Annotated in this window: 45 protein-coding genes and 3 pseudogenes; 30 read left to right on the top strand and 18 right to left on the bottom strand. The window is 56.7% G+C overall.

The genetic code is table 11. The features are described 5' to 3' along the window. The 7 genes from ASD00_RS24195 to ASD00_RS24165 all read right to left on the bottom strand — a co-directional run. On the bottom strand, positions 1-728 hold a 728-nt coding region (locus ASD00_RS24195; protein ID WP_057209563.1), incomplete at its 3' end, for an electron transfer flavoprotein subunit beta/FixA family protein. A gap of 281 nt (positions 729-1,009) precedes the next feature. Further along, on the bottom strand, positions 1,010-1,954 hold the full coding sequence (speB, locus tag ASD00_RS24190) for an agmatinase (protein WP_063963338.1): 945 nt from the start codon (positions 1,952-1,954) through the stop codon (positions 1,010-1,012). Positions 1,955-2,053: 99 nt separating this feature from the next. Beyond that, entirely contained in the window at positions 2,054-3,070 is a 1,017-nt protein-coding gene (locus ASD00_RS24185; RefSeq protein WP_057209540.1) for an ABC transporter ATP-binding protein, read from the bottom strand. Position 3,071: 1 nt separating this feature from the next. Beyond that, positions 3,072-4,106, bottom strand: a complete 1,035-nt coding sequence (locus ASD00_RS24180) for an oligopeptide/dipeptide ABC transporter ATP-binding protein (protein ID WP_244496115.1) — start codon at positions 4,104-4,106, stop codon at positions 3,072-3,074. Beyond that, a complete protein-coding gene (locus tag ASD00_RS24175) occupies positions 4,103-5,044 on the bottom strand; it encodes an ABC transporter permease (RefSeq protein WP_057209534.1) in 942 nt (313 codons plus the stop codon). The genes ASD00_RS24180 and ASD00_RS24175 overlap by 4 nt, the downstream gene beginning before the upstream one ends. Then, positions 5,041-5,979 carry an ABC transporter permease gene (locus ASD00_RS24170; RefSeq protein ID WP_057209560.1) on the bottom strand — a complete coding sequence of 313 codons (939 nt, stop codon included), beginning with the start codon at positions 5,977-5,979 and terminating at the stop codon, positions 5,041-5,043. Before ASD00_RS24170 ends, ASD00_RS24175 begins: the two co-directional genes overlap by 4 nt. A gap of 12 nt (positions 5,980-5,991) precedes the next feature. Next, a complete protein-coding gene (locus ASD00_RS24165; protein ID WP_057209532.1) occupies positions 5,992-7,584 on the bottom strand; it encodes a peptide ABC transporter substrate-binding protein in 1,593 nt (530 codons plus the stop codon). 197 nt (positions 7,585-7,781) lie between these two features. On the opposite strand from ASD00_RS24165, the gene ASD00_RS24160 reads away from it, so the two are divergent. The 3 genes from ASD00_RS24160 (at position 7,782) to ASD00_RS24150 (ending at position 10,696) form a co-directional block, all read left to right on the top strand. Beyond that, the gene (locus ASD00_RS24160) at positions 7,782-8,660 is read left to right on the top strand and encodes a MurR/RpiR family transcriptional regulator (RefSeq protein ID WP_057209529.1); all 879 of its coding nucleotides are present in this window, start codon (positions 7,782-7,784) and stop codon (positions 8,658-8,660) included. Positions 8,661-8,836: 176 nt separating this feature from the next. Beyond that, positions 8,837-9,814: an ornithine cyclodeaminase family protein gene (locus ASD00_RS24155; protein WP_057209528.1), complete on the top strand. Its 978-nt coding sequence runs from the start codon at positions 8,837-8,839 to the stop codon at positions 9,812-9,814. 84 nt (positions 9,815-9,898) lie between these two features. Then, positions 9,899-10,696 (top strand): M55 family metallopeptidase, encoded by a 798-nt coding sequence (locus ASD00_RS24150; RefSeq protein WP_057209525.1) that lies wholly within the window; start codon positions 9,899-9,901, stop codon positions 10,694-10,696. Between the two features lie 650 nt (positions 10,697-11,346). Here ASD00_RS24150 and ASD00_RS24145 read toward each other — a convergent pair. The 4 genes and pseudogenes from ASD00_RS24145 to rocF all read right to left on the bottom strand — a co-directional run bounded on the left by ASD00_RS24145 (position 11,347) and on the right by rocF (position 17,014). Continuing rightward, positions 11,347-13,004: pseudogene (locus ASD00_RS24145) on the bottom strand (FMN-binding glutamate synthase family protein). 586 nt (positions 13,005-13,590) lie between these two features. Further along, positions 13,591-14,127 (bottom strand): NUDIX hydrolase, encoded by a 537-nt coding sequence (locus ASD00_RS24140; RefSeq protein WP_082523708.1) that lies wholly within the window; start codon positions 14,125-14,127, stop codon positions 13,591-13,593. A gap of 920 nt (positions 14,128-15,047) precedes the next feature. Further along, positions 15,048-16,094: an ornithine cyclodeaminase gene (locus ASD00_RS24130; RefSeq protein WP_057209520.1), complete on the bottom strand. Its 1,047-nt coding sequence runs from the start codon at positions 16,092-16,094 to the stop codon at positions 15,048-15,050. Beyond that, a complete protein-coding gene (gene rocF, locus ASD00_RS24125) occupies positions 16,094-17,014 on the bottom strand; it encodes an arginase (protein WP_057209517.1) in 921 nt (306 codons plus the stop codon). Before rocF ends, ASD00_RS24130 begins: the two co-directional genes overlap by 1 nt. 116 nt (positions 17,015-17,130) lie before the next feature. On the opposite strand from rocF, the gene ASD00_RS24120 reads away from it, so the two are divergent. Continuing rightward, positions 17,131-17,568 (top strand): Lrp/AsnC family transcriptional regulator, encoded by a 438-nt coding sequence (locus ASD00_RS24120; RefSeq protein ID WP_057209514.1) that lies wholly within the window; start codon positions 17,131-17,133, stop codon positions 17,566-17,568. A 267-nt stretch (positions 17,569-17,835) separates the two neighbouring features. Here the strand turns inward: ASD00_RS24120 and ASD00_RS24115 are convergent, their stop codons facing one another. After that, positions 17,836-18,708, bottom strand: coding sequence for a LysR substrate-binding domain-containing protein (locus ASD00_RS24115; protein ID WP_057209510.1), 873 nt, complete (start codon positions 18,706-18,708; stop codon positions 17,836-17,838). 270 nt (positions 18,709-18,978) lie between these two features. Here ASD00_RS24115 and ASD00_RS24110 point away from each other — a divergent pair, with 270 nt between their 5' ends. From ASD00_RS24110 to allB, 7 genes are all read left to right on the top strand, one after another. Continuing rightward, on the top strand, positions 18,979-19,746 hold the full coding sequence (locus ASD00_RS24110; protein WP_082523707.1) for an ATP-binding cassette domain-containing protein: 768 nt from the start codon (positions 18,979-18,981) through the stop codon (positions 19,744-19,746). A 73-nt stretch (positions 19,747-19,819) separates the two neighbouring features. Continuing rightward, the gene (locus tag ASD00_RS24105; protein WP_244496120.1) at positions 19,820-20,551 is read left to right on the top strand and encodes a transporter substrate-binding domain-containing protein; all 732 of its coding nucleotides are present in this window, start codon (positions 19,820-19,822) and stop codon (positions 20,549-20,551) included. 75 nt (positions 20,552-20,626) lie between these two features. Further along, positions 20,627-21,340 carry an ABC transporter permease subunit gene (locus ASD00_RS24100; RefSeq protein ID WP_057209503.1) on the top strand — a complete coding sequence of 238 codons (714 nt, stop codon included), beginning with the start codon at positions 20,627-20,629 and terminating at the stop codon, positions 21,338-21,340. Between the two features lie 85 nt (positions 21,341-21,425). Further along, complete coding sequence (locus tag ASD00_RS24095) at positions 21,426-22,145, top strand: ABC transporter permease subunit (RefSeq protein WP_348272074.1); 720 nt, start codon at positions 21,426-21,428, stop codon at positions 22,143-22,145. A 206-nt stretch (positions 22,146-22,351) separates the two neighbouring features. Then, complete coding sequence (locus ASD00_RS24090) at positions 22,352-23,002, top strand: aspartate/glutamate racemase family protein (protein ID WP_057209498.1); 651 nt, start codon at positions 22,352-22,354, stop codon at positions 23,000-23,002. Next, positions 23,002-24,309 (top strand): Zn-dependent hydrolase, encoded by a 1,308-nt coding sequence (locus ASD00_RS24085; RefSeq protein WP_057209495.1) that lies wholly within the window; start codon positions 23,002-23,004, stop codon positions 24,307-24,309. Before ASD00_RS24090 ends, ASD00_RS24085 begins: the two co-directional genes overlap by 1 nt. A 15-nt stretch (positions 24,310-24,324) precedes the next feature. Beyond that, positions 24,325-25,677 carry an allantoinase AllB gene (allB, locus tag ASD00_RS24080; protein WP_057209492.1) on the top strand — a complete coding sequence of 451 codons (1,353 nt, stop codon included), beginning with the start codon at positions 24,325-24,327 and terminating at the stop codon, positions 25,675-25,677. Positions 25,678-26,180: 503 nt separating this feature from the next. On the opposite strand, the gene ASD00_RS24075 is transcribed toward allB, so the two are convergent. Next, positions 26,181-27,086, bottom strand: coding sequence for a DUF535 family protein (locus ASD00_RS24075; RefSeq protein ID WP_244496119.1), 906 nt, complete (start codon positions 27,084-27,086; stop codon positions 26,181-26,183). Between the two features lie 840 nt (positions 27,087-27,926). Here ASD00_RS24075 and ASD00_RS24070 point away from each other — a divergent pair. The 10 genes from ASD00_RS24070 (at position 27,927) to ASD00_RS24025 (ending at position 39,059) form a co-directional block, all read left to right on the top strand. Continuing rightward, positions 27,927-28,412 (top strand): GNAT family N-acetyltransferase, encoded by a 486-nt coding sequence (locus tag ASD00_RS24070; RefSeq protein ID WP_057209487.1) that lies wholly within the window; start codon positions 27,927-27,929, stop codon positions 28,410-28,412. Between the two features lie 30 nt (positions 28,413-28,442). Further along, a complete protein-coding gene (locus tag ASD00_RS24065; protein ID WP_082523710.1) occupies positions 28,443-29,492 on the top strand; it encodes an ABC transporter substrate-binding protein in 1,050 nt (349 codons plus the stop codon). Positions 29,493-29,561: 69 nt separating this feature from the next. After that, positions 29,562-30,641 (top strand): ABC transporter ATP-binding protein, encoded by a 1,080-nt coding sequence (locus ASD00_RS24060; RefSeq protein ID WP_057209484.1) that lies wholly within the window; start codon positions 29,562-29,564, stop codon positions 30,639-30,641. Between the two features lie 29 nt (positions 30,642-30,670). Beyond that, the gene (locus ASD00_RS24055) at positions 30,671-31,804 is read left to right on the top strand and encodes an ABC transporter permease (RefSeq protein WP_057209482.1); all 1,134 of its coding nucleotides are present in this window, start codon (positions 30,671-30,673) and stop codon (positions 31,802-31,804) included. After that, positions 31,801-32,571: an ABC transporter permease gene (locus ASD00_RS24050; RefSeq protein WP_057209479.1), complete on the top strand. Its 771-nt coding sequence runs from the start codon at positions 31,801-31,803 to the stop codon at positions 32,569-32,571. Before ASD00_RS24055 ends, ASD00_RS24050 begins: the two co-directional genes overlap by 4 nt. 171 nt (positions 32,572-32,742) lie before the next feature. Then, the gene (locus tag ASD00_RS24045) at positions 32,743-33,957 is read left to right on the top strand and encodes an amidohydrolase (RefSeq protein ID WP_244496114.1); all 1,215 of its coding nucleotides are present in this window, start codon (positions 32,743-32,745) and stop codon (positions 33,955-33,957) included. Beyond that, a complete protein-coding gene (locus ASD00_RS24040; protein ID WP_057209476.1) occupies positions 33,954-35,468 on the top strand; it encodes an aldehyde dehydrogenase family protein in 1,515 nt (504 codons plus the stop codon). The genes ASD00_RS24045 and ASD00_RS24040 overlap by 4 nt, the downstream gene beginning before the upstream one ends. Before the next feature lie 43 nt (positions 35,469-35,511). Continuing rightward, entirely contained in the window at positions 35,512-35,994 is a 483-nt protein-coding gene (locus tag ASD00_RS24035) for a hypothetical protein (RefSeq protein WP_057209473.1), read from the top strand. Continuing rightward, positions 35,991-37,736 carry a GMC family oxidoreductase N-terminal domain-containing protein gene (locus ASD00_RS24030; RefSeq protein WP_200951490.1) on the top strand — a complete coding sequence of 582 codons (1,746 nt, stop codon included), beginning with the start codon at positions 35,991-35,993 and terminating at the stop codon, positions 37,734-37,736. The genes ASD00_RS24035 and ASD00_RS24030 overlap by 4 nt, the downstream gene beginning before the upstream one ends. A 438-nt stretch (positions 37,737-38,174) precedes the next feature. After that, a complete protein-coding gene (locus ASD00_RS24025) occupies positions 38,175-39,059 on the top strand; it encodes a LysR family transcriptional regulator (RefSeq protein ID WP_057209471.1) in 885 nt (294 codons plus the stop codon). Between the two features lie 850 nt (positions 39,060-39,909). Here the strand turns inward: ASD00_RS24025 and ASD00_RS42540 are convergent. Together ASD00_RS42540 and ASD00_RS24020 are read right to left on the bottom strand one after the other, a co-directional pair. Beyond that, positions 39,910-40,044, bottom strand: a complete 135-nt coding sequence (locus ASD00_RS42540) for a zinc-binding dehydrogenase (protein ID WP_244496117.1) — start codon at positions 40,042-40,044, stop codon at positions 39,910-39,912. An 80-nt stretch (positions 40,045-40,124) separates the two neighbouring features. After that, a complete protein-coding gene (locus ASD00_RS24020; protein WP_244496113.1) occupies positions 40,125-40,787 on the bottom strand; it encodes an NAD(P)-dependent alcohol dehydrogenase in 663 nt (220 codons plus the stop codon). A gap of 195 nt (positions 40,788-40,982) precedes the next feature. Between ASD00_RS24020 and ASD00_RS42345 the strand changes: the two are divergent. The 3 genes and pseudogenes from ASD00_RS42345 to ASD00_RS24010 all read left to right on the top strand — a co-directional run. Continuing rightward, a pseudogene (locus tag ASD00_RS42345) lies at positions 40,983-41,171 on the top strand (LysR family transcriptional regulator); the annotation flags it as partial. Between the two features lie 39 nt (positions 41,172-41,210). Next, positions 41,211-41,927, top strand: coding sequence for a LysR substrate-binding domain-containing protein (locus ASD00_RS24015; RefSeq protein ID WP_244496116.1), 717 nt, complete (start codon positions 41,211-41,213; stop codon positions 41,925-41,927). Between the two features lie 23 nt (positions 41,928-41,950). Continuing rightward, on the top strand, positions 41,951-42,268 hold the full coding sequence (locus tag ASD00_RS24010; RefSeq protein ID WP_156585765.1) for a transposase: 318 nt from the start codon (positions 41,951-41,953) through the stop codon (positions 42,266-42,268). Between the two features lie 16 nt (positions 42,269-42,284). On the opposite strand, the gene ASD00_RS24005 is transcribed toward ASD00_RS24010, so the two are convergent. Then, positions 42,285-44,420, bottom strand: a complete 2,136-nt coding sequence (locus ASD00_RS24005; RefSeq protein WP_156585763.1) for a hypothetical protein — start codon at positions 44,418-44,420, stop codon at positions 42,285-42,287. A gap of 471 nt (positions 44,421-44,891) precedes the next feature. On the opposite strand from ASD00_RS24005, the gene ASD00_RS24000 reads away from it, so the two are divergent. From ASD00_RS24000 to ASD00_RS23990, 3 genes and pseudogenes are all read left to right on the top strand, one after another. After that, positions 44,892-45,602 carry a hypothetical protein gene (locus tag ASD00_RS24000; protein ID WP_057209462.1) on the top strand — a complete coding sequence of 237 codons (711 nt, stop codon included), beginning with the start codon at positions 44,892-44,894 and terminating at the stop codon, positions 45,600-45,602. A 1-nt stretch (position 45,603) separates the two neighbouring features. Beyond that, a pseudogene (locus tag ASD00_RS23995) lies at positions 45,604-46,884 on the top strand (methyl-accepting chemotaxis protein); the annotation flags it as partial. A gap of 414 nt (positions 46,885-47,298) precedes the next feature. Further along, positions 47,299-48,321 (top strand): serine hydrolase domain-containing protein, encoded by a 1,023-nt coding sequence (locus tag ASD00_RS23990; RefSeq protein WP_082523701.1) that lies wholly within the window; start codon positions 47,299-47,301, stop codon positions 48,319-48,321. 353 nt (positions 48,322-48,674) lie between these two features. On the opposite strand, the gene ASD00_RS23985 is transcribed toward ASD00_RS23990, so the two are convergent. Further along, positions 48,675-49,397 (bottom strand): GNAT family N-acetyltransferase, encoded by a 723-nt coding sequence (locus ASD00_RS23985; protein ID WP_057209456.1) that lies wholly within the window; start codon positions 49,395-49,397, stop codon positions 48,675-48,677. A gap of 155 nt (positions 49,398-49,552) precedes the next feature. Next, a complete protein-coding gene (locus tag ASD00_RS23980) occupies positions 49,553-51,202 on the bottom strand; it encodes a serine hydrolase domain-containing protein (RefSeq protein WP_082523700.1) in 1,650 nt (549 codons plus the stop codon). A 199-nt stretch (positions 51,203-51,401) separates the two neighbouring features. On the opposite strand from ASD00_RS23980, the gene ASD00_RS23975 reads away from it, so the two are divergent. From ASD00_RS23975 to ASD00_RS23965, 3 genes are all read left to right on the top strand, one after another. Beyond that, positions 51,402-52,094, top strand: coding sequence for a response regulator (locus tag ASD00_RS23975; RefSeq protein WP_057209449.1), 693 nt, complete (start codon positions 51,402-51,404; stop codon positions 52,092-52,094). 31 nt (positions 52,095-52,125) lie between these two features. Continuing rightward, complete coding sequence (locus ASD00_RS23970; RefSeq protein ID WP_057209546.1) at positions 52,126-53,175, top strand: ATP-binding protein; 1,050 nt, start codon at positions 52,126-52,128, stop codon at positions 53,173-53,175. A 121-nt stretch (positions 53,176-53,296) separates the two neighbouring features. After that, positions 53,297-55,084, top strand: coding sequence for an ABC transporter ATP-binding protein (locus ASD00_RS23965; RefSeq protein ID WP_057209446.1), 1,788 nt, complete (start codon positions 53,297-53,299; stop codon positions 55,082-55,084). Positions 55,085-55,770 lie beyond the last annotated feature (686 nt).

Here is a 55,770-nt window from a genome sequence, read left to right as displayed (position 1 = left end):
AGCTCGGCCACCGACTTGACCTTGATGCCGGCCTTGCGGCCTTCCGGCTCCTCGGTCTTCAGCACCTTCAGCCGCGCCGTGGTGTCGACGCCGAAGTCGGCAGGGGTCTTTTTGTCGAGCGGCTTTTTCTTCGCCTTCATGATGTTGGGAAGCGAGGCATAACGCGGCTCGTTCAGGCGCAGGTCGGTGGTCACCACCGCCGGCAGCTTGATGTCAATCGTCTGCAGGCCGCCGTCGACCTCGCGCGTCACCCTTGCTATGCCCTCTGGTGCCTTGCCGTCACCGATCTCGACCTTGGAGGCAAAGGTGCCCTGGGCCCAGCCCAAGAGCGCCGACAGCATCTGGCCGGTCTGGTTCGAGTCATCATCGATCGCCTGCTTGCCGACGATGATCAGCCCCGGCTGTTCCGCCTCGGCCACACCCTTGACGAGCTTGGCAACAGTGAGCGGTTCGACCTCGTCGTCGGTCTCGACCAGGATCGCCCGGTCGGCGCCCATGGCCAGCGCCGTCCGCAGCGTTTCCTCGGCCTTGGCCGGACCGACCGAGACGACCACGACCTCGTCGGCCTTGCCGGCTTCCTTCAGCCGCAGCGCCTCTTCCACCGAGATCTCGTCGAACGGGTTCATCGACATCTTCACATTGGTCAGCTCGACACCCGAGCCGTCCGCCTTCACCCGGATCTTGACGTTGTAGTCAACCACCCGCTTGACCGTCACAAGTATTTTCATGTCTTTCGTTCCCAAGTTGGAAATGCCTTATCAGCATCGGTTCGGATCCATGGCGTCGAACCCGATCTTTGACAGGCGGGGCTGGATGCACGTGGAATCGCAGATAAGTGCCGCTGCAATTTCCCCAATTGCAGGCGAGGTTTGAATTCCAAAACCACCCTGCCCTGCCCGGCGGTGCCCCCTCCGATGATCAGTACTTCACAAATATCGGTCACACGGTTCTCCGGTTCGACCACATACGTTATCGCGAGACCCTGATAGGGCGGGCTTAAAACCAGAACCTAGGGGCCACGCCGCGCTGCCTGCGCACAGAGGTGTTCAAGTATAATCGACGCCCCCAACAAAGCGGTGATCTCGGAATGATCAAACGGGGGGCAGACCTCCACAACATCCATGCCAACGATGTTGAGGTCCGAGAGGCCCCGGATCGTCTCGATGACATCTCTTGGCGACAGTCCATCGACAACGGGGGTGCCCGTGCCAGGCGCATAAGCCGGATCGACGCTGTCGACGTCGAACGTAAGGTAGCACGGCATTTCACCCACGGTTTTCTTGATTTCTTCCACCAAACCTCGAGGTCCGAGATCACGCGCGCGCGGGCAGAAAATAACGTTGATCTCATCGTCCATCGCGTAATGAGTACGGATGCCGATCTGGATAGAGTTCTGGGGGCTGATGATGTTCTCATCCATGGCATATCGTACAAATGAGCCATGATCCAAATACTCTGACCTGGCGGTGTCTCGATGCGCATCGAACTGGATAAGCGCCACAGGTCCGTGAACGGATGCATGCGCTTTCAGCAGAGGATAAGTCACTGAATGATCCCCTCCAAGCGTGATCAATCGTGTTCCGGCTTCCAGGATTAATTTAGCTTGTTGCTCGACATTCTTGAGCATCTCAGCGGGCTGGCCCCGTTGATAAAAAACATCGCCATAATCGATAACGGCGAGGCGATCAAAAGGGTCGAAATCCCAAGGCCAGACCTCGCCCCAAGCCAATTGCGAACTGGCATTGCGCAACGCATCCGGGCCCAGTCGTGCACCCGGCCTTCCAGATGTTGAAAGGTCATAGGGTACACCCAAGATGGCGTAATCGACGCCATCAAGCTGCCGTGTCTGGCGTCGCCTCATGAAACTCCTTGCGCCGGAATAGGGCATTTCAGTTTCTGTTCCAAAAAGGGAATCATAGTCGAAGGCCTGATCACCCGGTCGAATTCTGGACACTTTTCTTCCTTCACTGTGGGCTAATTAATGAGCATGGCCGTTATGGAGCTCATCATTGGAATCATCGAACTTTGCGGGACTGCAGTGACCTATGAGGGGTCATGCCTCCAATAAAACTTCCTCTTTATCGGCTACCCAGCATGCCACTTTCCGTAACCCCGTCGCCGTAAGAGGCGGACGCTGATCAATGCACTTTTCGATTTTGGAACTGCATCGCGGACAAAATGGACATCCGATCTGTTTGTCCGCCAAATCCGGCGGCCGTCCCTCAATTGAGACCAGACCACTTTCTAGGCGCACGTCGAGCGGTGGAACGGACTTGATAAGCGCCGAGGTATAAGGATGAGAAGGCGCAGAAAAAACCTCCGATACCGGCCCCTCCTCAACGATACTTCCGGCATACATCACAATCACACGCGAGCAGAACTCCGATACCAGTGCGATGTTATGGGAGATGAATACGATTGACGAACCGGTTTCTTGGTTCATCTCTTCAAGGAGCTCGATTATTTGCGCTTGGACAGTCACATCAAGAGCAGTCGTCGGCTCATCTGCTATGATGAGCTTGGGCCTATTCACGGTCCCCATGGCGATAACGATCCGCTGACGCATGCCACCGGAGAACTGATGTGGGTATTGTTCTGCACGAATGGTGGGCTCGGGAATTCGGACGGACCGCATCATATCGACGGCTGCACGGGTCGCGGTTCCCCTTGGTACAATTTTGTGTGCCTCGATCGTTTCGGCGACTTGGCGGCCTGCGGCCATCATTGGATTCAAACTTGCAGCCGGGTCTTGAAAGACCATGCCGATCTCGTTGCCTCGCAGTTCACGCATTTGGGTTTCCGATAAGGTCAACAGATCTTCACCCAAGAACTGAATGCTGCCACTAACCGGTTTTGCCCCCGGGCTGAGCAGCCTCATGATGGAAAGCGCTAATGTTGACTTTCCGCATCCGGACTCCCCTACAATGCCGACCCGATCGCGTTCGCGAACTTGGAAAGAAACGCCGTTCACCGCGTGAAGAAGACCGTGTTTGCTGTCGATATCGACAGACAAGTCTTGTACCGAAAGCACGACGCCACGGTCGGTAGGATGTGCCGCTTGATCGAGCATTCTAGTCTCCCGTCTTCGCATTAACGGAGTGTTGGAAATGGCAAGCCGCTTGGTGGTTACCTTCGCCCGCCAACATCGGATCGACCGTCGAACAGATCTCCGGTGAGTGGAGCTTTTCCTTGAGCCAACACCGCGTATGAAATCGACAACCCGACGGCAAATTAATTGGGGAAGGAGGATCGCCCGCCAGGGGGATCGGTTTACGCCTAGTGGCCGATATCGACATCGACGGCACAGCGGATAATAGAGCTGCCGAGTAAGGGTGGCGTGGCCCTGAAAAAAACGAGTCGGCAGATGCTATTTCAACAATGCGCCCGAGATACATGACTGCCACCCGGGACGCCATTTGGCGGACGACGGCCAAGTCGTGGGATATGAACACGTAGGTTAGGTTTAGCTTCTTTTGCAACGAGACTAGCAAGTTAACGATTTGCGCCTGGACGGACACGTCGAGTGCACTCACAGGTTCGTCACAAATTATGACCTTCGGATTGGCTGCCAGCGATCGCGCGATGCCTATTCGCTGTCGCTGCCCACCACTGAACTCCCTGGGAAATCGAGAATACCCCGAAGGTCCGATCGAGACGAGATCGAGAAGTTCGTAGGTTCGCGCCTGACGCTGTGCTTTAGCGGCTCCAGCGAGAAGCAACGGTTCGGAGATTATCTGCCCCGCTCGTTGCCTAGGGTCGAGGCTGCTATACGGATCCTGGAAAACCATCTGAAGGTTTTTTCTGGCAGCTCGCAGATTGCGGCCCTTCATGTCACTGATGGTCGAGCCGTTCAGAAGAACTTTCCCGCTGCTCGGAACTTGCAGCATGCATAATGTTCTTCCCAGGGTGGATTTTCCACAGCCGCTTTCACCAACGACCCCAAGGGTTTCGCCGCGATGCAATTGGAGGCTAACGCCGTCCACCGCTCGCACACCATTGCTGAAGAGGACGTGGAGGTCTCGCGCTTCCAGCACCGTATCCACGTCGCCGGGCGAGAGATTGTCTTTGGGTTGAGCAGATGATGACTTTCTTGAAAGACCTGTCACGACGCAGCTCCATGGCGGCCAGTAAAGGAGGGATCAAAATGCTCCCGCAAGGCATCCCCAATTACGTTGATAGAAAGCAGGGTGATCCCGACCGCAAAGGCTGGCATTATGAGCAAATGAGGATAGGACTGCATCGATCGCACGCCTGATGCAATCATCGTCCCCCAGCTTGGGGTCGGCGGGTCAACGCCTATTCCGAGAAAGCTAAGACCAGCCTCAAGTAGAATGGCGCTTGGAACAACGAACGACGCCGCGACAATGATCACGGGCAGACAGTTCGGCAAGATGTGACGGAACATCACGAACATATCGGACGCGCCAGCCAGCCGGGCAGCGGAAACATATTCCGCCGACCTCAACACGGTGACTTCCGCACGCACGAGTCTTGCGCAAACGAGCCAAGACGTGAAACTCAACGTTAGGAAAACCCCGAACAATCCCCCCGACAACTTGTATAATGTGACAATGGGCGCGAGAAAAACGGTCGAATTGTTGCTTAACTGCCCTTTCACAATCCCGGCAATCAATATTGCGAACAACGTGTCTGGAAAGGCATACATGCTGTCGACGAAGCGCATGGCGAGACTGTCGACCCAACCCCGTTTGTATCCCGCAGTAGCACCCACCGCGATCCCGATCAGAACCGCCGCAATGGTGGATGTCGCGGCGACAAGAAGAGACACACGTGCACCGACCGCAAGGCGCGCCAGCATGTCTCGGCCCAGTTCGTCCGTGCCAAACAGATGTTTCAGACTGGGCGGCGAATTTCTGTGAAGCAGGTCCTGCCGATAGGCATCATGCGGCAATAGGGAGGCCGATGCCGCAAGAACGGCTATAAGGGCAAGGAAAGTCACAGCGACGGCCAACCCGGGTCTAATCCTAAAGAAAGCAGGAAGCGCGCCAAAAATCTTCCTCGGCGCCGACAGCGATATCGTCATCGCATATCCTCACGGGTTCGCGGATCTATGATGAAATGGGCCACGTCAACAATGAGATTGCACGCGATGACAATCACGGCGTAGACCAATGTTGTGGCAATGATCACTGGATAGTCTCTCGCGGAAACTGCCAGCACAAAATACCTTCCAAACCCAGGCACGCCGGCGATCGACTCGACAAAGAAAGAGCCAACCAGCACGGATGAGGCATAGGAACCGGCGACCGTCACAACAGGAACTAGGGCATTTCTCAGGATATGGACCGTGATGATTCGCCGCCGTTGTACCCCCTTGGCCAGGGCGGATCGGATGAAATCCTTGTGCATGACCTCAAGCACACTATTTCGACTATAGCGGGCGATCGCAGCCATGGGGGCGAGCGCTAGCGAAATAACCGGTACTATTGCGGATATGGAAAACAGCCCTTGCCAACCAAAAGTTGGAACCAGACCGAGGCCGACCCCGAGCGTGACGATCAACACAGCCGTTATGATGTAGGTGGGGACGGACACGCCAAACGTACAGAAGAAGAGTATGCCGGTTTCAAGTGCTCTTGAGCGAGTAAGGGCTGCAATGATGCCAAGCGGGAGCCCAATGATTATAGATACGGCCATCGCCATAGATCCAAGTCCGAGCGACGTCGGCAAAAATCGCTTCACGATCTCGGTGACGGATTGTGTCGGATCACGGAAGGTGGGGCCTAGATCACCCTGAACAGCGCCCCAAAGATAGTCGACATATTGTACATGCAGCGGCGCATCCAGATTGTATTTCGCGTCAAGAGCCGCCTTCGCAGCCGGCTCCATAGGACGATTGGCGCTCGCTGAATCCCATGGTGACCCCGGGGTAAAATGAGCTATGACGAAGGTCACCGTGTATACGACCAAAAGGGTCGGAATACTGACCAGTATTCGTTTCAATACAAACGCGAACATGTCTCGCCCCACTTATTTCGCAATTACGGCATCGCGGATGGGGTAGAGAATGAGAGTTGTGTCGGGAACGAGGTTGGTTACATAGGGTTTGACGAGCCAGAGGGTCGTGCGACGGTAAAGCGCGCTCATCGGCTGTTGATCTTCGAGGATCTTGTTTGCCTTCCGATATGCCTCCACTCTTTTTGCATTGTCCGTCGTCGTCTTTGCTTGCTCGATCAGCGGCCCAAACTCCGGGTTCTGGAAGTGGGTGTTGCGATAATCGTCAGTGACCAGATCACCATACCAGTTTTCCGGATCGGCGTAGTCGGATACCCAAGTGCTAGTCAGGACATCATAGGGCTCGCTCTTGCGGGCGTTTACCCAGGCGGCAAACGCTTTCGATTCCATGATATTAATGGAGGCGTTTATCCCTAGATTTTCAGACCACATTTGTTGCAACAGCTGTGCGACGAAGGGCTGCGAGTCGCCGTCGCGAACAGTGATCGTGAAGGGCGGAAAACCTGCGCCGGATGGATAACCGGCCCCGGCCAGAAGCTCACGTGCGGTATCGACATCTCCTTTAATGGCGTCACCATCGCTGGCACCAGCGATCCCGGGTGGGACAATCGTCGATGCCGCCTCTGCCGTTCCGTCGCTGATGACAGATGAAAGCGCGTCTCGATCGATGGCAAGTCCGAGGGCCTGTCTTACATCTCTATTGTCCCAAGGAGCATGAGACGTATCGTATTGAACCCACCATGTGCCGGACTCTGGATGCGTAATCAGCTGCTTGCTCAAAGTAGCATCCCCACGTATCCGCGGTATGTCTTGCACGGGAATGCAGGTTGCAAAGTCAATCTCGTCGGCTTCAAACGCTCGGAGCTGCGCCTCGCAGTGATCGCCTGAGGCAACCGACATCTTGATGCTGCCGATAACTGGCTTCTTGCCCGCATAATAGGGGTTGGCTTCCAGTTCGATCGACTGATCATTCACGCGAGCCGCCAGCTTGTAGGGGCCATTAGAGACAATATGCGCCGGAAGCGTCCACTGTTCGCCCCATTTAGTGACGACGGCTCGTGGAACCGGGGTTACATAAGGAAGCGCGAGTTTCGCAAGGAACGCGGGCGCCACCCGCTCAGTGTCTATAACGAGAGTATACTGGTCGACGGCCTTGATATGGACAGTAGATGCATCTGTTGTTTTGCCGGAATTGTAGTCTGCAGCACCTTTGATTTCCGTCAGAAATTGCGCGTTCCCACTCGCAGTATTCGGATCAAGGATGCGCTTTAGGGAATACTCCCAGTCCTGTGCAGTTACCGGTTCTCCATCAGACCATTTGTTTTCTGGCTTTAATTTTATGGTCCACGTCAGTCCATCCTGAGACGTTTCGATCGACGAGGCCTGCAAATAGACGAGCTTTCCATCGTTGTCGATTTTAGCGAGCGGCTCGAACAATTGCGTCTGGATAGTAATTGCCCCGTCGTCAACAAGATTGGGATCCATGAAGCGCGGTTCCGGAACGATCATCCGTAAAGTTGCGTTTTCGCCGGCATAGAGCGACGACGGAACCAGCGCCGCCGTGGACAGGGCTGCTAGCATGGACAGGACAAGAATATTTCTCTTCATTTTGATCCCCTTTTTCAGGGCGCGTCACGGCCCCTTTCGTCGCACCCTATTTGCACTATTTCTAAAGTCAATTACTATGGTGATAGAAAACTTTCAGTTTGACAGGCTTTTGCCGCCTCACTATAGCCAGACAGTGGAAACAGCGTGAAATATTCCTTTCTTATGGCGTCCCATTGTAAAAACATTTCAGGCTTCAGATGTCAGCGAATACGGTAGAGCAGCGCCTCAACGATCGCCTCGTTAACGGGTCGAAGGCGGAGCGTCTTATCGCCACCTATATGTTGGCCAATATTTCTGGGCTTCCATTCGACACATCCGCGTCGATTTCAAAACAGGTTGGGGTAAGTGAACCAACGGTCGGGCGTTTTTGCCGCGCTCTTGGATATCAAAGCTTCAGGGCTTTGAAGGCGGATCTGCAGCATGACATTGGTGGGGGGCCGTGGCTGCTCGGGGACCGACTGAAGGAATTCCACAATCGAAGTAAGAACGGAGAGGATCTGCTAGGTCGTGGCCTGGAGTTGGAAATAGCGAGCCTTGTACGGATCTACGAGCTGTCGCGAACTGAACAGTGGGCTCGCGCGGTTAACAGGCTTGTTCATGCACAGTATGTTTTCGTGGCAGGGTTCCAGACGGAACGCGGGTTGGCGCAATACTTCGCAAATCAACTCCTATATCTTCGTCCGAATGTTTATGTTGTCGATATCGCGGGCGGAAATTTCGCCGATGTATTGCTGAACGACAAAACCAGTTCGACGCTGGTTACATTCGAAGCCCGTCGGTACTCACGGCTTTCAAAGTTGTTAGCCAAGCACGCTAAATCACGCAGCATCCCCCTGACGCTCATAACAGATGCTTACTGCGACTGGGGCCACGACCTCGCGGACGAAATGTTCATCGTGCCCACGGACTTCAATATGTTCTGGGATTCAACGGCCCATTTTGCGAACCTCGGCAACCTCCTGCTGAACTCCGTTTTCAATGAGCTTGGTCCGCTGGTGGAAGAGAGGCTTAACACGGTAACCCGCCTACACGGCGACTTCACTGGGTACGTTGGTGACGGCCCTCCACAAGAATAGACGTTATCACTGACGCCAAACCTGCTCGCCGTCTTCCGGTTCAAGAAGCCCTGCCAGGGTCGGCCGCTGACCAATAGAGTGAACGCTACACGTGGCTTTCGGCGGCGTGTTTTGCGCGTTTTCTGCCCCTGTCTTGGTGCGCAGAAACGTTAGTTGCATTTGAGGAGTAGAGATGAATGGACACGACTAGAAAGAGTGCCCCCCGCACAATACCAATTTTTGGAGCAGAGGAGACTGCGCGAGCGCTTGAGTTCAGGAAGCTAATCCCTGCTATCCGCGACGCATTCGCCGTGGGCGCCAAAGTACCGCTCCGCCACCATCATGAAATGCCGCAATCTGACGGCACGGAGGCTACACTCCTGCTGATGCCCGCTTGGCAGCCCAATGGTGGCGTGATCGGTGTCAAGATCGTTACCGTTTTTCCGGGAAACACCCAACGCCAGATACCAGGCGTCCATTCGACATACCTGCTCTGTGATGGAGAGACGGGTGAGCATCTGGCCATAATTGACGGCAACCAAATCACCGGGCGGCGTACAGTGGGTGTCGCCGCTCTCGCCGCGTCGTACCTGGCGCGAGACGACGCCGAGAGGCTGCTGATCGTCGGCGCCGGTCGAATAGGCTCCATGGCACCGTTCGCATATCGGGAAGTCCGCCATATAAGCGATGTTAAAGTTTGGGACGTCAATCGCGCGAACAGCGTTCGATTGGTCCAGGCCTTAGCTGCGGACGGTATGACAGCGTCTGTGGCCGATGATCTGGAAGAGGCGGTTAGCAACTCGGACATGATCAGCTGCGCCACACTCTCAACTGAACCTTTGATCAAGTTGGAATGGATGCGTCCGGGGACCCACCTCGACTTGATCGGAAGTTTCACACCTCAGATGCGCGAGGCGGACGACGCGTGCTTCGCAACGGGGTCTGTTTACATTGACTCGCCCGATGCCCTTAAAGAGAGCGGTGACCTTATCAGTCCGATCGAAAGGGGCATTCTGCAAGAGAAGGACATCTTAGGCACACTATCTGATCTTTGTTCCGGGGCCGTTCCCGGCAGACGATCGGATGATGAGATCACCGTCTTCAAAGCTGTGGGCACCGGTCTTTCAGATCTCGCAGCCGGTGCTCTCGCTTATCGGGAACTCTCGAAAGCCTGAGCCCTGTTCTGCGACATCGCCCGCCCAAATCGATTGGTTGCCGCAGTCGATGTCCGAGATTCTTTGAAACACGAGGGAACAATAATGAAGGTTTTCATCAGCGCAGATATCGAGGGCACGGCGGGGATCACCGCCTGGGACGAGGCCAAGAAGGGGCACCCGGAATGCGAGGAGTTCCGCGAATACATGACCGACGAGCTGGTGGCGGCCTGCGAAGGTGCCAAGGCGGCCGGCGCCAAGGAGGTCGTGGTCAAGGACGCGCATTCGACCGCGCGCAATCTCATCCTGTCGAAGCTGCCGGCCTATGTCAGCATCGTCAGGGGTTGGAGCGGTCACCCCGATGAGATGATGTTCGGCATCGACAAGAGTTTTACGGCAGCCCTCTACACCGGCTATCACAACAAGGCCGGCACCGACACAAACCCGCTCGCCCATACGCTGACCGGCACGGTGTCGCGGCTTTTGATCAACGGCGAAGTGGCGTCGGAATTCACGCTGAACGCGCTTTGCGCCGCCCGCTACGGTGTGCCGTCGGCGTTTCTTTCGGGCGACGCCGGCATGTGCGCCGAGGCCAAGGCGATCGTTTCCGGCATCGGCACCGTTGCCACCAGCGAAGGTTTCGGCCCAGCGACGAAGTCGCTGACGCCGAAAGCTTCGGTTGCTGCCATTCGCGAGGGCGTGGAGAAAGCGCTGTCGGGTGATCTCAAGGGCTGCCTGCCGAAACTCGCCGACCGTTTCGAACTGGTCGTCGAATACACGACCCCGATCGAGGCCTATCGCGGAAGCTGGTATCCGGATGTCGAGCATGTCGCCGCACGCACGTTGCGCTTCGAGGCCAAGGACTTCTTCGAAATCCAGCGCGCCATCCGCTTCATCGTCTAGCTTGCCGCTGGCAGCTCGGGCACCACCCGTTGGTGCGTGGGTCAGGTGCTGAGCCGCATAAGGCATTGACTGCTCGACCTAAGTCGTGGCCTTCCTATGCCGGCATACGATCCGGGTGGAAGGCCCATGGCGTCCGCACCGTCGCACAGCAAGCGATCGAGCGCGTTGGCATGGGCGGCGCGAACGGTCGCGATATGCCGGTCGTGCAGTCATGGCTACGCGGCCTGAACCGGTCAGGGTGACACCCCTTCCCTTGAAGCGCAGCCGTCACGATAGTTCAATTGTGCATGGTCAGGCCGACTGGCGATCAGCAGGGCTGTGGTGCAGAACTCAGTTCCATCCCTCTACACACCCTGCACGATTGTCCCGACGCGCCCTGCTACAGCCGCCATCGCATGCTTTGCGCCCAGTCGTTTGGCAATCTACGCAGGCTAGCTTCTCACCCACGTTGAGTTGCCCCAATATTCGTGCCGGTAGCCGCTTGACGCAATACTCTTCGGAGTATTGCGTCAAGCGGCAGGGCAAATGCCACCGATTACGCACCGATTTCCGGTGCCCCCGTGCCATAAGGACCCATTAACCCCCGACGCAGGCCCGGGCAGCAACACCAGCTTGTTTTGCCCCAACCGTGGACATCTTTTGGTGAAACCTCACGCGGCGTTTCGTTTTCGAAACGGCCCATGCGGGATTTCCGGCGGTGCGAAGCTGTCGGCGCTGGCGCGGTCCCAGCGATCGTACCAGTCGGCCAGTTCAGAGATTTCTTTGCCCGACACGAGGAAGCCTTCGGGCAGATAGGGATAAGCTTCATTGCCGTCGAGGAACTCGTTGTCCTTCTGCCGGAACATGAAGTGGTAGGGCATGAAATTGCTCGGGTCGTTGAGACCGGCAGCACCCGCGATCTCGCCCAGCGCCCGCATGGTGTTGCGATGGAAGCGGGCGACGCGATCGCTCTTGTCACCGACATCGATCGCACGCTGGCGCATAGGATCCTGAGTGGCGATCCCCACCGGGCATCGATTCGTGTGACAGGACTGCGCCTGAATGCAGCCGATGGCAAACATGAAACCACGCGCGGCGTTGCACCAGTCCGCTCCGAGTGCCAGAGTGCGGGCAATATCGAAGGCAGACACGATCTTTCCCGCGGCACCGATCCTGACCTGTTTGCGAATACCGGCTCCGCGCAATGTGTTGTGGACGAAGGTGAGGCCCTCGAGCATTGGCATCCCGACACGGTTGGCGAATTCGACCGGGGCAGCACCCGTCCCACCTTCCGCGCCGTCAACCACGATAAAATCGGGAACGATGCCGGTCTGAAGCATGGCCTTGACCATGCTCATGAATTCACGCCGGTGGCCAATGCACAATTTGAAGCCTACCGGTTTGCCCCCCGAGAGCTCCCGGAGGTGACCGACGAACCGCATCAGGCCGATCGGCGTCGAAAACGTGCTGTGTGCCGCAGGCGACGTGCAATCGATCCCCATCGGAATGCCGCGCGCTTCGGCGATTTCGGGCGAAATCTTCGATGCCGGCAACATGCCGCCGTGGCCCGGCTTCGCCCCTTGGCTCAGCTGATCTCGATCATCTTGATCTGGGGGTCCGCGGAAAGCCGGGCAAACTTCTCCGGAGAGAACCGGCCATCGTCGTCCCGGCAGCCGAAATAGCCGGACGCGACCTGATAAATTAGATCTCCGCCGCCCTGCCGGTGGTAGCGGCTGATGCTGCCTTCACCGGTATCATGGGCGAAACCGCCCTTCCGCGCTCCAGTATTGAGGGCAAGTATGGCGTTTGCCGACAGCGAGCCGAAGCTCATGGCCGAGATATTGTAGAGGCTTGCATCGTAGGGCTGCTTGCAGGCCGGGCCGCCGACATGCACGCGGAAATCCGTATCGGCAATGGCAACCGGCGTCGCGGAATGGGTGAGCCACGCATATCCGGAACCGTAAACATTCTCGATGGTACCGAAAGGCCGCTTGTCCTCCTGGCCCTTGGCACGCTGGTAGACGAGGTCGCGATCCTGCCGGTTGAACGGAACCGCGTCGTTATCGCTTTCGATAATGTACTGGCGGATTTCCGGCCGGATGCTCTCCAGCAGAAAGCGCAGATGCCCGACCACCGGATAGTTGCGCAAAATCGCGTGCTTGTGCTGGCGCAGATCGTGAAGGCCGAGAATGAACAATGCGCCGCAGATCGCGGCAACAATGAACAGCCAGCCGTTGTACAAAAGGGCGCCGCCAAGGGAGGCGAATGCGGCCGCTCCGACACAGAAGAACACTGCATACCGTTGATTAGAAAGGAGAGCCTTTACCATGATGTCTGATCCGAAAATCGAAGGTATCGAGGGAAAATCTGTATATGGGGGTGCTCACAAGCACATGGCGGCGAACGGTACGGCCGCTACCAATAAACCATCCTTGTGTAACCAAATGTTTATCGGGCGGTAAAAACGGCCGGTCGTTCGCCGCTGTCTCAGGCGCTTAGAAGCTTGCGGCTTCCAGTTTCTCGATCAACGTCGACGGATTTCAGGCACACCGTCAAGGCGGTGCTTTTTACCGGCACCTGAGGCGGTAGGGATACGGCGAGCCCTTGGTAGGTTCTCGGCCGCCCAATGCTTGAAACGGGGCAGTCTGTTCGGCGGTTGATCGGAAAAGTGTGACTGTACTTAAAGCCCATTGCTGGCTCATTTCTGGAAATCGACAACGCGCCGACGCGAAGGATGCGTCCGCCGTTACCCGCAAGTTTCAATGTTGAATTGGGGCAACATCCTGGCGCCACTCTTGCCGTCGCGGTCAGTCGCGCCAGGCTGTCAGCGTTTGGCGCTGACCCGGCGATAAGGGAGGGGAAGGATCCGCCCACGAGAGCAGGCAACTAGGATTGTCGAAAACATCACCTCTACCTCACCTCCCACCATTTTGCGGTTCGCTGGACGGGCGTTCCAGTCCGCCCAAACCGTCGGAAGGTCTAAGACGCTCCGGTGCAGCATCGAGGGTCTTCACGAACGCGGCGAGCTCCGCGTCGTCGAGCTTGTCCGCCGCCGCGCCGAGGGAAAACCAGCGCCGCTGCCTTTGCGCCTTCTCCCGCCAATGGCTTAACGTTCCGCGCACGTTCATGCCAAACACCGTGACGCGGCAGGGAACTTCCGAACCGTTACCCAGTGCCTTCAAGTACCGATACTCAGTCACCGGCGCAGGATCAATCTCACCAAAGATGCCGGCCTCCTCGAAGGCTTCCCGCGATGCCGCTACAAGGAGCGAACGACCCTTCATCGGCCACCCTTTGGGAACGATCCATCGGCCCCGCCTGCGCGACGTGATGAGCATCACCTTAGGCTCGCCATCACGCCGGATGCGCCAGGGAAGAACGCCGACTTGCTGCAATTCATCCGTCCTGCCGGCGTCAGAGGCATGATCGTCAATTTTCGTCGTTGGCATCATTGTGCCGCTCCCTCGCCGAACAGGGAGAAAACCGGTCGATGCACACAGGACAACCGCGAACGATGCTGGAAATACGGGAGACGGAGACAACTGGCGTCTTGCACCAGGGGCAACGGCTCGCCGCACGGAAGGCGCCGGTCACAGGTGACGCAGATCGGCCCGGATCGAAACAAAGGCATGGATACACTCCATCGGTGCGCCGCATATGCGACGCGAAATGAACCGCACTGTTCGATAGCGTGGTTCCCCGGAGCGGCGAGATCTGTGGCGGCGTTACAGGATCAAAGCTTCCAGCTCCGGGTTAGGGAGCGCGCTTGATCGCGTAGCCTCGAAATTCTGACAAACGTTTCCATGCACATGGCGTGGACTTGGTCATTGAATGCGGCAATTTCAAGAGAGGCCTTCCAGCAGAGCTCCGACAGACCCATCACCAGATCAGTGTTGTCTGCCAACGGAACATACGAATTCGAGGTTATCAACAGACTCCCTTCTGCTAGCATCGAGGTTGTTTTGACGGACATCCATTTGCAAGCCCAACATGATCATTGACGATACAGAATTCGATGCGACATTGTTGCTCGGTTTGGCCGTGCCGTCGCTGGGTCTGCAGGCTACGAACGGCACAACCGTCAATCACCATCATCGATGAAATCGATTCCTTCGCCCGATGCCGAGGCGAAGGGCCTGGCCTGGTGGGGCATTCCGGCTCAGCGTCGCGCGGTGAATCGACCAAGCCGACGGACGGTGCGCCGTGCACCAACCAATACCGGCAAAGCGCGACCCCACGCTCTCCCAATGACAGGTGCCGCCCGGAGAGCAGCGATCCGGACTTCGTAGGGGTGGACCTCGCTGCCGGCAGATGCTTCAACCCCTGAGCGTGCCGCGCCGCGACCGCGACTTCGTCACGCCCGGGACCTAGTTCATGCAGCCGCGCGGAGCAACATACCAAATAGGTCGCGCGGTTCGTCTGGATCTGCGAGCAGGTCGAGATTTTCGAACAGCGGGTGTTCCTGAAGCTTATCGCGTACGTACCGCAACGCCGAGAAGTCTTCAGTTGCAAACCCGACACTGTCGAAAAGCGTTATCTGTTCAGCGCCTGCTCGTCCAACCGCCTTTCCGGCAATAACTTCCCAAAGCTCTTTGACCGGGAAGTCAGCCGGCATCTGCTGGATTTCTCCTTCGATGCGGGTCTGCGGCGGATATTCGACAAAGACTTCCGAGCGCGTGAGGATGTCCTTTTGCAGCTCGGTCTTCCCGGGGCAGTCGCCGCCCACGGCATTAATATGAACGCCGGCGCCGACCATGTTGTCAGAAAGGATCACAGCATTCTGCTTGTCAGCAGTTACGGTCGTGACGATATCGGCGCCTTCGACCGCCTCTTGCGACGCTGAACAAACTGTGATTTCAAAGCCATAGCCGCGGAGATTGCGGCTGCAGCGATCGCTAGCGGAACGATCGATGTCGTAGAGCCGCAGTCGGTTAACACCAAGCAGTGCCTTGAAGGCTAGGGCCTGGAATTCGCTTTGCGCTCCGTTTCCAATGATAGCCATTGTCCGCGAATTCTTGCGCGCAAGGTGCTTGGCTGCGACGGCCGAAGTGGCTGCGGTACGCAAGGCAGTCAGGATCGTCATTTCTGTCAAGAGAAGCGGGTAGCCGTTGTCAACGTCCGAAAGCACGCCAAACGCGGTCACTGTTTGACGTCCGGACTTCGTGTTCTTCGGATGTCCATTCACGTATTTGAAGCCGTAGAGTCTACCGTCGCTCGTAGGCATCAGTTCGATCACGCCATCATGAGAGTGAGCTGCGACCCGCGGGGTTTTATCGAAGCTCTCCCAGCGCAGGAAATCTTCTTCCACAAAAGCGCTGAGTTCCTTCAAAAATGTTTCCACGCCGATCGCGTGGACGAGCTTCATCATGTTGTCGACACTGACGAAGGGGACGACATTGAGGTTTAATTGGGCAGCCATCAGTAGCTCCTTGTCGGGCGGTCCATGACCTTACGCCCCATGAGACTTGCGGTTAGATCGACCAAGAGGGTGGCCGTGCGCCCCCGCTCATCGAGAAATGGATTGAGTTCAACCAAGTCGAGGCTCGTCACCAGGCCGCTGTCATGCAACATCTCCATGATGAGGTGAGCTTCGCGGAATGTCGCGCCACCGGGCACGGTCGTCCCGACCGCTGGAGCGATAGAGGGGTCGAGAAAGTCGACGTCGAGGCTGACGTGAAGCATCCCGTTATTCGTTTCCACTCTCTGCAAGAAAGTGCGAAGGAGAGCAGCAACGCCATGCTCGTCGATCATTCGCATGTCGTTGACAGTTGCATCGGTTTTCTGGATTGCCGCATGCTCCAGGGGATCGACGCTGCGGATACCGATCATGCAGAGGCGGTCTGTAGGAACCGGAGCGTGTAGCGCTGGATAGTAGTTTTCAAAACCTGATCGTCCTGTGAAGTAAGCGACCGGCGTACCGTGAAGATTTCCGCTTTCAGTGGTCTCCAGCGTGTGAAAATCGGTGTGCGCATCAAGCCAAAGCACGTAGAGGGGGCGTCCGATTTCTGCGCTTCGGCGCGAGATACCCGCTACCGTTCCTGCAGACAACGCATGATCGCCACCAAGGAAGATCGGGAAACCGTCGGCGCTCTCGCGATATGCAGTCTCGGCCAAGACTTCGGTCCAGCCCGCAATTTGGGGTAAAAACCTGACGGCGGAATTTGGGTGGCGGAGATCTCGAAGCGGTCCTGGGTACACATTCCCCAGGTCGATCACCGAGTGTTGCAGAGATTCTAGGGTCTCGGAGATGCCCGCCGTACGAAGGGCGCTCGGCCCCATTTCACAGCCCAGGCGAGATGCGCCGTCCTGAAGGGGGACGCCAATAAGTTTGCAATGCATGTTGATTTCTCCTTACCCAATAAGAAGCACGCCGGAGCGGCGGTTTGAAGAATCTAAATTGCCAAATAAATCAGAATGGCTTATCAAAACGACAGTTTAATGTGCCGAAATGACAGATGGATAACATTGACCTCAAGCTGATTACCTTGCTCCGGCACAACGGCCGTAAAAGTGTGACTGATTTGGCCATGGCGCTGGGAGTGTCGCGGGCGACGATCCGGAGCCGTATGGACAAGCTCCAGAATGACGGCAATATCCTTGGCTACACAGTTATCTTGCGAGCGGATGCAGTCGAGCTTCCAGTCCGCGGTATCATGATGATAGAGATTGAAGGGCGGGCCGCGGAACGCGTCGTGGACATGCTTGCGAATTTCCCGGAAATATCGGAAATCCATACGACGAACGGGCGCTGGGACTTGATCGTCGAGCTCGGAGCAGGAACACTGAGCGAGCTAGACTCCGTGCTGCGGCGAATTCGTCACATTCCAGGGATTTCCGGCAGCGAAACGAACCTTCTGCTTGCGACCCCACGTAGCACAAGTGCGAGGCTCTGAGCGAGCCCAGTGACTCCAGCGGAGAAGTCACACCTTCCGCTACGAAACGCGCGCGGGTAAAGGAGGGCCTCCGACCTCAACGAGGCCTGCAACGGTTCACGGCAATCTTCTCAGCTTAGAAGCCTCTTTGCCCAACCCCGCTCTAACCATTCAGCAAATGCCACCCGCCACCATCGTCTTGATGTCGCAGTGGAACATCGCAACCTTTGCGACGGCATGAAAACAGACCATAGACAAGAGCCTAAGCTGCGCGCTGGATGATTGCCCTCAAAGCGAACGTAGCCACTGCAGGAACAGCGCACATCGTTCCGGCATCGATGCTTCATTCTTAGTCACGATATAATATGAGAAAGGCGAACGAACCACCTGAGGAAATGGCCGGACCAGCGCGCGTGATCGCAAATCCTGTCTCGATGTGATGTTGTCGCCGAGGGCCACACCCAAGCCTGCCTTCGCCGCATGCAGCAGCTGCAGTACATCGGGAAATCGATGGGAACGGAAGGTCTCGATCTCGCTTACATTGTGAGCGACAAGCCATTTCGCCCACAGTGACCCACCGTCTTCGTGCAACAGAGTGTGTTGCCTGAGATCGATGAAGTTCTGCAAAGGTGCATCCCCTTCCGCAAGCTCTGGGCTGCACACGGGAAACAGAAGCACCTCCTTCAGCAACGTCACGTGCCGGTCTTTCCAAATCGGATCACCAAAGCGCACGACGATGTCGTGACCGTCACTGTAGACATCCTCCGCGTCATGGGAAGTTTGCACGTTGAAGGTAACATTTGGATAGAGATTACAGAACGCATTGAGTTGGGGGACCAGCCATCCGGCCGTGAGTGCCGGCGGTAGAGACAGATTTATCGGGCCTTCAATGGAAGAAGAACTGATCGCCTGCGAAGATTCCCCCAGAATATCAAGAGCAGCCGTAACGCTGGCCAGCACCCGGCGCCCACTTTCTGTCAAGCGAACGCCGTTTGGCAGACGCTCAAACAGCTCACTGCCATAGAATTCCTCCAACTGCCGGATCTGTTTGCTGATTGCGCTGTGGGTCAGGCGCAGCTCCTCCGCAGCCCTGGTGAAACGCTTGTGGCGCGCTACGGCCTCCATTGCCCTGAGTGCTTTTAACGGTGGAAGTTTGCGCATGATGCCAACTTGCTGGGGTGAATTTTTTTCACATGAGGCGCTCAATTAATTCGTTTGCACAAGAAAAATCAACCCGATAATCCTGGCCGCGAGTTTTCGGACAGTCGCCTTTGCATGACTGGGCAACGGGGCGGAGAGCCCCGGGGCTTCTTCAGTCCCAACACGAACTCAACGACGACATCCTCGGTATCGGAGCGGAATTGCTGGCGCGAACGGCCGAAGCAAGCCTGCAAGAGACAGAGCATGGCCGGAGCGATCAAGGAGGTAGGAATGGAACCGCATGCACTTGAGATATCCAATTTATACAAGCACTTCGGACCGCTTGAAGTCCTTAAAGGTGTCTCGCTGACCGCCAACCAAGGCGACGTGGTTTCGATAATTGGAGGTAGCGGCTCGGGCAAATCTACGCTCCTGCGCTGTATCAATTTCCTCGAAACGCCAAGCGACGGATCAATCACAATCCATGGCGAGCAGATCGCATTGCGCCGGGAAAAAAGCGGCTCTCTGGTTCCCGCGAACCGCCGGCAATTGCAGCGGATCCGGTCGCAGCTGGGGATGGTGTTCCAGAATTTCAATCTGTGGCAGCACATGACCGTCCTGCAGAACCTCATTGAGGTTCCGATCCGCGTTCTGGGTGTTTCGCGCGACGAGGCCGTGGTTACCGCCGAAGACCTTCTGCGTCGTGTCGGCCTTCATGAAAAACGCGACACCTACCCGATCTTCCTTTCCGGCGGCCAGCAGCAGCGGGCCGCAATCGCCCGCGCCCTCGCAATACAGCCTCTCGTCATGCTCTTCGATGAACCGACGTCAGCGCTAGATCCGGAACTGGTCGGCGAGGTACTTTCCGTCATCCGCGATCTCGCACGCGAGAGACGCACGATGATCCTGGTCACGCACGAAATGAAGTTTGCAAGGGAGGTCTCAAGCCATGTCGTCTTCCTGCACAACGGTTTGATAGCCGAGCAGGGAACACCGGCGGAAATCTTCGGCTCGCCTCAATGCGAGCCATTGCAGAAGTTCATCAGCGCCATCCACTAGCCTTAGAAAAACGAAAGGGGAACCAATGAAAAATTTCGTGAAAATTGTTGTCGGTACTTGTGTTGCAGGCCTCATGTCGATGAGTGCCGTATTCGCCGAAACCGTGAAGGTCAGCTGGGCCGCAGAACCCTACCCACCCTTCACCTCGCCTAACGCTTCAGGAGAGTGGGGCGGCTGGGAAGTCGACTTCATGAATGCAATCTGTGCAAAGGCAAATCTTGATTGCGTTATCACGCCTGTAGCTTGGGACGGCCTCATTCCGGCGCTGACCAGCAAGAAGATCGACGTGATCATTTCGTCGATGACGATCAGCGACGAGCGCCTGAAGACGATCGACTTTTCCGACAAGTATTATAGCTTAAGACCCGCGATCGTCGGCCTCAAGGATATAAAGCTTGATGCGACGCCCGAAGGCCTGAAAGGCAAGGTCCTTGGGCTGCAAGTCTCTTCGGTCCATCAGCGTTACGCGCAGAAGCACTTCGGCGACGCTGTCGCAGACATCAAGGAATACCAGACACTCGACGAGGCGCAGCAGGATCTTGCTGCCGGACGCATCGACGCCATCCAAGCAGATGCCTTTGCGCTCAACAGCTTTCTGAAAGCTCCGGCCGGCGCGTGCTGCGAGCTGAAGGGTGATGTCGCCAAGGATGAAGCCATTCTAGGCCACGGTATCGGTGTCGGCCTCCGAAAGGGAGACACGGCCCTGAAGGAAAAGATAAATGCCGCAATCGTAGCGATCCGCGCCGACGGAACCTATGAAACGATCACCAAGACCTATTTCGACTTCGACATCTACGGCGATTAACAATCTCTGCGGACAAAACGGCCAGGCGAGAACCTGGCCTGCAAGCAAGGATGAAAACGGAAAGGTCTAAACAAGGTGTTTGATATTAGCCTTTTGTCGCTCACTCCGCCGGGGTGGGGCGCAACTCTTCTTGGCGGCTTCGCAAACTCGCTGATGCTTGCTTCGGGCGGCTATGCCATCGGCCTCGTCATCGGCGTGGCCGGTTCCGCGGGCAAACTCAGCGGAAATGCTTTTGTCGGGGGCCTCCTTGATACCTATACCACTGTCGTTCGGGCTGTACCGGAACTGATTCTCATCCTCTTCCTCTATTACGCCGGCACCGACGCGATCAATCAGCTGCTTGCGGTATTAAATATGCCGCCGGTTGATGTCAGCGGACTTGCCGCTGGCATAGTGGTGATCGGTGTCGTGCAGGGGGCCTATTCTATCGAGGTCCTGAGGGCGGCGATACTCTCCGTTCCCCACGGCCAGATCGAAGCTGCCAAGGCTTACGGCATGTCCCCTGTCCAGATTCTTTGGCGCATCACATTGCCGGCCATGCTGCCCTTCGCCATACCGGGCCTATCGAACCTCTGGCTAATCGCCATAAAGGATACAGCGCTGCTCGCTGTGGTCGGGTTTGGCGAACTCACGCTTGCCACACGGCAGGCTGCGGGCACGACAAAGGACTATTTGCTCTTTTTCTCGGCCGCTGCGGCCATGTACCTGGCCCTCACGCTTATCTCCAATTTTGTCATCAAGCTCGTTGAGCACCGTGCAAGCAGAGGATTGGTGGTGATCCGTGCCTAACGTCCAGAACCTTGCTGTCCGGCGAACTCCATCTACCTGGCCTTCTTCGCAGGTAAATTTGCAGAGGTTCCTAAAAGGCGCCACGTTGATCCTGTTGCTCGGCCTCGTCGGTTACTACGGGCGATGGGACTGGGTCGCAGACTACTGGGGCCGACTGTTGCACGGAATCGCCGTTACGCTGATCTTGCTCGTTTCCAGCAGTATCATAGGCTTCCTGCTGGCTCTGCCGCTTGGCGTCTTCCAGGCTGTAGGCCCCCGGATGTTGGCCTGGCCCTCAAAAGCCTTCTGCACCGTGATCCGCGGAACTCCGCTCTTGCTGCAGCTTTGGATGCTCTATTATGGTCTCGGTGCAATTTTTGCACAGTATCCTGAAATCCGATCGTCTTTCGCCTGGCCGTTTCTCCGAGAGGCATGGCCCTATGGTCTGATCGCCTTGGTATTTTCCTTCGCGGGCTATGTGGGCGAAATCATGCGCGGCGCTTTCGCCGGCGTACCGAAAGGAGAACTGGAAGCGGCGCGCGCCTTCGGAATGAGCCGGCGACAGGTGTTCTTGAGAATATGGCTGCCGCGCGCGGTTCAGCGCGCTTTGCCGACACTAATCGGCGAAACGATTCTTCAGCTGAAAGCCACGCCGTTGGTCGCAACCGTAACCGTGATCGACGTCTTCGCAGTCATCGGCAAGGTGCGACAGGACACCTACCTGATCTATGAGCCGCTTATCCTGCTAGCCCTGATCTACATCATTTTGACAACCATCCTCACGCGCCTGCTGCTGCTTATCGAAACACGGGCAATCCGGCGTTGAGCCATGCGTACGAGAATTGAGACTATGCGTTTTCAAACAAACCTCGACAAATGTACGCGCGTCGGCTTCGCACTCGTCCGCGACAGGGCAAATACTGAAGCAGACGCACTGGCGGCGGACTGCGAAACATCTTACGCGTATTCGGTTTCCCAGGAAACTGGCCTCGCCAGGCTCTTGCCTGCCTCACCCTCACAAGGACGGCGATAATGCGAATTCTTGTCATCAACCCCAACAGCAATATGAAGTTCACCAGTATCATGGACGAATGCTTGAACCCACTGCGCACTGGGGCCTTCGCTATTGACTGTGTGACGCTTAGCGGAACACCCCTCGGCATCGAGACACAGCGTGATATCGACAACGTAATCGCCCCACTCTGCGCCGCTGTGCTAGCCGAAGATGCCGAGACCGACGCTTTCGTCATTGGTTGTTTCGCAGATACCGGCTTGTTCTCGGCGCGCGAGGTGACATGCAAGCCCGTGGTCGGATTATGCGAAGCCGGACTTGCAAGCGCCCTCAATCAAGGGGAACGCTTCGGCGTTATTTCCACGTCCACCGAGGCCAAAAATGCGGAATTGAGGCTCGTTCGTTCGTACGGCCTTCTGGAGCGTTGTGTGGATTTCAGGCCCATCAACGTGCCGGTCGTCGAAATGCTGGACGATAGTACCGTCCGGGAGAAGATGCTCGATGCAGGCCGCAGCCTGAAGGCACAAGGCGCCGATGTGCTTGTGCTAGGCTGCGCAGGCATGGTGGCCCATCGCACATATCTGCAGGAAACACTGGGTATTCCCGTCGTTGATCCGGCCATCAGCGCGGTCGCCATGGCCATCGGTATCGCCGCAACGAGGTCGAGATAATGGCGATAGCGACAGTTCTCGATGCCTTTCTCGCCTCCTATGATAGGGGCCATGATCTGGATGGCTTTTCGGGCGCGCGTCTCGCCGCAAGGCTTGCAGCTATAGCCCAGATTGGCATTACCCCAGATGGGGGCTCGGCGCGGATGGGGTTCTCTCCACAAGAAGCGGAGGCGAAAGATCTCGTCTGCAGTTGGATGGAAGAAGCTGGATTGAGCGTGCGTTCGGATACCGTCGGCAACTGCTTCGGTAGACTACCCGGACTCGACGGCACCTTGCCTCTTGTGATGTGCGGCTCTCATATTGATACCGTGCCCGCTGGAGGGCATTTTGATGGCGTTCTCGGAGTTTTGTTAGCTCTCGAAATGGTCGAGATGTGGAAGGAAACTGGCTTCGTACCGGAGCGGACCTACGAGATAGCAATCTTCACGGACGAAGAGGGTACAAGGTTTAATGTCGGCTTCGTCGGCAGCGCGACCATGACCGGAGCCTTGCCGGCGGATGAGTTGAAGGGTCTATCCGATCAGGACGGCCGTAGCTTTCCATCAGTGGTCAAACAAGCAGGCCTTTCAGTAGAGAACTTTCCTGAGGCACAGCGCGACCTGTCCGAGCTGGCCGCCTTTGTCGAAGTTCATATCGAACAGGGATTGGTTCTTGAACAGCAGAATCTGCCGATTGGTATTGTCAGTGGCATTTGTGGGCTAATCGGACTTGAAATTACACTGAAGGGCATGGCAAGCCACGCTGGCAGTACGCCAATGAACTACAGGCGCGATGCCTTGGTAACTGCGGGCCGGATCGTGGCTGAGATCAGCGCCCTGCCGTCACAGTTCAGCACCACGGCGGTGGCGACAGTGGGCCAGTTAACGGTTTTTCCCAACGGATCAAATGTAATCCCCGGAGAGGTGCATTTTAGCGTTGATATTCGAGACATCGAAACCTCAAGCCTCGAGAAGCTATCGGCGCGGATCGTCGCCATGGCAACCGAGTTCACTGATCGTGATGGGATTGAGTTGTTGTGCAATAGGGTGTCGTTTGCACCGCCTGGTGCAGTCAACAAGCAATTGGTCGCCAAGCAGGAGGAGATCGTCCGCGGCCTCGGTATCGAGCCCTTCAAACTACCGAGCGGCGCTGGCCACGACGCTATGCAAATCGCCCCACATGTTCCCACCGCAATGTTCTTCGTTCGTAGCAAGGATGGCATCAGTCACAATCCCAGTGAGTTTTCTTCGTTGCAGGATTGTGCCGTCGCCGCGCGTGCGCTTTCGGCCTTCCTAAGGACACTGCTTTCAAGAACAAACGAGTTCTGAATTGAAAGGATTCCCATGTTCGACCTTGCTATAAAACGCGCTCATATTGTCGGAGAAAGCCAGACTACTTACGGCAATCTCTACGTGAAGGAGGGCAAAATCGCCGCGATCAGTTCGGAGGAGCTACCCGCATCGAAAGCAGTCGACGCCGATGGACGGATGCTGCTTCCTGGCGGCGTCGACCCGCATGTGCATTTCAACGATCCCGGCTATACGGCCGGTGAAGATTTCCATACCGGGTCGATGTCGGCGGCTGCTGGGGGCATCACGACGGTCTTCGAGATGCCGCTAACAGACCCTCTGACTGCCGACAAGGAGTCATTCTTACTCAAGAAGAATGAAGCTACGAAGAAATCAATCGTCGATTTCGGCCTCTATCTGGCATTGACACCAGATAACATTCCGCGTGTCGATGAACTTATGCAGCTACAACCCATCGGGTTCAAAGCGTTTATGGCCTATTCGCCCGAAATTCCGATGCTGGCGGATGGCGAGTTGCTAGCCGGTATGAGGGCGGTAAAAGCCGCTAAAAGCCGGCTCGCGGTCCATTGTGAAAACAACGACATAATCACTTATCTTACCAAGAGCCTAAAGCAAGCAGGCCGTACAGATCCGCGTGCTTATGCTGAAAGCCGACCCGATTATTCGGAATGGGAAGCCGTACAGCGTGCCGTGAGCCTCGCAATGATCTCGGGTGCTCAGCTTCACGTCGTTCATTCGAGCACACCAGAAGGTGCACGAATTGTTGCGCAAGCGCGCGCTGCCGGACATAACATTAGCGTCGAGACGGCGCCGCACTACCTGTTTCTCGACACGGACGACCTTAACCGCCTAGGTCCTTGGGCACAGTGCAATCCGCCGTTACGCGCGCCCGGCAATGCCGATCGGTTGTGGGATGCAATTCGCGATGGGCAGCTAAACTGCATCGGCACGGACCATGCGCCCTACACCTTTGCGGAGAAAGAGATCGGCGTCAAAAACATCTGGGACTCTCCCGCCGGGCTGAACAACATTCAGACATCCATCCCGATGCTACTAGGCGAAGGCATGGCACGCGGCATACCGGCTACCACAATCGCAAAGCTATACGCGACAATGCCAGCCAAGCTGTTTAACATCTACCCCCAGAAGGGATCGATCATGCTTGGCGCAGATGCCGACATGTTCCTATTCGACCCAGAAGAAACCTGGACCGTCCATGTCCAGAAGACATTTTACAAGCAGAAATGGTCACCGTTCGACGGTATGCAAGTGAAAGGTCGAATCAAATCCACCTGGCTACGGGGAACGGCGATTTACGAAGATTCAAATTCGGGTGGGGCAATTTTGGTCGACCCCGGCTTTGGTTCCTTTATTCCCGGAGCATAGAAGCCGCTACCCGGAGTTCAGTCAAAGCACATGGCACGGCGAACAGATTCAGTTTGCCGTGCTATCGCGTCAACGAAAACCTGCTCAGCGACACCGCGATTCCATGCCTGGCACCTCTGATCTCTAACTTTGCCCCCTCTCCTCCGATGCTCCGCGCGAACTCGAGAACACGAGCGCATTGCTCCTGCCCCGAAGGGACGGGCAAAGATCGCCTTCGGGTCAAACCAAGACCAAGACGGAGACAGATCATGCCGAACGGACCGCCCGGATTACCCGCTGCGCCTCGTCGACAACTGCGCCGGCGCGCACGACAACGCTACCTGTGACAACCTCGATCATCGGGCCTGCCACCTGCACCACGGCTGTCTCGCAAGCCGAAAGCCGCCATGGAGCACATCGCGCGTCCAGAGCGTCACGGCGCCAGGCTCCAGCGCCTCTGCGACAACGTGCGCTACCGACATCCGACCACTAACCCCATTCGCCAGACGGGCCCTCCTTGCCGCTTACGACCTTTCTACAGCTGCCTGTTGGTTTGTATGGCAACCACTTATGTCGGTGAGCATCTGATTTATCAGCGCCTGGCGTAAGCGCCAGGCAGATCGCTTTGACGGCGCAACCTCCTCAATGGATCGCCGCCGACGAAACGAAGGCAGCTCGAAAGTGTAAGGATCGCGTGCAACTGCACCTAGCTCGATCCAAAATTGGTCGTAATCTGCCAGCCATTTTTTTCCGCGCTTGGTCTCGAAACTAATGTGACCCAGGTTCGAAACAGCCACGATGCTTTTGGCGGCGAAAGATACTTTCAGTTCATATATCGCATGGATCAGCAAGTCTTTCGGTCTTAGCCCGAAAAGATCCCGTGTCACTTGGACTGTGAACGACTTACCGTACTGCTTGGCACAGCCTTGTAGCCCCCCCACCCAAAGGCGGATTGGACCTCCGTTCATGACCGCTCCGACCGCGAAACTGAGTGTCGCCACGGAAACTCCGTCGTCCACCGTAAGCAACCTGCAGTTCAACTCACCTTCTTTGGCGAGCCACCTAGAGGTTCGTTCCAGTCTGAGCTCATATCGAGCGCCACTTCGCCCCGCGAATGTTGACAGGGCGAACCCACCCTGGATCAGTAACTTGCGGACACCTGCGGATCCTAGCGTATCGAGGAGAACATCGTAATGAGAGCTGAGCAAGCGCGAACGCTGGGCCGGTCGGAGCGCGTTTAGCAAAAATCTACGCGCTGGCTTCGTTGCCAAGTCGAAAGGCACAACTTCAACGAGAGATTGTTCGCAGATCGTATGGAGTTTTTCAAGCCATCTTAGCGTGCTTAGAGGCGATCGGAGAACGCCCAACCACAACCGGCGTTTCTCTCTGAGACTGGATGGGCCCAAACGGCCGAAGAATGGCCACCCCATCCACAAACGGGCTCGGAACAGAGGTGCGTCATCGGAGTTTTTAGCGGTTGCTACCTTACCTAAGGCACTCTTTTTTTCTAGCTCGCGGTAGAGCACTTAACGACACCTCTGCAATGACTGATGCGCCAAGGTTCTAGGCAGAACAGTCAAGGACATGTCGACGTATGATGGGGGATTGATGGAGACTGATGGCCGAAGCTGCGCACAGGAGCATCCGCGTGCTTATGCGGCCTGCGTTGTGGACTGCCTAGACCCGCAACCAGTTCTGACCGATGCCTTGTCGTGTACGCGCAGAAGAATCGCGCCTCCGTTCAGGCGCGCTCCAAAGAAGCCCATTCCCGGCGCCGACGGCCGCGCCTGACGTCCTTAAGTAGCAACTCTCACCGTCGAATCCTGTCCCCTGGCCGAACATCGTCCCGATCGGAGAAGCGATTGGCTAGAATCTCCCTGGCCATCGCCGCCAGCTGGGCCAAGCCTGCCGTTAAAAAGATGGCATCGTCGAAGGCCACGCCGTCACGGTCCGACAGTCGGATTTCTGTCCCTCAGCATCGCGCTTTGCATGGAGTTCGGCTGGTCTGACGTTCGGTCGTCATATTGCTCGAACGCCGTTTCGATTGGACGTCGTTTCTAGGTCGAAACACGGCTCCTCATCGGCGGTTTTGCCACTAGAGTATCAGCTAATTTCCATAGGCTTTTCCTATGTCCTTCTGATGCCTTTTTTCTTGTGGGAAAGAAATTCGATGCAATAATAACTCCTCTAGCGCCCGCTTTTCCTGCACGAGAGCAGGGAAATTATCGACACCTCGGCGGGCAAATAACTCAGAATCGGTAGTGTACTTTATGCGTGATAACCTGATCATTTGTGAGCTCTCGTCGGGGCGACGCGACGCCTTTTCGCAGGTTGTCGATTTGATCTACGGCCAGTGGCAGGACATGGAGTTCTGTTCGGACCGCGAGAAGGTAAGTGTCAGGATTCAAGGACGCATGATCGCCGGTCGCCTACCGTTTTGCTATGTGGCGAGCAGCACAGACGATCCGTCGGTCATACTCGGGACGGCGAGCATATCCTTGCACGAACTGCCTGATTTGAACCAGCGGGTTTATTGGCTGAGCGAGGTTTGCGTGGCTGCCAGGCATCGTGGCCGCGGGATCGGGCGAGAGCTGATCTCCGCATGCATCGCCAAGGCTCGGGAGCTCGGTGTACGGGAGCTTAGTCTCTACACAGCAAGGCAGCGCGACCTTTACCGGAGCATGGGCTGGACACATGACGCCGATATCGTCGTGGACGGGGAGACCTGCGCGCTCATGTCCATCGCTCTGACGTAAATGAAAAAACACAACAAGCAGGGGACCACCATGAAAAACAAAACGAATTTCCGTTCATCGCTGATTACGGCGACGCTTGTGCTTGCCTCGGCAGTCAGCGCGCACACCCGTGACCTAACCATCGTTTCTTGGGGTGGCACGTTCCAGGATGCGCAACGCAGCATCTTCTTCAAACCCTTTCAGGCGAGCTATGGTAAGCCCGTACTCGACGAGTCCTGGGAAGGCGGATACGGCCTCCTGCAATCCAAGGTAAGCGCTGGAAATCCCAACTGGGATGTCGTCCAGGTCGAGGCCGAAGAATTGGCGCTTGGCTGCATGGATGGAATCTACGAGCCGATCGACTGGAAACGTCTCGGTGGAAAGGACCAATTCCTGCCAGCAGCAGTCAGTGATTGTGGAGTGGGCGCAATCATCTGGTCTACCGGCATCGCCTACGACAGGGATCGGCTTGCGCAAGGTCCCACCTCTTGGGCGGACTTCTGGGATGTCGACAAGTTTCCCGGCAAGCGTGGACTTCGGAAGGGCGCGAAATATGCGTTGGAATTCGCGCTACTCGCCGACGGCGTCCCTGCTGGAGACCTCTACAACGTGCTTGGCCAAGAGGAAGGGGTCGAGCGCGCCTTCAGGAAGCTGGATGCACTGAAGCCCCATATCGTCTGGTGGGAATCCGGTGCCCAGCCCCTACAATATTTGGCCACGGGCGAAGTGGTCATGACTGCAGCTTTCAATGGCCGGATCAGTGGCATCAATCGCGATGAGGGCAAGCATTTCGAGTTCGTCTTCCCCGAGAGCATTTATGCGATCGACAGCTGGGCCATCCTGAAAGGAACGCCCTTTACCGAGGCGGCAATGGACTTCATCGCTTTCGCGAGCGAGACAGAAAATCTGATCAAGCTCCCAGCTTATACCGCCTACGGACTGCCCAGGATCAGCGCAGCAAAATTGGTGGCCGAAGAGCATGCTAAAGATTTGCCGACTACGCCTGCAAACCTTGAAAAGGCCATCCCCCTTGACGCGGATTTTTGGAGCGACAACGCCGAGCAACTGTCGGAACGCTTCACCGCCTGGCTTGCCCAGTAAGGCACGGTAGCAGGCCGACGCGGACATGTCGGCTTGCCGGCAGCATGGCAACATTAGACAGGGGCGCACGTGTCCGACAGTTTTATCAGATTTGCGAAAGTCACCAAAGATTATGGCATCTTACGGGTCGTTCAGAAACTTGACTTAGACATTCGCCGTGGCGAGTTCGTCAGCTTACTGGGGCCGTCGGGTTCGGGCAAGACGACCCTGCTGATGATGCTCGGAGGGTTTGAGACCGTCACAGATGGCACGATCACACTCGACGACCAGCGGATCAACGACCTGCCGACCTATAAGCGTGACATGGGGGTGGTGTTCCAGAACTATGCCTTGTTCCCGCACATGACCATCGCCAAAAACGTGGCTTTCCCTCTAGAGATGCGCGGTATGCGCAAAGCCGAGGTTGCCAAGCGCGTGACGAAGGCACTTGATATGGTGCAGCTCGGCCATCTGGCGGAGCGTCTGCCCGGCCAACTCTCGGGGGGCCAGCAACAGCGCGTAGCGCTGGCTCGCGCGCTGGTGTTCGAGCCGCGCGTCGTGCTGATGGACGAGCCGCTCGGCGCGCTCGACAAACAACTGCGTGAGCGGATGCAGCTTGATATCCGTGACCTCCATCACCGTCTGGGCCTGACGATCATCTTCGTCACCCATGACCAGGACGAGGCATTGACTATGTCCGACCGGATCGCCGTGTTCAATCGTGGAGAGATCCAGCAATGCGCCTCGCCGCGTGAGGTCTATGACCATCCAGGTAACCGGTTTGTCGCCGAATTCATCGGTGAAACTAATTTGATCGAGGGCAAGATACAGGCAATTGATGGCGACACACTGACTATGGCCCTGCCCGACGGAACCAGATTCCGCACCCATGGCATGCCGGGCCTTGCAGTCGGTGCCGAAGGGCTGCTTTCGCTGCGGCCTGAGCGGATTGACATTCACGGCCAGAATGTGTCGCTCGACGGGCTGAACGTATTGCACGGCGAAATCACTGATACCGTCTACCAGGGCGACCATCTGCGCGTGGTGATCAAAAGCGCCGCTGGCAGGCTCATTATTGTTCGCATCGACCGCAAGGCCCCTGAATGGCCAACCGGATCGCAGGTGGCGGTCAGCTTCCGCACTCAGGATGGCTGGGTGATCGCGCCGTGAGAGGATCACCACGCTTAAAGGCGATCCTGATGATCGCGCCGCTTTTACTATTTCTGGGTCTATTCTTCGTCTGGCCTTTGGTCACGGTAGTTTCGCGGGCCGTCTCGGACCCGGCTGTTTCGCGCGTGCTGCCGCGCACCGCAGCAGAGATTGCAAACTGGGATGGCGAAGCCGTTCCCTCCCAGAAAATCCAAGCTGCATTGAACGCCGATATCGTCGAAAATACCAATGAGATTGCAATGGGTGACGTGATCCGGCGCCTGAATTCCTCGAAATCTGGCTTCCGCTCGCTGATGGGCAAGACGGTCAGCGCGGTGAAGGCAAATCCCAATGTCCTGCTGGTGGAGGTCGATAAACGTTGGGGCGATCCTGCGTTCTGGAAGGCGATCCAGGCCAACGCCTCGTCCTATACCGACGCTTTCCTACTGGCGTCTCTCGACCTTGAGCGCGACAGCAGTGGCTCGATTGCGCAAATGTCCGAGAACGCATCAGCGAACAGCACGACCATCCTGCGCACACTCTGGATTTCGGCGCTAGCGACCCTGTCCTGTCTGCTGATTGGCCTGCCCTATGCGATGGCGGCGGCTTCGGTTTCGGGTTGGAAACGGGCTTTTTTGCTGGGAGCAGTCCTGTTGCCGCTCTGGACCTCGCTTCTGGTTCGAACCGCGGCCTGGATGATCATCCTGCAGGAACACGGCATCATCAACCAGATCCTGATCGGAATTGGTATCGTATCCAACCCGCTGACACTGATCTACAACCGTTTCGGTGTGGTGCTGGCGATGACCCATGTCTTGTTGCCATTCATGGTGCTGCCTATCTATTCCGTGCTTGTCACCGTGCCGAGCAATTTGATGAGCGCCGCTGCTTCGCTGGGCGCACATCCTATACGGGCTTTCTTGCGCGTGCTGCTGCCGCTGAGTATGAGAGGGGTGATCTCGGGCGCGCTCCTCGTCTTTATGACCTCGATCGGTTACTATATTACGCCGGCTCTGATCGGGGGCGCGACGGATCAGATGATCTCTTCGGTGATCGCCTTCTATGCGATGGGCTCTGCGAACTGGAGCATGGCGGCCGCGCTCAGCGGGATCCTGCTGGTGCTGACCCTGCTACTTTACACGCTCTACAACGGGCTTTCGCGTGAATACGGACGATCCCGATGAGCCATATCAAAGCCATATACGCCTCCCTAATTGTCATCTTTCTCATGGCACCGCTGCTGGTCATGCTGCCGCTTGCCTTCACCTCCAGCGCCTTTCTGGCATATCCCATCCCGGAATTCTCAACCCGCTGGTTCGAGGAGCTGTTTACCAACTCAGTGTGGAGTCGGGCCATCGTGAACAGTCTGATCGTGGCCAGCGCCACCACAGTGCTGGCCGTCGTACTCGGCACCCTGGGTGCACTGGGTTTGAGATCGCAGGCACTGGTGATGAGTTCGCAGATCCGCACGCTGTTCCTCTTGCCGATGGTGGTGCCCGCCGTGGTGTTGGGCGTCGGAATGCAGGCGCTTTTTGTGCGGTTGGGGATCAACTCCAGCTTCTTCTCCGTCATAGTAGCCCATACGGTTATCGCCATGCCCTTCGTAGTGATTTCTGTTTCGGGGGCACTCGCGGGGATCGATAGGCGGGTCGAACTGGCGGCAGAGAGTCTCGGGGCTCCGTCCTGGAAAGTGTTCAGCCTTGTGACTTTACCATTGGCGATGCCAGGGTTGCTGTCGGGCGCGGCGCTTGCCTTCGCCACCTCCCTCGATGAGGTGGTGCTGACCCTTTTCGTCGCCGGCCCGAACCAGCGCACGCTGGCGCGTCAGATGTTTTCGACCCTGCGGGAAAATATCAGCCCCGCTATCGCCTCGGCGGCGTTCATCATCATTGTCGGAACCATGGTGATTGCGGTGTTACTTCTGATGACGAGGCAACATCGCAAAGCGTGAGGGTAACTAGTCGATGAATGAGTGACTGCCCGCGTGCATAGCCTGTCCGAAAGCTTGAATTACAGTGTGAGGTTTCTCTTACGTTTCCAAAGAAACGTCTTTTCTGTGCATTTTTGTACATCACCAAAGTCACTTGTAATTTTAATCTCCAGATTTTTGAAGGAAAATGTTGTGATCGCCCCAATCGTTCCGCTTGCAGATCAGATGACCCGATGGCGCCGGCATCTTCATGAAAATCCCGAGATCGCCACACAGGAAGTTAAAACCGCTGAATTTGTGGGCACTGAGCTTGACGAGATGGGCATTCCCTATGTGGGAGGTATTGGTGGACACGGGATCGTCGCCACCCTGTCTCGCCCGGGCTCCAAACGGTCGGTCGGCCTGCGGGCCGATATGGATGCCCTACCAATCACAGAAGAAGGCGACCATGAACATGTGTCGCGTAATCACGGCGTCATGCATGCCTGCGGCCATGACGGCCATACCGCTTCGCTCCTGGGGGCCGCCCACCTGCTGTTGGCAGATCCAGGATGGAGTGGGATAGTCCGCCTGATCTTTCAGCCAGCCGAGGAGACCGCTGTTGGCGCCTTGGCGATGTTGCAGGATGGGCTATTTGATCGGTTCCCGATGGACAGGATTTTTGCCTATCACAACTGGCCCGGACTTGAGGCTGGCGTGGTGGCCACGACTGCCGGACCGATCATGGCCGCGGGCGGGCGAATCTCGATTCTTCTACGCGGAAAGCCGGGGCATGCGGCTATGCCTCATCAATCGCGAGACACGCTGCTCGCCGCCAGCCACCTACTGACGGCACTGCAGTCCATTTCCGCCCGGGCAACGGACCCGTTCGATGCATTGGTGGTCAGTGTGACCACCATGCAGACCGGACTGGCATTCAACCAGATTCCGGGAACGGTCCAGCTAGGCGGTACGATGCGCACGCTCAGTGTCCAGGTCCGCGACAGGGTTGAGGCAGAGATACATCGCATCTCCCAGGGCATCGCATTGGCTTTTGGGGTCGAGGCGGAGGTGAACATTAGGCGTAGCGTGCCTGTGACCATCAACGATCCCGAATCGGCGAACCTCGCGTTGCGAGCCGCAAGATTGGCGGGAATCGATACCATAGAGGGTATCCGTCCCAGTCTGGCGGGTGAGGACTTCGCCAATTTCCTAAACGAGCGGCCCGGAGCAATGGTTTGGATCGGCAATGACATGGCCGGTGGAGCTAGGCGCGATCTCCACCATTCCCGTTATGATTTCAACGACGCAATCCTGCCGGTCGCCGCCCGCTGGTTCGCCGCGGTTGCTCGGCTCACCCTGGACGAAAACAAATCGCTCTCGGATGGACAGCTTGAGGATCATTTCAACAGCGAGGTGCATCAATGACCATGAAATGGAACCCCGCTACCGGAACCGTTGCGGCGGCGCATGGATGTCTGCCCTCGGGTTGCCTGAATGGCCAAACGCTCTGGATCGGCAACTCCTGGGAGGCGGCCGCAGAAGGGGAAGGTCTTGCGGTCATTTCGCCGCGCGATGGGCAGGCTTTGCTCCGGATCGCCTGTGCAAAGGCCGACGATATCGACCGTGCTGTCGTGTCGGCCCGTGCCGCTCTGCCCGGATGGCGTAACATGGACGGCGTTGCACGGGAGAAAATCTTGCGCGCAATCGCCACCGGGTTGCGCGCAAATGCTTCTGCCTTCAGCCTGCTTGAGACGCTCGATGCCGGCAGACCGCTACGCGATACGGTGCATTCAGCCGAACGTGCGGCAGGGCTTTTCGAATTTTACGCCGGGCTGGCCAGCAAGATCATGGGCCGATTGGCGCCGCAGCAGTCTGGACGCACAGGTCTGATCGAATACGAGCCATTTGGTGTCTTTGCCGCGATCACTCCGTGGAACTATCCATTGTCGAACGCGGTGACGAAACTTGCCCCCATTCTCGCCTGCGGCAATACCGTCGTGCTCAAGCCGGCGGAACTGACCCCGCTCGTCACCCTCCTTCTGGCCGAAGTCATGGCCGAGGCCGGGCTTCCGACAGGGGTGGTGAATATCGTGACTGGCGATGGGGCGACCGGAGCTACGCTGGTCAACCATCCGGGCATTGATCGGGTCAGCTTCACCGGTTCAACCGCGACCGGCCGCACGATCGCTGAAGCCGCGGCCCGCAGGCTGAATGGCTGTATCCTTGAACTGGGCGGTAAGTCGCCCATGCTGGTCTTTGGGGACGCCGATCTCGCGCGCGCGGCCGATGCGGCGATTTTCACCACTTTCTCCAATCAGGGGCAGACCTGTACCTCCTGTAACCGCATCCTGGTCGACAACTCAGTGCGTGAGGCCTTCACACACCTGTGCGAAGAGCGTCTGGCGCGGCTACGGATTGGCGATCCGCTCGATCCCGCGACCCAGGTCGGCTCGGTGGTTTCGCACGGTCAGATCGAACGGATCGAGAGTCTTGTAAGGGACAATGGCGGGCGGACGATCGGCCTGCCGAACTATCGGCCCGTCCCCGGTGGAGCCTTCATCCGACCGAGGATCATCGACGTTACGGATTCGACTTCCCCGCTCGTGCGGGAAGAGATCTTCGGCCCGGTGATGACATTGCAAGGCTTCACCTCGGATGACCAAGCCTATGAATTGGCCAATGCCACAGAGTATGGCCTGGCGGCCTCGGTGTGGACCAGCAGCCTTGCCCGCTCCGAAGCGGCACGACACAGGATCGAGGCAGGGATTGTGTGGATCAACTGTGTCCATGCGTTGTCGCCTGCCCTTCCTGTTTCAGGCCACAAAAACAGTGGGATGGGCAGCGAATACGGACTGGAAGCCATCGAACAGCATATGCGGCTGAAAACCACCGTCCAGATGAGCGGCGCCTGGGCCTCTCCCTTCAACAACGACTGAGGAACGCGAGACTTAAGTTTTTCCAACAGATCGGAGACGGAAAATGAATCTACGCCTCAAGTATGCCGGACGGCGCGCGTTGCTTGCCTTGTTGCTCGCCACCGCGATGCCGGCGGGAGCCGAGTCCGTGATTTGCTACACGCCGGATGCGACCACGGCCGCCTCAGCGCTGCAACTGAACGAAACCAACATGCTGGACTCACCGCCAATGGACCTCTTGCCGGTATTGCAGGTGACGCCCGATCTGCGCATCCGCTCGCTTGGTCCCTTGAGACAGATGGCATTCCTGCGGTTCAATTCCGTCCAACCGCCCTTCGGCAAGACCGAAGTTCACAAGGCTGAGACCCATTTGATCGACCAGAAGGCGGGGATGTCGGTCGTCGGTGGAACGGATGTCGCCTACCTGGCCGCCGAGAACCTGCGCGTCGCACTTCTGGGCAAATTCTCTTCGCTGATGGCATTCAATAAGGCACCTACGGGCGCGCTCGACACGCCGCTTTCGGTATTGCGGAATGTTGCGGCATGACCGGCAGTGAACACCAGATCAGGCTGGGGACACTTCCCCCAACAAAACTGCCGGAAACCCCGGAGATTTTTGATTTTCTCATCATTGGTGGCGGATCGGCCGGCGGTGTCCTGGGATCGCGCCTGTCTGCGGATCCGCGGAACCGCGTGCTACTGATCGAGGCGGGGCCCGAGATCACCGAAGAGGCAATGCCCGCGGCGGTAAAGTCTGCGTATCCGGGGCGAGCATATTTCGACCCACGACTGACATGGCCGGAACTGAAGGCCAGACTGTCCTCTGCAGCGGGAACGCCGGAAGGCCCCTATGAACAAGCTCGGGGGCTGGGCGGTGGCTCTGTCATCAACGGAATTGGCTCGAACCGTGGCGCGCCCCAGGATTACGAAGAATGGCGTCAGGCAGGCGCCGATGGCTGGGGTTGGGATGATGTGCTGCCCGTTTTCCGCAGGCTTGAAACCGACGCCCGCCATGGCGATGAGGCATCGCTGCACGGCAAGGACGGCCTGTGGCCGATCACCCATATCGACCCGGCAAACTTTACGGGCTTTACCCGTGCCCTGCACGCAGCCCTCGCGGCAGAGGGCTATGACTTCCATACCGACCAGAATGGTCGATGGCAGGACGGTGTTTTCCCTACCGCCGTGAATCTGAATTCGTACGGCGAGCGCGCCTCGATCCCGACGACATATCTGCGGGCGGAGGTCAGGCAGAGACCCAATCTGACTATCCGTTGCGACAGCCCAGCAGAGCGCCTGATCATGGAGGGATCGCGTGCCATCGGCGCGATGATTCGAAGCAATGATCGCCAATGGTCGGCTTATGCGCGCGAGGTAATCCTTTGTTCCGGGGCCTTAGGCACGCCCACGCTACTGCTGCGCTCCGGGATCGGGCCCGCGAAGGATTTGCACAGCCTTGGGATTCCGGTGGTCGTTGACCGTGCGGGCGTGGGGCGCAATCTCATGGAGCACCCCTCGATCGGGGTTTCGGCACTGCTTCGTCCCGGCGCGCGGCTTCCAGCGAATGCCTATCACATCCAAAGCATCCTGCGCTGGTCCTCGGGGCTTGAGGGCACGCCGCAGGGGGACATGCATATCGCGCTTGCCGCTCGCGCTGGCTGGCACGCGGTTGGGGCCCAACTCGGTCTTCTGTTTTCATGGGTAAACAAGTCCTATTCGACCGGACTCGTCACCCTTGATTCGTCCGACCCTGCTAAGCCGCCCCGGGTGGATTTCCGGCTGCTGTCGGACAGTCGCGACAGGATGCGCCTTGCGCAGTCGTTCCGGCTTTCGGCACGTGTTCTCGCTCACCCCGAGGCGGCCTCTGCGGTCCTGCGCGCCCTCCCGGCCAGCTATTCGCCACGCATTAAGAAGCTGCTTGCCCCCACCCTGCGCAATGAAGTGCTGACCCGGGTTGCCGCCCCGCTCATCGACGGGATTCCGTTGTTCCGCGACCATGTGCTGCGGGTCGCGCAAGGGGATGCGCCATCTCTGGAACACTTGCAGAATGACTACCGGGCGCTAGACGCTTTTCTACTGAAGAATGTTAGCGGCGTCTGGCATCCCTGCGGCACCGCCCGTATGGGCCGAGCCGATGACGCGCTGGCCGTAACCGCGCCGGATGGTCGCATCCATGGGATCACAGGTCTAAGGGTCTGTGACGCCTCTCTGATGCCCACGATTCCTTGCGCAAATCTCAACCTTCCGGTGCTGATGATGGCCGAGAAGATCGCCGACGCGATCCGGTGAGACTGGTTCGTAAGTGGGGCATGAAACTCCTTGATCCCGAGGCTGGAACAGTGCTCTTGCAGGGGAAGGATCGGCTGGGGCTGCGTCCGGGCAAAAACCCCAAAAGGCTCCAGCCAGTCTCAACCCGCATGAATTCGAGCCTATCGGTCACAAGGTCACTTGCTGAGCCGCAAGTCATCATGAAGGGCGGATATTCGGGAGCCGCCATAGCGGAGCGGGGCCCAAATGGCTGTGCGAGCATTGAAAATGCGCTATGCGGTCGCTGAATTGTCATTCGCGCCCGGCCCGATCACCCGGTAGTGGCCGAATGAGGCCGCGCCTCTGTCAAAGGAAGACCAACCACGGCCAGGTACCTTGCAGCTTTAATCACACGTTCGGTAGACTGGCTGGAGCCGGGCGTGAAGAATTTTCCCGGGTGACTGGCTGCAGGTATTTACGATGTCCATGAACCTCCGACAAATGGAAGTATTCCGCGCAGTGATGCGGGAAGGTTCGATCACAGCTGCCGCCGCTGCTCTGGGTATTTCGCAGCCGTCAGTTAGCGAAATGTTGCGACATGCAGAAGAGCGCTGCGGTATCCGTCTGTTCGAGCGCGCGAAAGGCAGGCTGCGCCCAACTGCCTATGCCTTGCGCATACGCGACGACATCGAAACGGTCTTTCAGCAGGTTGCCAAGGTGAACCGGCTGATCAACGAATTAAAGAAGGAACGCGATGTGGACCTAGTATTGGGCTGCGTGTATTCGCTTTCTCTCTCGTTGGTCCCCAAGATCATCTCGCAACTTTATCAGGTGGAGCCAAACGTCAAACCGAGCGTTGTTGCTGAAAGGCGGAACGATCTGACCAGAAAAGTTAGCAATGGCATCATTGATGGCGCCATCAGCTTTCTGTCGGAGCCTAATGCAGGTGTCGAAACGCTTGTTCTGAGGGAGGCACGACCGCGTTTCCTGTGTCCGAAAGATCACCCATTTTCGGAACGTACCGGAGTGTCCATGGCAGACATGGGAGAACTCACCTTCATCGGCTATCTGCCGCATTTGACTATGTTCTCTTATTTGGATGATCAGTTTCATAAGGTTGGAATGAACTTTCGCTCGGTCTTGGATGTGGAACAAATCGTGCAGGCATGGGCTCTGGTGCAGGCACGGCGGGGGGTCGCGATCGTGGATCCATTTTGTGAGCTGGACAATCTGTTTCCCGATGTGGTTTCGATGGAAATCGTGGATGCCGACCCCTTACCACTGCAGTTCATCTCATGCCGTGGAAAGCCGCTGTCACGCACGATGCAGAAGCTTATACCTCTAATCGGGATCGATGCTCCGTAAAGATCACGACCGCCAGGCGCAACGGTAGTATTTCGAACCTCCGGTCTCCTGCGGAGAAGCGGTCGTAGGAGTTCGGGCCTTAGGATCACTTCTGGAGCACGCTCAGTTTTCCATTCAATACGCAGGACATAGGCGGACAACACCGTCTGAAGGACGGAAGCAAAAGATCGGCGCTCTCTTCGTATCGATCTGAACATGCAGGTCCATACCAGGGGCCGCGTCGGGAGCAGGGTCGCTCCGACAAAGTTGATACCCACATAATCAGTCGGAACACTGACAAACAGTTCGTCGAACAGATAAAGAGAAACGAGACAAAACCGTTGGCTCCTTGCCGTTCTCCCAGATACGGGACTGCCCCAGGGCACCCTGACGGCAGGCTGCTTGTTTCAGACCGTGTGGGATCTCAAGGGTGGGAACGACCCAGGGCGGCCGCTTGAAACGTCGATGGCGGCCGTCTCTCCGGCATACTGACCGCCACCGTCGTTTTTCTACTCGCCCGCAAAGAACGTTCAACGGACGGTTACCGGCTCGTGCTGGTTGTAATTGGAATCGGCGCCATTCTGTCAACCATCTATACCTGCCACGCACCCGCGCAGTATGACTAGGATCAGGACCTATTAATTTGGCTTTCAGTTTGAGCGATTGGACGACTAACGGTAGCGTTGGGCCGCCAAAAGCTGAAGATGGTCTTATATAGCTAGCAAGCGCGTAAGGTGATTCCGACGCCAGACCCGCCACTGTCCATATGCCATCACTTCCACAAGGCCGCAGTGAGCGGCCGTTGCTTGGTCCACGCTGACGGAAGCAATGGACCAAGCGCATTGGCTTACATCGAGGCCCTCAATCCCGATTATTGTGATACGGTGATAACAACCTTACCGAATGGCCCGCGTTCGAGATGATCGAACGCTGCATGGACCTCGTCAAAGTGATAAACACGGTCAAGCACCGGTTTGATCCCATGCTCATCGATGGTCCGGTTCATATCCTCGAATGCCCGCCTGTGGCCGACCGAGATGCCTTGAATGATAGCTCTCTTGAGCCTCATTGGCACGGCCGAGAGGACTATATCATCTCCTTTTTGAAAGCCGATCTGAGCAATTTCCAGCACATGATCCACACCGCGGCCTCGGTCAGTGCCAGTGCCCGCACTGACCAGTCAGGATTGATACTGGTATCAATGACGTCGGCCACACCAAGCGTTTTTACGCGCTCGAGCTTTTCAGCATTGCGTGAGGTGACGATCACCTGCGCACCGAAGGCGTGAGCAATTTGTAAGGCCGATAGCGCCACTCCGCCCGTTCCCTGAACCAGAACGGTTTCGCCTGACGCGAGGTTTCCCGTTTCAATCAACGCCGACCACGCCGTCAGCGCTGCGACAGGCAGGGTTGACGCCTCCTCGTCGGTCAGGGATACCGGTGCTTTCACAGCGATATCCTCATGCAAGGCCACGTATTCAGCCAGCATTCCGGGAAGTGGCCCACCGAGCGACAAACCATGCCGGAGCATGGCCCGCGGCGGCTCAGCGTCGATCCATTGTGTCCAGAAGTTCCCGAGAACACGGTCCCCCAAACTGACGCGGGAAACATCGGGTCCTATGGCGACCACTTCCCCGACCATGTCCGACACAGGAACAAACGGCATTTTGGGTTGATCGGGCAGCAATTGGCCCTCCAGGATAAGTCTGTCCCGGTAGTTGAGCGATACCGCTAAGACACGGATCAGCACCTCATGTCTTCCAGGGGCAGGTACTGGCAGCTCCGCCAAGGCAAGGTTGCTCCGTCCGAACGATGGCAATTGCCAAACCTTCATTGTCTTGTTCAGTTTTCATCCCTTCGTTTGAAGCGTTGAATATTATTGACAATCATTCGGATTATGTTGCGATATTAATGACCGACTATTCCTCCATTTCGTCGCCAATCTATGAGCCAGGACCCGCATTCCCACCTTCAGGGCATTTCAGCTTTTGTACATTCCGTGGAGACAGGCAGCTTCACCGCTGCCGCCAATCGCATGGGCCTTTCCAAATCGGCCACCGGGAAAATGGTCGCACGGCTGGAAGAGCGCCTTGGTGTCAGGCTGCTCAATCGCACGACCCGCAGTCTCGGACTGACAGCGGAAGGCTATGACTATTACGGAAGTTGCCTCAAAGTGCTGGAAGAGCTCACGACGGCGGAGGCCATGCTCGCCTCCCAAAAGCGCGACGTGTCTGGCTTACTGCGGATCAATCTGCCGATTTCGTTCGGTCGCCTGTGTGTCATGCCCGTGCTGATGGATGTGGCGGCCAAGAACTCAAATCTGCGGCTCGATATTTCCTTTGCGGATCGCCGCGTTGAACTGGTGGAAGAAGGCATCGATCTTGTTGTCCGTCTAGGCGATCCTGGCAATCAGGCAAGCCTTGTCGGACGGCGCATCGGCACGCAACATTCACTCATCTGTGCCTCTCCGGACTATATGGATCGTCGCGGGCGTCCGGCTTCGGTTGAAGACCTGAGCGATCATGACTGCCTTGCCTTTTCCAAGGACGGACGCCCCTTGCCATGGTTGATCGAGGCCAGCGATGGCGTGTCGACGTCCTTGGACATTCAGCCACGCCATACGATCACCCATGGGGAGGCCCTGAGAGATGCGGCCTTGAATGGCTTGGGCATTGCCTCCCTTTCGACATGGCTTGCGGCCGAACACGTAAGAACCGGAAGGCTTGAAGCCCTCGCAATCTCAGCGCCCGCAGAGGACATGCCGATCTCCGCTTTCTGGCCGCGGTCGCGCGACCTTTCACCAAAGATCCGAGTTGTGGTGGACGCGCTGGTGAACGCGTTCATGCCCGTTTCACCATGGGATGAAGCGTTGGCCAGGGCCGACCCTTGATCATACTGTTGAGCGATGGGCAGATGAGCGACTACAAGGGCGCCGCTCTCATGTTCCAGGCCTTACCCAACGCCAAATCACTGCTTGCGGACAAGGGGTATGACGCCGACTGGTTTCGAGACGCCCTCGCCAAACTCAAGATCATCGTCTGCATTCCATCAAGGGCCAACCGAAAAGTCCCGATTCCGCATGACCCCGTTCTGTACAAACAACGCCACAAAATCGAAAACATGTTCGGAAAGCTTAAGGACTGGCGTCGCATTCACACGCGATACGACAGCTGTGCCCATGCCTTCTTCCCAAGCATCTGTGTCGCAGCGGCCGTCATTTTCTGGCTTTGATTAGTGAGTCCTGACCCTAGCAGACGCCACCCTTCGACTTAAATCTTTCCTGATAAAGTTTCCGTGCTGACTCTAACCTGCGACTTGTTTCTGCATGATCCAGCGGAAGATCTTCCATCGCCTGAATCGTAAGCGCTTCCTCGAACTGACGAATAGCTTCTAATAATGGTTCCGGTTGGTTTTGAAGGCGGGACTTTGTAACGAGCGCACGGCCAAGCCCACTCTTGCTATCTGCGAAGTAGAACGGAGCATTTAGCGACGACTGCTGCTTCAGGGCCGACTGATATTTCTCAATTGCCTCGTCAATGAGCGTCGCACTTCCGATCAAATCCGCTTGCATCGCGATCGCAGATGCCCAGTTTGCTTGTGTGGTGGCCCATGTCATTGCGTCGTTATCAGCATCGATCACCTTCAGGGCTTCACTGAAGTATCGACGGGCCCGATCGAAGACCGAGATATCTTTCGTGATCTTGGCCTCGCTCGAAAGCGCCCTTCCAATGTTTGCCTGCATCTTCGCCCATTCGATGGCAAGGCCGTTAGGCCGGTAAACGTCAAGCGTGTCGACATAGCAAGCTACCGCTTCCTCGATTAGGCTCGCGTCATTTCGCTGCCAGCCCAAAAGCTCCTTTGCAACACCTAGCGCTTCTTTGGTTTCAGCTCGTTTCTCTCTATCTCCGAGATCGCTCCATCGACCTAATGCCTCTGAAAATGCACCGATTGCTTCTACGACAAGATCGGAATCTCCTGACCTTTCACCGATCGCACGCAATGAGTTCCCAAGCCCCATTTGCGCGGCTGCAACCTTTTCTGGCCGGTCTAAAAGCTTCCAGGCTTCGATGGCGTCGACATAGACACGTCCTGCTTCTCGCAGGCGCAGCGTGCCGCTCTCCCAGTTGCCTAAGTTAAACAATGCGTTCGCCAATCCAAGTTTGGCCTGCGCCTGTTTGTCCGGCTGCGCGATACTGAGGCGCAACCGTGCGAGTTCGATGGTTATGGCAAGGTCGAAGTTTGCGCCTCTCTCTATCCCCTTCTTTTGCCAGGCTCGGCAGAGATCGCTCAAGGCATCAAACCGCGCGTCGTCGGCTACGTTGTTGACCACGAGTTTGCTGAACAGCCGGTTTGCTGCCGAAACAGCGTCGCGTCTGAGGGCGTCCTGTTGAAAACCCATATCAAGCAGTTGGAGTGCTGCCTGCCTCGCCTTCATCTGCCGAGCAATCTCTTGTGCTTTCCACTTGGCGAGGGCGTCGTCGACTTCGGCAGCAGCCTTGGCGTGTTCGCCGGACGCAGAAAGTGCCGCAATGCGAAGATAGATAGCATCCGAAGGTTCGTCCGTAGATCGATCCTTTTTAGCCACTTGGACAGCGATCGCCTCGTCAACAGCACGATTCAACTCTCCAATTGCCTGGCCTGTGCTACGCACGTCGGATGATACGGTATTGGCAAGCTTTTCCACTGCCGCCTGCGTTATCCCGGCGTTAGTAGCCCGCTTTTCGGTTCCCGTGGTCTTAATTCTCGCCAGTAAGATCGTATTCGTTTCGTGGATTTCCATCACACGTGCTTGAGTTTCCTCTGCTACCGATAAAATCGCGCCCAGCTTGGAAAGGACGGCTCGTTGAAACCACGGCTGAAGTTTAGCCTCCGCTTGAGGTGTTCCCTGAAGTACGTTCAGTGCTCCAATGACAATGGTCCGCAAGAACAAGCGATTGAGTTCCCCTTGCTCACGATCATAAGTCGCTTCGAGAGGTGCCGCAAATCCGCAGTAGTCATCAGGGCAACGTCGTCTAGCTGCATCGACGACCAGATCTGCGAGCCTCTGATGATTGCGCTCAACGCGAAAAAGCTCGTCGCCGCGGAATTCAATCAGGTCAACGACTCGGTCTGCTGCCTCTATCGCCAACTGAAGCGTTTCCGCCCGCACACCTGCGGTCGGACCCAGCCATGTTCTCCAGTTACGACTTATTTCACGTTTAAGATCCCGCAATAGCAGCGCAGTCTGCCCGCCCTCGCCACGGAGTGAACTGACAAGCGCTGGCACTGAAAGTGCTGTCGAAAACCCCTGGAGTAGGATGAGCGGCGTTGGTGCTGTTGAAGTCGCCAAGCCATAAATGGCAGCACAGAAGGCGGACAATTTCTCCCACGTAGCGCTACCCATATACCCCTCCCGAAGTTTTCTTGACAGTGCACTTCTATATCCGGAGTTGCAATGACGGCCGGAGCGTGGCGCTGGTCGCGACGATATAGCGCTGCCTGGAACATCGGTGGCATTTTTGGTCCAGCGCGCTAAGGCGGTTAATACTCTGACCGAATATTTATTGCCTACTTAACGTTTATCAGATTTTCATTTTACAACGATGTATTGCGCCCACGATGGAAATAACGGTCTCCGGCACAAGAGCATAACGTAAATACCTCTATGCGCAACCTCAACCTGTATTTGATGAGAATACTGGAATTTCATCTGAAAAAGGCAAATATTCTCAATTTGATAACCATTCTGCAGCACTTTCCCTCTGCCGCCCGACGATGATGTCTGGCATTGCACTACATGTGCGACATGACTTCATGACGTCAGAAATGAGTTCGACCGGCAGAAGAGACATGTCCACTTCAGGAAATGTCCATCATGAGAATCAAGAACCAGTTCATCGTCCTCGCATCCGCCACTGGGGTGGTTATTGCAGGCTTGGTCGGTAGCCTGTGGGAATACGACGGCGCGGCCAAAGACGTCACGAAAGCCTACGACCAGAAGTACCGCTCCTATCTGCTCGCCGATGGCTTGCGCCAGTCATCTGATGACCTGACCCGTCTCGTAAGAACGTACGCCGAGACGGGAGACGCGTCTTTCAAGAATCAGTACAACGCCGTCGTCGAGATCAGAAACGGTACCCGGCCGCGGCCGGAAGATTATCACCGGATCTACTGGGACTTCGTCGCCAGCGGAGAGACCAAGCCCCGTCCCGACGGTGTCGCCATTTCCCTGAACGACCTGATGAAACAGGCGGGCTTCACAGACGAGGAATTCGCTCTTCTGGACGAGGCGGCAAAGCGCTCCGACGCCCTGATCAAGCTGGAAACAGAGGCGATGGATCTCGTGGACCATGTTGCCACGCTCGGGCTAACCGCACAGCGGAAGGCGACGCAAATGCTCAATTCGCCTGACTACCATCGCTATAAGGCCGAGATCATGAAGCCGGTCGATACCTTCTTCGTCAAAGGCGAACGCGCGTGCCTCCTTCTACTGGAGCCTGACGATCGCTGCCATGTCCGCTCTCGTTTTGATGCTTGCCATTGTCGGTCTCGTGACCTTCAAGCAGATCATCGGCGGTATGTATAAACTCGCTTCCTCAATGGGCTTGGTTGCTGATGGCCAATTGGAGGCGCGCATCGATCTTGCCGAGAATGACGACGAAATTGGTGACATGGGCAAGGCGCTCGAAGTGTTTCGCGAGGGCGCGATCGCCAACAGGCGGCTGGAGAAAGAAGCGGAAGAAAACCGCAAGCGTGCCGAGGCCGAGCGGATCGCGATGCAGGAAAAGGCAGAGGCCGATGCCGCCGAACGACTTCGCGTAGCGACCGCTGGACTCGCCGCCGGCCTGAAGCGCCTGGCCGCAGGTGACCTGGCTTTCGAGCTCAACGAAGCCTTCGCGCAAGATTTTGAAGCGCTGCGCCGCGATTTCAACCAGTCCGTCTCTCAACTGGGGACGACGATGACCGAAATATCGAACTCGATCTCTGCACTCGATACCGGCACCCGAGAGATCGCGGATGGCACCGACGATCTATCAAAGCGCACCGAGCAGCAAGCGGCCTCGCTCGAGGAGACAGCCGCGGCCCTCGACGAGATCACCGTCAACGTCGCCAATTCCAGCAAGCGCACCGAAGAAGCCAAGAATGTCGCAAGCCGCGCCAATCATTCGGCTGCCGAATCCGCACAGGTCGTCGCACATGCGGAGGAAGCCATGCGCAAAATCGAGGAAAGCTCACAACAGATTTCCAACATCATCGGCGTCATTGACGAGATTGCTTTCCAGACCAACCTCCTGGCGCTGAACGCTGGGGTGGAGGCCGCGCGGGCGGGCGACGCGGGCAAGGGTTTTGCCGTCGTAGCCCAGGAAGTGCGGGAGCTCGCCCAACGGTCCGCCCAAGCGGCCAAGGAAATCAAGGGGCTTATCCATAACTCGTCTACAGAAGTCGGAAACGGGGTGAAGCTCGTTCGCGATGCCGGTTCGGCATTGAAAACCATCAGCGGCTTCATCGTCGAGATCAACGCGCATATGGAATCGATCGCCACATCCGCGAAAGAACAGTCAGTAGGGCTTGCCGAGGTCAACACGGCTGTCAATTCGATGGACCAGACGACGCAGCAGAATGCAGCAATGGTGGAACAATCGAATGCGGCGTCAAACACACTTGCCTCGGAAGCCGTCAGGCTGCGGGAACTGGTCAGCCAGTTCAGGCTCGAAGGCATGACCGCAGCGCATCCCGGCTCACCGCGCGCTGCCCGCAGCGCTGATGCCGCCGTTGCCTCCCCTGCCCGCTCGCTCAACCGCAAGGTCGCGTCCTCATTCAGTGGCAACGCGGCCCAGGCCGCCAAGAGCGACTGGCAAGAGTTCTAAGAGGCCTTTGGTTGGGACCTCACCGCCTGCCGCGCCTGCGAATACCGCGAGCGCGGCAGGCGGTGGTACTAACTAACCTGTGTCTAGTGACAGAGCGCCCAGGGCGCGTCACCGCCGTTACCGAGACAAGCATAAGCTTCGACCACCTGCTCAGTTTCTGCTTTCCTGCGGCTAGGGACAGCGCAGCGCCCAGTTTACGAAACGGATGCTCAGTCGTAGCATTTTGGCCCCCGAAGAGTTCGCGTGCCCTAATGGAGGTCCATTTCACCGCGCTAAGTGTTGCTATCACGCTACTTGAAACAGAAGATTGGCACCGATGGCCCGCGGCGCATGCGTCTCGTCATGGCGGGGCGATGACGCATTCGCGTTGCGAGCGCTCAACCACAACACCCAGCACGCCTCCAAGGGTTCAACATGAAATTTGATATCGCGATGCAATTGGCCGAAGAAGCGGCCGTTCCTATGGCTGTTTTCGTAGCAGGAGGCGCCCTTGCTGAACCATGGGGTATAGCGATGGGGATGGCCGATGCGGGCACAGATCGCCCGCTTACAGTCGACACGCCGTTTCGAATTGCAAGCAACACAAAAACATTTGTCGCCGCGGCAATCTTGTGCCTCTGGGAAGAGGATCTGCTCGAACTCGACAGACCGATCAATTCGTACATCTCTTCGGATCATTCTTCGATTTTGCAGGATGCCGGCTATGCCGCTGACCGCATAACAGTCAGAAATCTACTTGGCCACAGTAGCGGTCTTTACGATCATGCCGATGATGCCTTCATTCAGGAGGTCATAAGTCAGCCTCAACGGATCTGGACACGACAAGAGCAAATCAGAAGGGCGGTTTCATCCGCACGACCCGTCCGTGCTGTAGGAGATGGCTTCGCCTACTCAGACACGGGATACATACTTCTTGGAGAAATCATAGAGAACGTGACTGGGAAAAGTCTTGCACAGGCTGCGCGCCAACTCCTCGGTTTCGATGCACTTGGGGCTTCGTCAACGTGGTGGGAAAATGCCGAACACCAGCCGGATGGGGCGCTGCCCCGTGCGCGTCAGTATCTCGGCCCTATCGACGCCTCCGATTTCCATCCGTCGATGGATAGCTTTGGCGGGGGCGGGCTCATTATGTCCGCCCGAGACCTGTCCAATTGGACAGCTCATCTTTTTGAAGGCCGAGTGTACAAAGACCCCAGTACGCTGCGCGTAATGATGTCGACTGGCTCACATTTGAACGCAGAAAACTATCGTCTCGGACTGATGCACCGATCTGTGTCGTCATTCGACGTCTACTTCCACTTGGGCTTCTGGGGCTCAGCCGCTTATTATTGCCCCGCTTCAAAGCTGTCAGTCGCAGGATTCACGACGAACCGGGAGCATAGAGGTCAACTGGTTGCATTGATCGAACAGATCATATGTTCCAGTGCCAACCCCTAGGAATTGTCACGGTTGTTTAGACCGCAAGCCGTGAACCACCCCTTTTTCGGATGGTCTTTTAGGTCACGCCGCTATAGCATGACGGCTTGATCTGCATAGTAGTTGGCTTCGGCTGCCGGCGGGATTTATCGCTTGACAGCAACTTGTCAGCTTGCACCCTAGGCGGCCATCTCCTGCACTTCTAGCAAGTCACTTAGAAGCAAGGCCGACCAAGAGCTTCGTAAGGCCCGCGTCTGCCGAAAGCAATCCGCGGGAAGCGAGGCGAGCATTAGACTACAACCAAATAATCGAACAAAATCGGCAAAAGCCGCCGAAGCAACTGTGTCGCGGTAGGCGCGCGTTTACCAAAAGACTTACGTTTTGGCTTCTGACAAAATCACATCCCATTGGCCAAACAAATTCAAACCAACCGCTCGTGCCGCGGCGACTGACGCCTGGTTGTCTAACTGGCATCGGTATTGCGGCAGATAGCCCTCAGCAACGGCGAACTTGCATATTGCGCGCACGGTGGCGCGCCCATGTCCCCTTCCCCTGAAGGGCACCAGCGTAAGCACACCGAGATCCGCTATTTTCGAATCCATCCAGGGATACATGCTAGCTGCACAGACGAGTTCGCCTTTCTCGAACGCACCAAAAACGACCCAATGATCGAGTTCGACATAGGCCGCATCTAAGTCTTCCTCAGAGGCGCCTGAACAGAACCTGGCAAAAAGCGGACCATCATCGCGTGTGAGCCGACGCAGGTTGCTGGAAACTGTCTGATGTGAAAGTTCCATCAGTTCGTCGGTTGAGAAATAGAATAGCAAATCTGCACCGTGAAAGCTTGCACCAGCTTCAGTCACTTGATCGCGAAACGCTCCGGCGGACCATCCCTGCTTTGGGTCGAAGTTGAGCTTCTCTGCCAACTCCGGCCGAATTGTAGCCCTAACCTTTCCGTCAAGCGTTTCCAGTATCGTTCCGCCTTCATCGCCATCGAGGTCAGGGTTAACCATTACCGAGAAGGCATCGTCGGCGAAAAGTAGGTCTCCTTCTGAATAGGTGTCGCGCCAAAAATCAAGTATGGATTGGGAAAACAATGTAGTACCTCATGCTTCGCAAGCGTTGTGTTGCGAAGCTCACCCGCGGAAATGTCCCCGGGTCGCTCGTTCCCCGGTCGTTTTCAGAAAGAAAATCATGGGAGCAGCAACCCGTTTTAAGCTTGGCTCCGTCGAGCTGCGGGCTTCGCTTTACCCTAGGGAGTTTCGATACGATAGGTTGGCAGTCCTGAAATGTTTAGTTCCAAGGCGCGGCCGTTGACGATCTTGTCGAACTTATATCGCTCCGGGTTGAAAGCCGGTTCAGCCGGTTGAAAAGCCCCGTCGCCATGCGGCAAAAGGAGAATGACTTCGTCGTCCACATTGGCGACGAGGTTACCGTTCCGCGCGTAAATGCGTATCGGCGCACTATCGGAACGCAGTGCATCGTAGCGGCCAATGAAGGGTTTAAATTCCACCGGCGTCTCGACAGCTAATCTGCCTCTGTCCTCTTTAACATACCACTCGGACCCGTACGCTACATCTGTAACTTCGGAGTTCGCATAATCGGAGGCAAGCCCAAAGACGAACGGTGTGTTTACGTCCTGCCCTATTTGTCCGGTGAACATGCCCGGAGCAAACCTTTTCATAACTATCTTTTCGTCGCCCTGCATCAAAGCTAACTTGTCGCCAACCATAACAAATCTCAGGACGCGTCCTGAGGCGTTGCGATAGGCACCGGCATACCTAGAAATTGACTTTCTCGCGTCGGTAACCGGGGGTGCCTTCGGCGCTTCACCATGGAACGCTGCTTGTATCGTATCGAGGATCCATTGGTTCAGTTCTGCTTCAATTGGACCATTGCGCAGGGTCACCACCGCATACCCTTCGTCCATATGGGCCTCGAGGTTCGCTCGATAGCCGGATATAGAGCCAGTGTGCTCATATATGACTTGGTTTCCGGACTTTCTGACCTCTATCCCGTAAGCATATCCATCCAAGGCAGGTGTCGTGAAGAGGGAAAATGTCTTCTCCTCCAGCAGTCGTCCGCCGGGGGTCTCCCCGCGATTGAGAATAAAACGCGCATACGTGCTGAGGTCGTCTACCGTCGAAACCACACCTCCATCTCCGGCCGAATATTCAAACCATCCGGCCTCGACAAGTCCATCGTCAACAGGAGACTGTTTGTAGCTTTGAGCGATTATTCCTCTTTGCGTGTCGTCAATCCGGCCATGAGAGGATGTCATACCGAGAGGACCAAAAACGTGCTTCGCCAATATGGAGTAGTATGGAGCACTTTCAATTGCCTCAAGCGTAAAGCCAAGGGTCTGATAGCCAACATTAGAGTACGAGTGATGTGAACCAGGCGCGTATGGCAATTCATAATCGCGCAATAAGAATGGACCGGCTGGGCTGTCGCTGTAAAGATTGTCATCTGGCAGACCAGCGGTATGCGTCAAAAGATGATGCCCGGTGATTGGCCCAAACGAAGATTTCACGCTAAACCAGGGCAAATATTTCGACACGGGTAGGCTGGGATCATAACGGCCTTGTTCCATCAACTGAAGCAACGCGATAGAGGTCATCGATTTGCCGATGGAACCGATTGCAAACGTTGTGTCTTGGGAAACGGGAGTTTTCGTTTTCAGGTCCGCATAGCCATGCACGATGACGCTGCGCAACTGCTTGTGATCAGACACGCCGATCACCATCCCGGGTACCGACGATGTTCGCAGTGCATGCTTGATCGCCTCTGCTGCTTCCAAAAGCGCCTCTTGCGGCGGCATATGATCAGCCTTCGCAACGCCAGTTGAGAGCGCGGTACACAAGACCGCCAGTTGGATGACGCTTACAACTCTGTTAGGCATGGATTACCCCTGCAGCAAGATGCAAATGACGTGAACACGCTCCGGTTGGCTGCGCGCCGCCCGCAAAGTTCAAAGGGATATGTTGGCGGTGCACGATGCGTGCAGGATTTGTGTAGGTCTCGTGCAGTTCGTTTGGGGCGCATTGACGGGACGCACGACGTGCCTGAACGTATGACCGTATGAAGGTGATCCATCGGAAATGAACAACGCACTTGTACTTATCATCGAAGACGAACCCGATATCGTCGATATCCTTAGGCGCTATTTCGAGCGCGAGGAATTTCGCACGGTCAGCGCCAGCGACGGGGACACGGGGCTCTCCCACCACATGCGGCTCAAGCCGGATCTGATCGTCCTCGATGTAAAACTTCCGGACTTGGATGGTTATGAAATTCTGGCAAACATCCGTCAGCGCGGCAACACCCCAGTGATCATGGTCACCGCCCTCGCAGACGATCTCGACAAGCTGCAGGCTTTGCGTATTGGTGCGGATGATTATGTGGTGAAACCCTTCAATCCGCTGGAGGTGGTCGCACGCGCAAAGGCGGTACTGCGCCGCGCCCGGAACGGCCGAACGCGCGTCATACGACTGGGGGCGCTCACCATTGATCCTGATGCTCATACGGTCGTGGTTGAGACCGGCACGGCAAGAAACAAACTTAGCTTAACGCGCACTGAGTTCCGGTTGCTCGTTCATATGGCGCAATCACCCAATCGTGTATTCGAACGCGGTGAGCTCGTTGATGCTTGCCTGCCTGAGGGTGATGCTGTCGATAGGACCGTGGACAGCCACATCAGCAAATTGCGGCGCAAGCTTGCCGAGGCGGGCGTCGAGCGTCAGCTGTCTGGTGTGCGCGGTGTTGGATATAGCCTGGTCGACGGGGATGAATAGGAACGGCCTCACGTGGCAGGTGGTCTTTGCGATGACGGTGGTCAACATTGTCGCGCTCGCTGCGATGTTTTTTGGCTGGGTTATTTTCTACACCATCTACGATTGGCTTTTCCCGAGGGCACCGTACACGGATGAATGGACAGCCTTCGATTTCGGCGTGCTTGGCGTGATCGTGTTGGTGGGACAATTGACAGCTGCTCTAGTCGGCTGGCGGTTGGCAGAAAAAATCGCAGCGCCTCTCGCCGTCCTCAGCGAAGCTGCCCGTTCGATCGCTCAAGGTACCTTCAGCACCCGCGCAACTATGACCAAAAGAGTTTTTGGAGAGGCGGAACGGCTGCTGGCCGACTTCAACACGATGGCTGCGCGACTGGAGGCAGCCGAAGCGGAATTACGTTACTCCAACACTGCCATAGCACATGAGTTACGAACGCCACTTACCGTCCTCCGTGGTCGCCTGCAGGGACTGAATGATGGTGTGTATGTGCCGAGCCAGCAGCTTTTCGATTCCTTACTGGCGCACGTGGATGGCCTCGCTCTGCTGGTCGAAGATCTTCGTACACTTGGGTTATTTTCCGCCAACAAGCTGGAACTGGCTATGAAACTCGTCGATCTTGGTAGCGAGGCAGATGCCGTGCTCCAATCTGTCAGACCTGATTTGACCGCCGCCAGCATCCGTGTCGAAAGCAATCTACGCTCTATCTACATCTACGCCGATGCCGCACGCATTCGCCAGGCGCTGCTCGCTCTGCTCGAGAATGTTCGCCGCTACGCTCACGGCTCCTCGGTTCTGGTCGAGACCGAGATTGTTGCCAATTGCGCGGTTCTGCGCGTCGCAGACACCGGGCCAGGTCTTCCGACGGACGGATACACCCGTGCTTTTGAACGCTTCTGGCGTGCAGATACATCACGGACACGCGCCCGTGGGGGGTCGGGTCTCGGGTTGTCAGTCGTCAGAGCGATTGCAGAGAGCCATGGCGGTGAAGCGACCATTCGGGGCCATAAGGACGGTGGAACGGTAGTCGATCTATCACTTCCCCTCAATGCGGAGACCACAATAGCCGCCTCGACTACCACCGATTAGCCGCACCGATTTCCTTCGCCCCCAAGTATCGAAGCCTTGCGCAATCGCACCGCCGTTGGTTCGTTCTTAACTGACCAACGGCGGTAGAATTGGCAGGGTCTGTACCATCCAGGAACAAATAATGAGCGATCCTGATACTCTTCTAAACGACGCATATCGAGAACTAGCGGCCACTCATGTCTCGGCAAAACGGATCATCGCGCTATTCACTCCATACAAGCGGCGCATTGCCCATGTTGTCGGCCTCCTTTTGATCAGCTCTGTGATCGGGATGATTTCGCCCTTTCTGCTGCGGGCAATCATTGACGAGGCATTGCCCCAGGCAGATATCACCCTACTGGCCTATCTGGCGGGGGGACTTATTGCCATTGCTGCCCTCTCAGCGGTGCTAAACACACTGCAGATCGTGAAGTCCACCAAGATTGGCCAGTCGATCATGCATGATCTGCGCGTGAGGCTGTATTCTCACCTCCAATCACTCTCCCTTTCTTTCTTTGCAGAAACGCGCTCCGGCGAAATCCAGTCACGCATCGCCAGCGATATCGGCGGCCTGCAAACACTCGTCACCAATACTGCCAACGAGCTCGCGCGCAACGCCAGTATCGTGCTGATGACAGCTATCGCCATGTTCCTGCTCGATTGGCGTCTAGCCCTGTTTTCAATGGTGGCAGTACCGTTCTCCATCATCCTGAGTGATCGCGTGGGGAGGTTGCGTGAAACCATCACGCATGAACAACAAGTGCGCCTCGGGGACATGTCCGCAGCAGTTCAGGAATCCCTGTCGATTTCTGGTATCATCTTGGCCCGCACCATGGGACGCGGTGAGCATCTGACTAAACGGTTCGCGCATACCTCCAAGGATGTCGCCAAGTTAGAGGTCCGCTCGCATACCACGGGTGAATGGCAGTGGCAGCTAATAACCCTAATGTTGTCGATGCTGCCCGCACTAACGCTGCTGCTAGGCGGGCTATTTGTGGATGCCGGCGTTCCCGCCACAATCGGAACGCTGGTCGCGATGATCGCCCTACAAGAACAGTTGCTGTGGCCGCTCGAAGCGTTGTTGGAGATCGGGCGTGAGCTGCGCGCCACCCGAGCTTTGTTCACGCGGGTCTTTGAGTATCTTGATAAGCCGGTTGAGGTCATCGAAAAGCCGAATGCCGTCACTCTGCACCCGTCCCAAAAGAAAGGTGCTGTACGACTGGAGAACGTTGGATTTACATATCCGGGCAACCAGGAACCAACACTGGCGAACGTCTCGCTCGATATTCCCGCTGGCTCCAGTGTCGCCATCGTAGGGGCAACGGGATCGGGCAAGACGACACTAGGCTATCTTCTGGCTCGTCTTTACGATGTCGATAGCGGTGAAATTAGCTACGATAACGTGGATATTCGTGATCTCAGTTTCGAATCGCTTACGGACATGCTGGGTGTGGTGACGCAGGAACCCTATCTTCTCTACTCGTCAGTCGCCGAGAACCTGCGCTTTGCGAAACCAGACGCGAGCAACGAAGAATTGATCGCGGTGGCCAAGATTGCGCAGATCCACGACAGTTTGTCGGCCTTGCCTGAAGGTTACAACACTCTGGTCGGAGATCGGGGATACAGGTTTTCGGGCGGAGAAAAGCAGCGCCTTGCTCTGGCGCGCACGATTTTGCGCAACCCTCCGGTCCTTCTTCTTGACGAGGCGACCAGTGCGTTGGATACGCGAACTGAACGAGCTATGGCGCTTGCTCTCGCTGCCTTGTCAAAAAACCGAACCACAATCACGATCGCCCATCGCCTATCCACCATCCGTCGTGCAGATCAAATCATCGTTCTGCAGCGCGGTCGCATTGTCGAAAAGGGAACGCATGACGAGCTAACAAGGCTGAATGGTGTTTATGCTGCGTTGGCAAAGTCGGGCACCTGACTTAGTGCTCCCTGGCAGCGCGCTACTTCGGCCGGCGAAGAACAAGGCGCTGAGCACATTGAGCGCGCTGCCACCATCGGGACGGAAAACAGGGGTGCTGCGTCGCCGTCAACAACTTCTTGGGTGCAAAGCACAGTTGACGTGAAACGAAGCGTCCAGTCGAGCGTTGTGGGGACTGCCGTCCTCATTTGCCGAAGGTGGACTTCGTTGATTCCGCAGAGAAAAGATTTGTCGAATCCGGTTTATCTGTCCCAGCGCCGCGTCCAGATCGACAGGTTCTTTAGAGCGCAGTTTGGCGGGAAATTTGAAAGCCGCCGTGAGGTCACCATTGTTCTTCGCGTCTTGACCAAGTTCTACCGTTAGGTTCGCTTCTAGACAGGCCGTACGACCGGGCTCGCAGGTAGAACGTCCAGTTCAGTGAAATGCGGTTGAACAAGGCGCAGCGTTGCGCCGGTTCGTTGCTTGTCGAAAAAATATGCAGCGTTGCACGTGGAGTGGCACTTCAATCCTATTCCGGGGGTATAGATTCGAAGCAATCTCCATTCAACACCATATGCAGTGCCATCAACTACCCGAAAACCGCTCAGTAACCGACCGATTGTTACCGCGGAGATTTCGCTTTGAGGCGGGCGATCAGCTCCTCGTCGTCGACAAAGCTGTCGAGGAAGTCGTTCCATTCGTCGGTT

It is taken from the genome of Ensifer sp. Root31, assembly GCF_001424825.1.
In the GTDB taxonomy this organism is placed as follows: domain Bacteria; phylum Pseudomonadota; class Alphaproteobacteria; order Rhizobiales; family Rhizobiaceae; genus Ensifer; species Ensifer canadensis.
Note: the sequence above shows the minus strand (reverse complement) of the source record. Positions and strands in the feature narration are given on the sequence as shown.

Coding starts and splice junctions, on each gene's coding strand:
- ASD00_RS24010 (WP_156585765.1), top strand. CDS start 41,951: ATGAGCGACTACAAGGGCGCCGCTCTCATGTTCCAGGCCTTACCCAAC.
- ASD00_RS24025 (WP_057209471.1), top strand. CDS start 38,175: ATGTCCATGAACCTCCGACAAATGGAAGTATTCCGCGCAGTGATGCGG.
- ASD00_RS24115 (WP_057209510.1), bottom strand. CDS start 18,708: ATGCGCAAACTTCCACCGTTAAAAGCACTCAGGGCAATGGAGGCCGTA.
- ASD00_RS24075 (WP_244496119.1), bottom strand. CDS start 27,086: ATGGGGTGGCCATTCTTCGGCCGTTTGGGCCCATCCAGTCTCAGAGAG.
- ASD00_RS24150 (WP_057209525.1), top strand. CDS start 9,899: ATGAAGGTTTTCATCAGCGCAGATATCGAGGGCACGGCGGGGATCACC.
- ASD00_RS24105 (WP_244496120.1), top strand. CDS start 19,820: ATGTCGATGAGTGCCGTATTCGCCGAAACCGTGAAGGTCAGCTGGGCC.
- ASD00_RS23975 (WP_057209449.1), top strand. CDS start 51,402: ATGAACAACGCACTTGTACTTATCATCGAAGACGAACCCGATATCGTC.
- ASD00_RS24160 (WP_057209529.1), top strand. CDS start 7,782: ATGTCAGCGAATACGGTAGAGCAGCGCCTCAACGATCGCCTCGTTAAC.
- allB (WP_057209492.1), top strand. CDS start 24,325: ATGTTCGACCTTGCTATAAAACGCGCTCATATTGTCGGAGAAAGCCAG.
- ASD00_RS24070 (WP_057209487.1), top strand. CDS start 27,927: ATGCGTGATAACCTGATCATTTGTGAGCTCTCGTCGGGGCGACGCGAC.
- ASD00_RS24055 (WP_057209482.1), top strand. CDS start 30,671: ATGATCGCGCCGCTTTTACTATTTCTGGGTCTATTCTTCGTCTGGCCT.
- ASD00_RS24090 (WP_057209498.1), top strand. CDS start 22,352: ATGCGAATTCTTGTCATCAACCCCAACAGCAATATGAAGTTCACCAGT.
- ASD00_RS24065 (WP_082523710.1), top strand. CDS start 28,443: ATGAAAAACAAAACGAATTTCCGTTCATCGCTGATTACGGCGACGCTT.
- ASD00_RS24130 (WP_057209520.1), bottom strand. CDS start 16,094: ATGGCTGCCCAATTAAACCTCAATGTCGTCCCCTTCGTCAGTGTCGAC.
- ASD00_RS24050 (WP_057209479.1), top strand. CDS start 31,801: ATGAGCCATATCAAAGCCATATACGCCTCCCTAATTGTCATCTTTCTC.
- ASD00_RS24030 (WP_200951490.1), top strand. CDS start 35,991: ATGACCGGCAGTGAACACCAGATCAGGCTGGGGACACTTCCCCCAACA.
- ASD00_RS24185 (WP_057209540.1), bottom strand. CDS start 3,070: ATGCTCGATCAAGCGGCACATCCTACCGACCGTGGCGTCGTGCTTTCG.
- ASD00_RS24035 (WP_057209473.1), top strand. CDS start 35,512: ATGAATCTACGCCTCAAGTATGCCGGACGGCGCGCGTTGCTTGCCTTG.
- ASD00_RS23970 (WP_057209546.1), top strand. CDS start 52,126: ATGACGGTGGTCAACATTGTCGCGCTCGCTGCGATGTTTTTTGGCTGG.
- ASD00_RS24005 (WP_156585763.1), bottom strand. CDS start 44,420: ATGGGTAGCGCTACGTGGGAGAAATTGTCCGCCTTCTGTGCTGCCATT.
- rocF (WP_057209517.1), bottom strand. CDS start 17,014: ATGCATTGCAAACTTATTGGCGTCCCCCTTCAGGACGGCGCATCTCGC.
- ASD00_RS23980 (WP_082523700.1), bottom strand. CDS start 51,202: ATGCCTAACAGAGTTGTAAGCGTCATCCAACTGGCGGTCTTGTGTACC.
- ASD00_RS23965 (WP_057209446.1), top strand. CDS start 53,297: ATGAGCGATCCTGATACTCTTCTAAACGACGCATATCGAGAACTAGCG.
- ASD00_RS24120 (WP_057209514.1), top strand. CDS start 17,131: ATGGATAACATTGACCTCAAGCTGATTACCTTGCTCCGGCACAACGGC.
- ASD00_RS23990 (WP_082523701.1), top strand. CDS start 47,299: ATGAAATTTGATATCGCGATGCAATTGGCCGAAGAAGCGGCCGTTCCT.
- ASD00_RS24040 (WP_057209476.1), top strand. CDS start 33,954: ATGACCATGAAATGGAACCCCGCTACCGGAACCGTTGCGGCGGCGCAT.
- ASD00_RS42540 (WP_244496117.1), bottom strand. CDS start 40,044: ATGAACCGGACCATCGATGAGCATGGGATCAAACCGGTGCTTGACCGT.
- ASD00_RS24170 (WP_057209560.1), bottom strand. CDS start 5,979: ATGTTCGCGTTTGTATTGAAACGAATACTGGTCAGTATTCCGACCCTT.
- ASD00_RS24155 (WP_057209528.1), top strand. CDS start 8,837: ATGGACACGACTAGAAAGAGTGCCCCCCGCACAATACCAATTTTTGGA.
- ASD00_RS24175 (WP_057209534.1), bottom strand. CDS start 5,044: ATGACGATATCGCTGTCGGCGCCGAGGAAGATTTTTGGCGCGCTTCCT.
- ASD00_RS24110 (WP_082523707.1), top strand. CDS start 18,979: ATGGAACCGCATGCACTTGAGATATCCAATTTATACAAGCACTTCGGA.
- ASD00_RS24000 (WP_057209462.1), top strand. CDS start 44,892: ATGAGAATCAAGAACCAGTTCATCGTCCTCGCATCCGCCACTGGGGTG.
- ASD00_RS24165 (WP_057209532.1), bottom strand. CDS start 7,584: ATGAAGAGAAATATTCTTGTCCTGTCCATGCTAGCAGCCCTGTCCACG.
- ASD00_RS24085 (WP_057209495.1), top strand. CDS start 23,002: ATGGCGATAGCGACAGTTCTCGATGCCTTTCTCGCCTCCTATGATAGG.
- ASD00_RS24140 (WP_082523708.1), bottom strand. CDS start 14,127: ATGATGCCAACGACGAAAATTGACGATCATGCCTCTGACGCCGGCAGG.